At 69.4% G+C, this 57,671-nt stretch carries 50 protein-coding genes and 3 tRNA genes; 32 read left to right on the top strand and 21 right to left on the bottom strand.

Features of this window, described 5'->3' with window-relative positions:
* Positions 1-434 precede the first annotated feature (434 nt).
* From dnaN to N4G66_RS10345, 8 genes are all read left to right on the top strand, one after another.
* Positions 435-1,565, top strand: a complete 1,131-nt coding sequence (dnaN, locus tag N4G66_RS10380) for a DNA polymerase III subunit beta (protein WP_261703724.1) — start codon at positions 435-437, stop codon at positions 1,563-1,565.
* A gap of 193 nt (positions 1,566-1,758) precedes the next feature.
* Complete coding sequence (gnd, locus tag N4G66_RS10375) at positions 1,759-2,634, top strand: phosphogluconate dehydrogenase (NAD(+)-dependent, decarboxylating) (protein ID WP_261703723.1); 876 nt, start codon at positions 1,759-1,761, stop codon at positions 2,632-2,634.
* A 130-nt stretch (positions 2,635-2,764) separates the two neighbouring features.
* Entirely contained in the window at positions 2,765-3,889 is a 1,125-nt protein-coding gene (gene recF, locus N4G66_RS10370) for a DNA replication/repair protein RecF (protein ID WP_261703722.1), read from the top strand.
* Positions 3,886-4,461: a DUF721 domain-containing protein gene (locus N4G66_RS10365; RefSeq protein ID WP_261703721.1), complete on the top strand. Its 576-nt coding sequence runs from the start codon at positions 3,886-3,888 to the stop codon at positions 4,459-4,461. The genes recF and N4G66_RS10365 overlap by 4 nt, the downstream gene beginning before the upstream one ends.
* A 919-nt stretch (positions 4,462-5,380) precedes the next feature.
* On the top strand, positions 5,381-7,444 hold the full coding sequence (gyrB, locus tag N4G66_RS10360) for a DNA topoisomerase (ATP-hydrolyzing) subunit B (protein WP_315903628.1): 2,064 nt from the start codon (positions 5,381-5,383) through the stop codon (positions 7,442-7,444).
* Between the two features lie 42 nt (positions 7,445-7,486).
* The gene (gene gyrA, locus N4G66_RS10355) at positions 7,487-10,078 is read left to right on the top strand and encodes a DNA gyrase subunit A (protein WP_261703720.1); all 2,592 of its coding nucleotides are present in this window, start codon (positions 7,487-7,489) and stop codon (positions 10,076-10,078) included.
* Positions 10,079-10,096: 18 nt separating this feature from the next.
* A complete protein-coding gene (locus N4G66_RS10350) occupies positions 10,097-10,819 on the top strand; it encodes a DUF3566 domain-containing protein (protein ID WP_261703719.1) in 723 nt (240 codons plus the stop codon).
* Between the two features lie 101 nt (positions 10,820-10,920).
* A tRNA-Ile gene (locus N4G66_RS10345) sits at positions 10,921-10,994 on the top strand.
* 640 nt (positions 10,995-11,634) lie between these two features.
* On the opposite strand, the gene N4G66_RS10340 is transcribed toward N4G66_RS10345, so the two are convergent.
* On the bottom strand, positions 11,635-12,102 hold the full coding sequence (locus tag N4G66_RS10340; protein WP_261703718.1) for a DUF6344 domain-containing protein: 468 nt from the start codon (positions 12,100-12,102) through the stop codon (positions 11,635-11,637).
* Between the two features lie 327 nt (positions 12,103-12,429).
* Between N4G66_RS10340 and N4G66_RS10335 the strand changes: the two genes are divergently transcribed.
* Positions 12,430-12,558 (top strand): DLW-39 family protein, encoded by a 129-nt coding sequence (locus N4G66_RS10335; RefSeq protein WP_003999697.1) that lies wholly within the window; start codon positions 12,430-12,432, stop codon positions 12,556-12,558.
* Between the two features lie 312 nt (positions 12,559-12,870).
* Positions 12,871-14,382, top strand: coding sequence for a hypothetical protein (locus N4G66_RS10330; protein ID WP_261703717.1), 1,512 nt, complete (start codon positions 12,871-12,873; stop codon positions 14,380-14,382).
* A gap of 109 nt (positions 14,383-14,491) precedes the next feature.
* On the opposite strand, the gene N4G66_RS10325 is transcribed toward N4G66_RS10330, so the two are convergent.
* Complete coding sequence (locus tag N4G66_RS10325) at positions 14,492-16,540, bottom strand: serine/threonine protein kinase (protein ID WP_261703716.1); 2,049 nt, start codon at positions 16,538-16,540, stop codon at positions 14,492-14,494.
* Positions 16,541-16,666: 126 nt separating this feature from the next.
* Positions 16,667-17,215 (bottom strand): helix-turn-helix domain-containing protein, encoded by a 549-nt coding sequence (locus N4G66_RS10320; RefSeq protein WP_037614940.1) that lies wholly within the window; start codon positions 17,213-17,215, stop codon positions 16,667-16,669.
* A 181-nt stretch (positions 17,216-17,396) separates the two neighbouring features.
* Here N4G66_RS10320 and N4G66_RS10315 point away from each other — a divergent pair.
* Positions 17,397-17,469, top strand: a tRNA-Ala gene (locus N4G66_RS10315).
* Between the two features lie 488 nt (positions 17,470-17,957).
* Here the strand turns inward: N4G66_RS10315 and N4G66_RS10310 are convergent.
* A complete protein-coding gene (locus tag N4G66_RS10310) occupies positions 17,958-18,659 on the bottom strand; it encodes a DUF5324 family protein (RefSeq protein WP_261703715.1) in 702 nt (233 codons plus the stop codon).
* 393 nt (positions 18,660-19,052) lie between these two features.
* Between N4G66_RS10310 and N4G66_RS10305 the strand changes: the two genes are divergently transcribed.
* A complete protein-coding gene (locus N4G66_RS10305) occupies positions 19,053-19,586 on the top strand; it encodes a peptidylprolyl isomerase (protein ID WP_261703714.1) in 534 nt (177 codons plus the stop codon).
* Between the two features lie 151 nt (positions 19,587-19,737).
* The gene (locus tag N4G66_RS10300) at positions 19,738-20,649 is read left to right on the top strand and encodes a rhomboid family intramembrane serine protease (protein WP_261703713.1); all 912 of its coding nucleotides are present in this window, start codon (positions 19,738-19,740) and stop codon (positions 20,647-20,649) included.
* A 326-nt stretch (positions 20,650-20,975) separates the two neighbouring features.
* Here the strand turns inward: N4G66_RS10300 and crgA are convergent, their stop codons facing one another.
* On the bottom strand, positions 20,976-21,230 hold the full coding sequence (gene crgA / locus N4G66_RS10295) for a cell division protein CrgA (RefSeq protein WP_261703712.1): 255 nt from the start codon (positions 21,228-21,230) through the stop codon (positions 20,976-20,978).
* Positions 21,231-21,372: 142 nt separating this feature from the next.
* Between crgA and N4G66_RS10290 the strand changes: the two genes are divergently transcribed.
* The 6 genes from N4G66_RS10290 to N4G66_RS10265 all read left to right on the top strand — a co-directional run bounded on the left by N4G66_RS10290 (position 21,373) and on the right by N4G66_RS10265 (position 25,988).
* Positions 21,373-22,152 (top strand): DUF881 domain-containing protein, encoded by a 780-nt coding sequence (locus tag N4G66_RS10290; RefSeq protein ID WP_261703711.1) that lies wholly within the window; start codon positions 21,373-21,375, stop codon positions 22,150-22,152.
* A 67-nt stretch (positions 22,153-22,219) separates the two neighbouring features.
* Entirely contained in the window at positions 22,220-22,987 is a 768-nt protein-coding gene (locus tag N4G66_RS10285; RefSeq protein ID WP_261703710.1) for a class E sortase, read from the top strand.
* Positions 22,988-23,018: 31 nt separating this feature from the next.
* Positions 23,019-23,180, top strand: coding sequence for a hypothetical protein (locus N4G66_RS10280; protein ID WP_261703709.1), 162 nt, complete (start codon positions 23,019-23,021; stop codon positions 23,178-23,180).
* On the top strand, positions 23,177-23,815 hold the full coding sequence (locus tag N4G66_RS10275; protein ID WP_261703708.1) for an aminodeoxychorismate/anthranilate synthase component II: 639 nt from the start codon (positions 23,177-23,179) through the stop codon (positions 23,813-23,815). Before N4G66_RS10280 ends, N4G66_RS10275 begins: the two co-directional genes overlap by 4 nt.
* Positions 23,812-25,131, top strand: a complete 1,320-nt coding sequence (locus N4G66_RS10270) for a class E sortase (RefSeq protein ID WP_261703707.1) — start codon at positions 23,812-23,814, stop codon at positions 25,129-25,131. The genes N4G66_RS10275 and N4G66_RS10270 overlap by 4 nt, the downstream gene beginning before the upstream one ends.
* A gap of 95 nt (positions 25,132-25,226) precedes the next feature.
* Entirely contained in the window at positions 25,227-25,988 is a 762-nt protein-coding gene (locus N4G66_RS10265; protein ID WP_261703706.1) for a class E sortase, read from the top strand.
* Between the two features lie 283 nt (positions 25,989-26,271).
* On the opposite strand, the gene N4G66_RS10260 is transcribed toward N4G66_RS10265, so the two are convergent.
* The 7 genes from N4G66_RS10260 to N4G66_RS10230 form a co-directional block, all read right to left on the bottom strand.
* Positions 26,272-27,417 (bottom strand): restriction endonuclease, encoded by a 1,146-nt coding sequence (locus N4G66_RS10260; protein ID WP_315903627.1) that lies wholly within the window; start codon positions 27,415-27,417, stop codon positions 26,272-26,274.
* Positions 27,418-27,532: 115 nt separating this feature from the next.
* Positions 27,533-29,515, bottom strand: a complete 1,983-nt coding sequence (gene pknB, locus N4G66_RS10255) for a Stk1 family PASTA domain-containing Ser/Thr kinase (RefSeq protein WP_261703705.1) — start codon at positions 29,513-29,515, stop codon at positions 27,533-27,535.
* 170 nt (positions 29,516-29,685) lie between these two features.
* A complete protein-coding gene (locus tag N4G66_RS10250) occupies positions 29,686-31,167 on the bottom strand; it encodes a peptidoglycan D,D-transpeptidase FtsI family protein (RefSeq protein ID WP_261703704.1) in 1,482 nt (493 codons plus the stop codon).
* Positions 31,164-32,609 carry an FtsW/RodA/SpoVE family cell cycle protein gene (locus N4G66_RS10245; protein ID WP_261703703.1) on the bottom strand — a complete coding sequence of 482 codons (1,446 nt, stop codon included), beginning with the start codon at positions 32,607-32,609 and terminating at the stop codon, positions 31,164-31,166. The genes N4G66_RS10250 and N4G66_RS10245 overlap by 4 nt, the downstream gene beginning before the upstream one ends.
* A 26-nt stretch (positions 32,610-32,635) precedes the next feature.
* Entirely contained in the window at positions 32,636-34,174 is a 1,539-nt protein-coding gene (locus N4G66_RS10240; RefSeq protein WP_261703702.1) for a Stp1/IreP family PP2C-type Ser/Thr phosphatase, read from the bottom strand.
* Positions 34,175-34,294: 120 nt separating this feature from the next.
* Entirely contained in the window at positions 34,295-34,813 is a 519-nt protein-coding gene (locus N4G66_RS10235) for an FHA domain-containing protein FhaB/FipA (protein ID WP_261703701.1), read from the bottom strand.
* Positions 34,814-34,823: 10 nt separating this feature from the next.
* A complete protein-coding gene (locus N4G66_RS10230; protein ID WP_261703700.1) occupies positions 34,824-35,666 on the bottom strand; it encodes an FhaA domain-containing protein in 843 nt (280 codons plus the stop codon).
* A gap of 579 nt (positions 35,667-36,245) precedes the next feature.
* On the opposite strand from N4G66_RS10230, the gene N4G66_RS10225 reads away from it, so the two are divergent.
* Positions 36,246-36,332: transfer RNA gene (locus tag N4G66_RS10225), tRNA-Leu, on the top strand.
* 470 nt (positions 36,333-36,802) lie between these two features.
* On the opposite strand, the gene N4G66_RS10220 is transcribed toward N4G66_RS10225, so the two are convergent.
* Positions 36,803-37,456 carry an FMN-dependent NADH-azoreductase gene (locus N4G66_RS10220; RefSeq protein WP_261703699.1) on the bottom strand — a complete coding sequence of 218 codons (654 nt, stop codon included), beginning with the start codon at positions 37,454-37,456 and terminating at the stop codon, positions 36,803-36,805.
* 343 nt (positions 37,457-37,799) lie between these two features.
* Here N4G66_RS10220 and N4G66_RS10215 point away from each other — a divergent pair, with 343 nt between their 5' ends.
* From N4G66_RS10215 to N4G66_RS10200, 4 genes are all read left to right on the top strand, one after another.
* Positions 37,800-38,168, top strand: coding sequence for a winged helix-turn-helix transcriptional regulator (locus tag N4G66_RS10215; protein WP_261703698.1), 369 nt, complete (start codon positions 37,800-37,802; stop codon positions 38,166-38,168).
* Positions 38,169-38,367: 199 nt separating this feature from the next.
* Positions 38,368-39,942, top strand: coding sequence for a DUF2252 domain-containing protein (locus N4G66_RS10210; RefSeq protein ID WP_261703697.1), 1,575 nt, complete (start codon positions 38,368-38,370; stop codon positions 39,940-39,942).
* A gap of 473 nt (positions 39,943-40,415) precedes the next feature.
* Positions 40,416-41,354: a hypothetical protein gene (locus N4G66_RS10205; protein WP_261703867.1), complete on the top strand. Its 939-nt coding sequence runs from the start codon at positions 40,416-40,418 to the stop codon at positions 41,352-41,354.
* Positions 41,355-41,390: 36 nt separating this feature from the next.
* Positions 41,391-41,738, top strand: coding sequence for a rhodanese-like domain-containing protein (locus tag N4G66_RS10200; protein ID WP_261703696.1), 348 nt, complete (start codon positions 41,391-41,393; stop codon positions 41,736-41,738).
* A 12-nt stretch (positions 41,739-41,750) separates the two neighbouring features.
* On the opposite strand, the gene N4G66_RS10195 is transcribed toward N4G66_RS10200, so the two are convergent.
* The 6 genes from N4G66_RS10195 to paaA all read right to left on the bottom strand — a co-directional run bounded on the left by N4G66_RS10195 (position 41,751) and on the right by paaA (position 46,944).
* On the bottom strand, positions 41,751-42,884 hold the full coding sequence (locus N4G66_RS10195; protein ID WP_261703866.1) for an acyl-CoA dehydrogenase family protein: 1,134 nt from the start codon (positions 42,882-42,884) through the stop codon (positions 41,751-41,753).
* 428 nt (positions 42,885-43,312) lie between these two features.
* A complete protein-coding gene (locus N4G66_RS10190; RefSeq protein WP_261703695.1) occupies positions 43,313-44,377 on the bottom strand; it encodes a 2Fe-2S iron-sulfur cluster-binding protein in 1,065 nt (354 codons plus the stop codon).
* Complete coding sequence (gene paaD, locus N4G66_RS10185; RefSeq protein ID WP_261703694.1) at positions 44,377-44,910, bottom strand: 1,2-phenylacetyl-CoA epoxidase subunit PaaD; 534 nt, start codon at positions 44,908-44,910, stop codon at positions 44,377-44,379. Before paaD ends, N4G66_RS10190 begins: the two co-directional genes overlap by 1 nt.
* Positions 44,904-45,623: a 1,2-phenylacetyl-CoA epoxidase subunit PaaC gene (paaC, locus tag N4G66_RS10180; protein WP_261703693.1), complete on the bottom strand. Its 720-nt coding sequence runs from the start codon at positions 45,621-45,623 to the stop codon at positions 44,904-44,906. The genes paaD and paaC overlap by 7 nt, the downstream gene beginning before the upstream one ends.
* Positions 45,620-45,907, bottom strand: coding sequence for a 1,2-phenylacetyl-CoA epoxidase subunit PaaB (paaB, locus tag N4G66_RS10175; protein ID WP_261703692.1), 288 nt, complete (start codon positions 45,905-45,907; stop codon positions 45,620-45,622). The genes paaC and paaB overlap by 4 nt, the downstream gene beginning before the upstream one ends.
* Positions 45,904-46,944, bottom strand: coding sequence for a 1,2-phenylacetyl-CoA epoxidase subunit PaaA (paaA, locus tag N4G66_RS10170; RefSeq protein ID WP_261703691.1), 1,041 nt, complete (start codon positions 46,942-46,944; stop codon positions 45,904-45,906). Before paaA ends, paaB begins: the two co-directional genes overlap by 4 nt.
* A 261-nt stretch (positions 46,945-47,205) precedes the next feature.
* On the opposite strand from paaA, the gene N4G66_RS10165 reads away from it, so the two are divergent.
* Genes N4G66_RS10165 through N4G66_RS10155 form a run of 3 tightly spaced genes read left to right on the top strand, consistent with a single transcriptional unit; the run spans position 47,206 to position 50,326 of the window.
* On the top strand, positions 47,206-48,351 hold the full coding sequence (locus N4G66_RS10165) for a DUF5819 family protein (protein ID WP_315903626.1): 1,146 nt from the start codon (positions 47,206-47,208) through the stop codon (positions 48,349-48,351).
* Entirely contained in the window at positions 48,348-49,580 is a 1,233-nt protein-coding gene (locus N4G66_RS10160; RefSeq protein WP_261703690.1) for an HTTM domain-containing protein, read from the top strand. The genes N4G66_RS10165 and N4G66_RS10160 overlap by 4 nt, the downstream gene beginning before the upstream one ends.
* Positions 49,577-50,326, top strand: coding sequence for a TrmH family RNA methyltransferase (locus tag N4G66_RS10155; RefSeq protein WP_261703689.1), 750 nt, complete (start codon positions 49,577-49,579; stop codon positions 50,324-50,326). Before N4G66_RS10160 ends, N4G66_RS10155 begins: the two co-directional genes overlap by 4 nt.
* A 17-nt stretch (positions 50,327-50,343) precedes the next feature.
* Here the strand turns inward: N4G66_RS10155 and paaN are convergent, their stop codons facing one another.
* A complete protein-coding gene (gene paaN / locus N4G66_RS10150; protein ID WP_261703688.1) occupies positions 50,344-52,056 on the bottom strand; it encodes a phenylacetic acid degradation protein PaaN in 1,713 nt (570 codons plus the stop codon).
* A gap of 148 nt (positions 52,057-52,204) precedes the next feature.
* Here paaN and N4G66_RS10145 point away from each other — a divergent pair, with 148 nt between their 5' ends.
* Positions 52,205-53,719, top strand: a complete 1,515-nt coding sequence (locus tag N4G66_RS10145) for a 3-hydroxyacyl-CoA dehydrogenase (protein ID WP_261703687.1) — start codon at positions 52,205-52,207, stop codon at positions 53,717-53,719.
* Positions 53,716-54,306: a TetR/AcrR family transcriptional regulator gene (locus N4G66_RS10140; RefSeq protein WP_261703686.1), complete on the top strand. Its 591-nt coding sequence runs from the start codon at positions 53,716-53,718 to the stop codon at positions 54,304-54,306. Before N4G66_RS10145 ends, N4G66_RS10140 begins: the two co-directional genes overlap by 4 nt.
* A 141-nt stretch (positions 54,307-54,447) precedes the next feature.
* Here the strand turns inward: N4G66_RS10140 and N4G66_RS10135 are convergent, their stop codons facing one another.
* Positions 54,448-54,948, bottom strand: coding sequence for an Lrp/AsnC family transcriptional regulator (locus N4G66_RS10135; RefSeq protein WP_261703685.1), 501 nt, complete (start codon positions 54,946-54,948; stop codon positions 54,448-54,450).
* Between the two features lie 174 nt (positions 54,949-55,122).
* On the opposite strand from N4G66_RS10135, the gene pdhA reads away from it, so the two are divergent.
* From pdhA to N4G66_RS10120, 3 genes are all read left to right on the top strand, one after another.
* On the top strand, positions 55,123-56,292 hold the full coding sequence (gene pdhA / locus N4G66_RS10130) for a pyruvate dehydrogenase (acetyl-transferring) E1 component subunit alpha (protein WP_261703684.1): 1,170 nt from the start codon (positions 55,123-55,125) through the stop codon (positions 56,290-56,292).
* A complete protein-coding gene (locus tag N4G66_RS10125) occupies positions 56,289-57,293 on the top strand; it encodes an alpha-ketoacid dehydrogenase subunit beta (RefSeq protein ID WP_261703683.1) in 1,005 nt (334 codons plus the stop codon). Before pdhA ends, N4G66_RS10125 begins: the two co-directional genes overlap by 4 nt.
* Positions 57,293-57,671: biotin/lipoyl-containing protein (locus N4G66_RS10120; protein WP_315903625.1), on the top strand; the 379-nt coding region annotated here is incomplete at its 3' end. The genes N4G66_RS10125 and N4G66_RS10120, both read left to right, overlap by 1 nt.

Here is a 57,671-nt window from a genome sequence, read left to right as displayed (position 1 = left end):
ATTGGGCTGTGGGGAACGTGGGTAAAGCTGGGGACGACGCTGGGGAGAAGTGGCCCCAAGCTGTGGATCGAGTGTGCAGAACTTTTCGTCGTCCACAGAGACCCCCGGTTGTCCACCGCCTCCGCCCACAGGGCCAGTGGACAAAAAATCGCCTCTGAGCTGCGAAAACGGGGTTATCCACGGTTTCCACAGGCCCTACTACTAAGACCAACTAGAGAGAGCCTGAGAACCGTTTCGAAGTGGGGGCTGTGCACAACTTGCTCTCGGACGCTCAGGTGCCGCTCGGCACGACTTGACCCCGAGAGGCACCGACTGTCAGCGCGGTGCGTCAGACTGTTCCCCGGTGTCCTTGCCCTCAGCGGTCCGAGCGACACCGAGTCAGACGACGAAGGCCTGCAGGGCGAGAGCGCCGGCAACAGACGGAGGCGGCAACGGTGAAGATCCGGGTGGAACGCGACGTACTCGCGGAGGCAGTGGCCTGGGCGGCACGCAGCCTTCCGGCCCGTCCGCCGGCGCCTGTGCTCGCCGGCCTCCTTCTGAAGGCCGAGGAGGGCGCACTGAGCCTCTCCAGCTTCGACTACGAGGTGTCGGCGAGGGTTTCCGTGGACGCGGAGATCGACGAGGAGGGCACGGTCCTCGTGTCCGGCCGCCTCCTCGCGGACATCTGCCGCGCACTTCCCAATCGGCCGGTGGAGATTTCCACAGACGGTGTACGGGCGACCGTGGTCTGCGGTTCCTCGCGGTTCACACTCCACACCCTGCCTGTGGAGGAGTACCCCGCGCTGCCGCAAATGCCGTCGGCGACCGGCACCGTCCCCGGTGAGGTCTTCGCCTCGGCCGCCGCCCAGGTGGCCATCGCCGCCGGGCGCGACGACACGCTCCCCGTGCTCACCGGTGTGCGCATCGAGATCGAGGGCGACAAGGTCACCCTGGCGTCCACCGACCGCTACCGCTTCGCGGTCCGCGAGTTCCTGTGGAAGCCGGAGAACCCGGAGGCGTCCGCGGTCGCCCTGGTGCCCGCCAAGACGCTCCTGGACACCGCCAAGGCCCTCACGGGCGGCGACAGCGTGATCCTGGCGCTGTCCGGTTCCGGCGCGGGCGAGGGCCTGATCGGCTTCGAGGGTGCCGGGCGGCGTACGACCACCCGTCTGCTCGAAGGCGACCTCCCGAAGTACCGCGCGCTGTTCCCGACGGAGTTCAACTCCATCGCCGTCATCGAGACCGCCCCCTTCGTGGAGGCCGTCAAGCGTGTGGCACTGGTCGCCGAGCGGAACACCCCGGTGCGGCTGAGCTTCGAGCAGGGCGTGCTGATCCTGGAGGCCGGCTCCAGCGACGACGCACAGGCTGTGGAAAGAGTCGACGCCCAGCTGGAGGGCGACGACGTCTCGATCGCCTTCAACCCGACGTTCCTGCTCGACGGCCTCAGCGCCATCGACTCGCCGGTCGCCCAGCTCTCCTTCACGACGTCCACGAAGCCCGCGCTGCTGAGCGGCAAGCCCGCCATGGACGCCGAGGCGGACGAGGCCTACAAGTACCTGATCATGCCGGTGCGTCTGTCCGGCTGACCCCGGAGCCCGCCGGTCCCCAGGGCCCGGCGGGCCGCACCGCGGGTGCGGGCATACGTCTGAGCGGCTATGCCCACAGATGTGCGTGAGTTCCCCCGGTGCCCGAAAGGCGTGGGTGGTACCCCCAGGTCTAGGCTCGGACCAGGTACGAGAGTGCCCTCACGCCACGTCGCAACCCCTTAAGGAACAACTGATGGAGCTCGGTCTCGTCGGCCTCGGCAAGATGGGCGGCAACATGCGCGAGCGGATCCGCCGCGCAGGTCACACCGTCATCGGATACGACCGCAACCCGGACCTCGCCGATGTCCACAGCCTGGAAGAACTCGTGGGCAAGCTCAAGGGCCCGCGCGTGGTGTGGGTCATGGTTCCGGCGGGCGCCGCGACCCAGTCCACCGTCGACGAGCTGGCCGCCCTGCTGGAGCCCGGTGACGTCGTCGTGGACGGCGGCAACTCGCGCTGGACGGACGACGAGAAGCACGCCGTCGAGCTGGGCATCAAGGGCATCGGCTTCGTCGACTGCGGTGTCTCCGGCGGCGTCTGGGGCCTGGAGAACGGCTACGCGCTGATGTACGGCGGCCACGCCGAGCACGTTGCCCAGGTGCAGCCGATTTTTGACGCGCTCAAGCCCGAGGGCGACTTCGGAGCGGTGCACGCCGGCAAGGTCGGCGCGGGCCACTTCGCGAAGATGGTCCACAACGGCATCGAGTACGCCATGATGCAGGCCTACGCCGAGGGCTGGGAGCTCCTGGAGAAGGTCGACTCCGTGACGGACGTGCGTGAGGTCTTCCGCTCCTGGCAGGAAGGCACGGTCATCCGCTCCTGGCTGCTCGACCTCGCCGTCAACGCGCTGGACGAGGACGAGCACCTGGAGAAGCTCAAGGGCTACGCACAGGACTCCGGCGAGGGCCGGTGGACCGTGGAGGCCGCCATCGACCAGGCGGTGCCGCTTCCCGCGATCACCGCGTCGCTCTTCGCCCGCTTCGCCTCGCGGCAGGACGACTCGCCGCAGATGAAGATGATCGCGGCGCTGCGCAACCAGTTCGGCGGCCACGCCGTCGAGAAGGCCTGATCGACGCCCCGGGGTCACCGCGCCCGGGGTGACCCGGTTGTCCACAGCCGGGGAAGAAACCCGATAACCGGGGTCCGGACCGGACCCGGGGACAACCCGAACACCATGCTGGGGAGGTCGGCGAACGACCATGCACGTCACGCATCTGTCGCTGGCCGACTACCGCTCGTACGCCCGGGTCGAGGTCCCGCTCGACTCGGGCGTCACCGCGTTCGTGGGTCCCAACGGACAGGGCAAGACGAACCTGGTCGAAGCGGTCGGCTATCTCGCGACCCTCGGCAGCCACCGCGTCTCCACCGACGCGCCCCTCGTCCGCATGGGCGCCGACCGGGCGATCATCCGGGCCAACGTCCGCCAGGGAGAGCGCCAGCAGCTCATCGAGCTGGAGCTGAACCCCGGCAAGGCCAACCGCGCCCGCATCAACAGGTCCTCCCAGGTCAGACCCCGTGACGTGCTCGGCATCGTGCGGACCGTCCTGTTCGCGCCCGAGGACCTCGCCCTGGTCAAGGGCGACCCCGGAGAGCGGCGCCGGTTCCTCGACGAGCTGATCACCGCCCGCTCCCCGCGCATGGCGGGAGTCCGGTCCGACTACGACCGGGTCCTCAAGCAGCGCAACACCCTCCTGAAGTCGGCCGCGCTGGCCCGCCGGCACGGCGGCCGGACCATGGATCTGTCCACGCTCGAGGTGTGGGACCAGCACCTCGCGCGCGTGGGCGCCGAACTGCTGGCACAGCGGCTCGACCTGGTCGCCGCGATCCAGCCGCTGGCCGACAAGGCCTACGAGCAGCTGGCACCCGGCGGCGGGCCCGTCGCCCTGGAGTACAAGGCGTCCTCGCCCGGCATCGTGGGCCACGCCCGCGAGGAGCTCTACGCACAGCTGATGGCCGCCATGGAAGAGGCCCGCAAGCCGGAGATCGAGCGCGGTGTGACCCTCGTAGGGCCCCATCGGGACGATCTGGTGCTCAAACTCGGTCAGCTGCCCGCCAAGGGGTACGCCTCCCACGGCGAGTCCTGGTCGTACGCGCTGGCGCTGCGCCTGGCCTCGTACGACCTGCTCAGGGCCGAGGGCAATGAGCCGGTGCTGGTCCTCGACGACGTCTTCGCGGAGCTGGACAGCCGCAGGCGCGAGCGGCTCGCGGAACTCGTCGCGCCCGGCGAGCAGGTGCTCGTGACGGCCGCCGTGCACGACGACGTACCGGATGTACTGGCCGGGACGCGGTACGCCGTGTCCGAAGGCACGGTGGAGCGCGTATGACGGAGAACACATCGGGACCCGGTGCCGAGGTCGCGTCCGGCGCCGTCCCCCGGAAGAAGACCCCCGAGCCGTCCGGCGTCGACCTCGCGCGGGTGGCGCTGCGTGCCGCGAAGGAACAGGCACGTGCGCGTGGGGACGCGGCCCAGCAGAAGAAACAGGCGCGGCGCGGCGGGGGTCTGCGCTCCGGCTCGGGTGCCGACGGACGCGACCCCATGGCGCTCGGCGCCGCCATCAACCGGCTGCTCAGCGAGCGCGGCTGGGAGGCCCCGGCCGCGGTGGGCGGCGTGATGGGCCGCTGGCCGCAGATCGTCGGCGACGATCTGGCCAAGCACTGCGTTCCGCTGCGCTACGACGACGACCCGGCCGAGCGGGTGCTGACGGTGCAGTGCGACTCGACGGCCTGGGCGACCCAGCTGCGCCTGCTGGCACCGCAGTTGGTCGCGCGGCTGAACCAGGATCTCGGCCACGGCACGGTGCGCCTGCTCAAGGTCCAGGGTCCGACGGGCCCCCCGCGCCGCTACGGTCCGCTGCGTGCCCCGGGCAGTACGGGTCCCGGCGACACCTACGGATGACCGGCCCACGACGGGCCGTGCGCCGCGGACGGCAGCCGCGCGCGGAAGCCGCTCACTCCTCGCGGTGACCGACGTCGCGACACCTGCCGATGACGCCCGGGCGGTCGACCGGGCCGCCGGCCGCGGCTGATCGTGACGGATTCCCGGCCGTCGGCCGTGCGGGTCCAGGCTGCGACTGGTCCTGACCCACGACAGACCGCCACCGCGACAGACCGCCGGCCCCGGCTGATTCAGGCGGCGCAGGGTCGTCGACCCCCGGTGATCGTGACCACGCCGGACCGCGGATCCAGCTGACAGCGAACGGATTCGGGCCGTCGCCCGTGGCGGAACCCGGCAGTGCAGCGCCCGTGATCGTGGTGGGCGCGGCCGCCGGATGCCGGAGTCGGGGACCGCTCGCCGCGCGTTCGATTCCTTCGCGGACGCCGTTTGTGGGTGACTCGCTGTTCTCTCGGCTCCGACGTGGCGGCGGCCCATGCGTCGCGCGGCACCCGGCCACCCCTGCCGCTGATCTGGAAGACCACCTGTCGCCCCTGGTCAGAGGCGTATCCGGCCCTGCCAGGAGTATGCGTCGACCGCCGGGAACGACGCTTCTCGACGGGCTCCTGTCGACCTCCGCGAGTAGTCGCACGCAATGGCGAACGTCGACCTGACTCGTCAGTAGCCAAGGGTTGACACCCCGAAGCGCTGAGTGCCGCTGTAAGCCTCTTTGGGCCCTGGTCCGCATATGGGGAGTCGGACGAGACCGGTTCAGGGCGGCACATGCGGACTCAGGTACCGGCAAACCCCCATCACTGTCAGCGCTACCGGTAGACTGGAAGCTAATCCCGCCCCACTAGTGGGACGCACCGAGCAACGCTGACCAAGGCTTACCAACGCAACACGCCGCAGCCGCTCCGGCCACCCGCCGGGAGTTCGGCTTGTGCTGTGCCAGAAAGGGCGCTTCGTGGCCGATTCCGGCAACCCCAACGAGAACATCCCGTCCACCGACATCGGCGTAAACGGCGAGGTCACAGCCTCGTACGACGCCAGTGCCATCACCGTCCTCGAGGGTCTGGACGCGGTCCGCAAGCGACCCGGTATGTACATCGGTTCGACCGGTGAGCGTGGACTCCACCACCTCGTGTACGAGGTGGTGGACAACTCGGTCGACGAGGCGCTCGCCGGCCACGCGGACACGATCGACATCACGATCCTCCCTGACGGCGGCGTACGCGTCGTCGACAACGGCCGTGGCATCCCGGTGGGCATCGTCGCGTCCGAGGGCAAGCCGGCCCTCGAGGTCGTGCTGACCGTGCTGCACGCGGGCGGCAAGTTCGGCGGCGGCGGCTACGCGGTCTCCGGTGGTCTGCACGGCGTCGGCGTCTCCGTCGTGAACGCCCTGTCGAGCAAGATCTCCGTCGAGGTCAAGACGGACGGCCACCGGTATACGCAGGAATACAAGCTGGGCGTCCCGACGGCCCCTCTCTCCCAGCACGAGGCCACGAACGAGACCGGCACGTCGGTCACCTTCTGGGCCGACGCGGACATCTTCGAGACCACGGAGTACTCCTTCGAGACGCTCTCGCGGCGCTTCCAGGAGATGGCGTTCCTCAACAAGGGTTTGACGATCAAACTCACTGATGAGCGCGATTCGGCGAAGGCCGTTGCCGGGGCGGACGAGGCGGGCGCCGACGAGAAGGACGAAGTCAAGACCGTCACGTACCACTACGAAGGCGGCATCGTCGACTTCGTGAAGTACCTCAACTCCCGCAAGGGAGAAGCGGTGCACCCCACCGTCATCGACCTCGAAGCCGAGGACAAGGACAAGAGCCTGTCCCTCGAGGTCGCGATGCAGTGGAACAGCGGCTACAGCGAGGGCGTGTACTCCTTCGCCAACATCATCCACACCCACGAGGGCGGTACGCACGAGGAGGGCTTCCGTGCGGCGCTGACCTCGCTCATCAACAAGTACGCGCGCGACAAGAAGCTGCTTCGCGAGAAGGACGACAACCTCACGGGCGACGACATCCGCGAGGGTCTGACCGCGATCATCTCGGTCAAGCTGAGCGAGCCTCAGTTCGAGGGCCAGACCAAGACCAAGCTGGGCAACACGGAGGCGAAGACCTTCGTCCAGAAGGCGGTCTACGAGCACCTCAACGACTGGCTGGACCGCAACCCGGTCGAGGCCGCGGACATCATCCGCAAGTCCATCCAGGCGGCCACCGCGCGCGTGGCGGCCCGCAAGGCGCGTGACCTCACCCGCCGCAAGGGCCTTCTGGAGTCGGCGTCCCTGCCGGGCAAGCTCTCCGACTGCCAGTCGAACGACCCCATCAAGTGCGAGATCTTCATCGTCGAGGGTGACTCCGCCGGTGGCTCGGCCAAGTCCGGCCGCAACCCGCAGTACCAGGCGATCCTCCCGATCCGAGGAAAGATCCTCAACGTCGAGAAGGCGCGGATCGACAAGATCCTGCAGAACCAGGAGATCCAGGCACTGATCTCCGCCTTCGGCACCGGAGTCCACGAGGACTTCGACATCGCGAAGCTCCGCTATCACAAGATCATCCTGATGGCGGACGCCGACGTCGACGGCCAGCACATCAACACCCTGCTGCTGACCTTCCTGTTCCGCTTCATGCGGCCGCTGGTAGAGGCAGGGCACGTCTTCCTGTCCCGCCCGCCGCTGTACAAGATCAAGTGGGGTCGGGACGACTTCGAGTACGCGTACTCGGACCGTGAGCGCGACGCGCTGATCGAGCTCGGCCGCCAGGCGGGCAAGCGCGTCCGCGAGGACTCGATCCAGCGCTTCAAGGGTCTCGGTGAGATGAACGCCGAGGAACTGCGCATCACGACCATGGACCAGGAGCACCGCGTGCTCGGCCAGGTCACGCTCGACGACGCCGCCCAGGCCGACGACCTCTTCTCGGTCCTCATGGGCGAGGACGTCGAGGCGCGCCGCGCGTTCATCCAGCGCAATGCCAAGGACGTCCGCTTCCTCGACATCTGAGTCGGTCTCAGCTGACCGCGTCAGAAAGGATCTTCACCAGCAATGACCGACGAGAACACACCGAGCAATCCTGAAGCGGGCGACATCGCCATGCGTATCGAGCCCGTCGGGCTCGAGACCGAGATGCAGCGCTCGTACCTCGACTACGCGATGTCCGTCATCGTGTCGCGCGCGCTGCCCGACGTGCGGGACGGTCTCAAGCCCGTCCACCGCCGCGTCCTGTACGCGATGTACGACGGCGGCTACCGGCCCGAGAAGGGCTTCTACAAGTGCGCCCGCGTCGTCGGCGACGTCATGGGCACCTACCACCCGCACGGCGACTCCTCGATCTACGACGCGCTGGTCCGCCTCGCGCAGCCGTGGTCGATGCGGATGCCGCTGGTGGACTCCAACGGCAACTTCGGCTCTCCCGGCAACGACCCGGCCGCCGCCATGCGGTACACCGAGTGCAAGCTGAAGCCGCTGTCCATGGAGATGGTCCGCGACATCGACGAGGAGACCGTCGATTTCACGGACAACTACGACGGCCGCAACCAGGAGCCGACGGTCCTGCCGGCCCGCTTCCCGAACCTGCTGATCAACGGCTCGGCGGGCATCGCGGTCGGTATGGCCACCAACATCCCGCCGCACAACCTGCGCGAGGTCGCGGCCGGCGCCCAGTGGTACCTGGAGAACCCCGAGGCCTCCCACGAGGAGCTTCTGGACGCCCTGATCGAGCGCATCAAGGGCCCCGACTTCCCGAGTGGCGCCCTGGTGGTGGGCCGCAAGGGCATCGAGGAGGCGTACCGCACGGGCCGTGGCTCCATCACGATGCGCGCGGTCGTCGACGTCGAGGAGATCCAGAACCGCCAGTGCCTGGTGGTGACCGAACTCCCGTACCAGGTCAACCCCGACAACCTCGCCCAGAAGATCGCCGACCTGGTCAAGGACGGCAAGGTCGGCGGCATCGCGGACGTACGGGACGAGACCAGCTCCCGTACCGGCCAGCGGCTCGTGATCGTGCTCAAGAGGGACGCGGTCGCCAAGGTCGTCCTGAACAACCTCTACAAGCACACCGACCTGCAGACGAACTTCGGCGCGAACATGCTGGCGCTCGTCGACGGTGTGCCGCGCACCCTCTCCCTGGACGCGTTCATCCGCCACTGGGTGACGCACCAGATCGAGGTCATCGTCCGCCGTACGAAGTTCCGGCTGCGCAAGGCCGAGGAGCGCGCGCACATCCTGCGCGGCCTCCTGAAGGCCCTGGACGCCATCGACGAGGTCATCGCGCTCATCCGGCGCAGTGACACCGTCGAGATCGCCCGCGAGGGCCTGATGGGCCTCCTGGAGATCGACGAGATCCAGGCCAACGCGATCCTCGAGATGCAGCTGCGCCGGCTGGCAGCCCTGGAGCGCCAGAAGATCATCCAGGAGCACGACGAGCTCCAGGCCAAGATCCGCGAGTACAACGAGATCCTCGCCTCGCCGGTGCGTCAGCGCGGCATCATCAGCGAGGAGCTCGCCGCGATCGTCGAGAAGTTCGGCGACGACCGGCGCTCCAAGCTGGTGCCCTTCGACGGTGACATGTCCATCGAGGACCTGATCGCCGAAGAGGACATCGTCGTCACCATCACGCGCGGCGGCTACATCAAGCGCACCAAGACGGAGGACTACCGCTCGCAGAAGCGGGGCGGCAAGGGCGTCCGCGGCACGAAGCTGAAGCAGGACGACATCGTCGACCACTTCTTCGTGTCGACGACGCACCACTGGCTGCTGTTCTTCACCAACAAGGGCCGTGTCTACCGTGCCAAGGCCTACGAGCTCCCGGACGCCGGCCGTGACGCGCGTGGACAGCACGTCGCCAACCTGCTGGCCTTCCAGCCGGACGAGGCGATCGCCGAGATCCTCGCGATCCGCGACTACGAGGCGGCGCCCTACCTGGTGCTGGCCACCAAGGGCGGACTGGTCAAGAAGACGCCGCTCAAGGATTACGATTCGCCCCGCGCGGGCGGCGTCATCGCGATCAACCTCCGGGAGACGGAGGACGGATCCGACGACGAACTGATCGGAGCCGAACTCGTATCCGCCGAGGATGATCTGCTCCTGATCAGCAAGAAGGCGCAGTCGATCAGGTTCACCGCGACGGATGACGCTTTGCGACCGATGGGCCGTGCGACCTCGGGCGTCAAGGGCATGAGCTTCCGCGAGAGCGACGAGCTGCTCTCGATGAATGTTGTTCGACCCGGTACGTTCGTGTTCACTGCCACAGACGGTGGGTACGCGAAGCGGACCGCCGTCGACGAGTACCGCGTCCAGGGTCGCGGCGGCCTCGGTATCAAGGCCGCCAAGATCGTCGAGGACCGCGGCTCCCTCGTCGGCGCGCTGGTGGTCGAGGAGACCGACGAGATCCTCGCCATCACACTGTCCGGTGGTGTGATTCGTACGCGAGTCAACGAGGTCAGGGAGACGGGCCGTGACACCATGGGCGTCCAACTGATCAATCTGGGCAAGCGCGATGCCGTGGTCGGCATCGCTCGTAACGCCGAGGCCGGCCGCGAGGCGGAGGAAGTCGACGGCGAAGACGTCGTGGACGAGACCGCCGAAGGCGTCGAGGCCATCGGTACGGAAGAGGGCGAGCCGTCCTCGGCCGAGTAGCGCGAGGAGTGAGTCGTCGTGAGCGGAGCCACGGGCGCCGGATCGACCGGTACGGAAACGGACGGCGGCCGTGGCACCGCCATGAATGAGACTGACTCCCATGACTCTCATGGATCCCAGGGGGGAACTGTGACGGACACCCGAGGCCAGCAGGCCCAGCAGTACGCGGGCGGGCAGGCGGCCCCGGTCGGGGCGCCTGTGACCCCGAGCGCGCCGCCGGCATCGCCCCCGGCGGCGGCATCGCCGCTGCCGGGCGAACGGCAGGGCCAGCAGCCCGCGCAGCCGTATCACCCGCCGCAGGCGTATCCGGCGCAGCAGCAGCCGACGGGCGCGGTCCGCCGGCCGCGCACCGGGGCGCGGACGACGCCGCGCGTGCGCAAGGCGCGGCTGCGGGTGGCCAAGGCCGACCCGTGGTCGGTGATGAAGGTCAGTTTCCTGCTCTCCATCGCGCTCGGCATCTGCACGATCGTGGCGGCCGCGGTGCTGTGGATGGTCATGGACGCGATGGGCGTCTTCTCGACCGTCGGCGGCACGATCTCCGAGGCGACGGGCTCGAACGAGTCCAACGGCTTCGACCTGCAGTCGTTCCTCTCGCTCCCGCACGTCCTGATGTTCACGTCGGTCATCGCGGTCATCGACGTGGTCCTCGCGACCGCCCTGGCGACCCTCGGAGCGTTCATCTACAACCTCTCCGCAGGCTTCGTGGGCGGCGTCGAGCTGACCCTCGCCGAGGACGAGTGAGGGTCCTTTCAAACGCCCTCTGACTATCGATTTTGGGACTGGCCGCGTCGTGCGCTAATCTTCAGAGGTCAGCGCGCGGGACACACACCGCAAAGCGCGGCGGGGCTATAGCTCAGTTGGTTAGAGCGCATCCCTGATAAGGATGAGGCCACAGGTTCAAATCCTGTTAGCCCCACAGCATGAAGACCCTCAACCGTTCACGGTTGGGGGTCTTTGCGTTTCCTGCGCGAGGGTCTTCACGAGGTGCGTGTACCGCATTTGGAGGGTCCCGATCGTGGTGATCCCGGCCCTCGGTGTCGGCGTCGGCATCGGCTCGCCGTTCCCTCGGTATCGCCATCCGCTTCGGGCGGTGCACAGGGGCGTTCGGCCGTCGGAGCCGGTGAAGGGGCGGCGGTCGTGGCACACGGGCGGTCGCGGGCACACCGGCAGTCGTGACGTGCAGCGTTCTCCGAAGGGGGCCGGTACGCGAGGCGCGGAGGAACGCTCACAGCGGCGCAACGTCGAAGGCCCGGCGACTCTTCCGAGTCGCCGGGCCTTTGCCCTGGGTGCTTTGTACGCAAGTTCGCCGCTACGTCAGGGTGTCTGTGAGGGGTTACGGGCCAAGGGTTGTGCGAAAGGCCGCGTGATGGCGCAGGTGCCCACGGGGGAGCGGCCGAGGGCCGCGGGACTCGGGGAACGGCCGGGGCCGTGAGGTCCTAGGAACGGCCGGATACCGCGAGGTTCGAGGAGAGGCCGGATACCGCGAGGTTCGAGGAATGACCAGGGGCCGCGAGGCTTGGGAAGCGGCCGGGGGCGGCGTCCCGGGCTTGGCGCCGTCACGACTCCTCGTGCGGTGCTCCCAGCCTGCCTGGGGCGTCTTCTCGGCGCTGGAACGGTACGGCGGGTGTAAGGGCTCCCAGGGGCTCTGTGCCGGGCGTTGCGAGGGTCTCGGGCCCGGAACAGGTGGCGGGGTCCGCAAGGTCTTCCAGGGGGCCGGGAGCGGCGGGGTCCGCGGTGCCGTCGTCCGCCGGTGCGCGGTGGCGGCAACTCGGCGAGGAGCCGTGTGCCTCGGCGCGGATGCGTTGCTTCATTGTCGGGGGCAGGGCCCGGCTGTAGGACCATGCCGAGGTGGCCATGGCCGGGGCGATCGCTGTGGCCGTCACCGAGGTCTCGGTGTTGCGGGCCGAGCCGGCCTGCGGTACCGCGGCGGCCGCGGTGGTCGTGATGAGTCCGAGCGTCGTGCACAGCGCCAGGAAGGCGGTGACGATCGCGGTCCACAGCTTCATGACCTTGTTCTGGGTCACGGCCCCTCACTTTCGGGTCGGGCGATTTGCGTACTTTCCTCATGATGTGTATGTGGGCCGCGAAGTGGTGGACCTGCGCCCGTGGCGCGTTGATGTTCGGATGAACACCACTCGGATGGTCGCAAGTGACCAGAAAAGTCCATAGATGTCACTGAAAGTAACTGTATGTTACGTGCGATCACCCTGAGACCGGGGCGGTCGGATCCCGTCCTATCGCTGTGCGAGGGGCCGCAGTTGAGGGCCGATCCAGGTCACCGATCGATATCGGTCGGTGTGTATAGTCGGGCGCCAGAAGTCCCCTACGTCAACGAAAGACGAGGTCGCGCGGTGAAGAAGCTTCTCCTGGTCGCACTGGCCGCCATCGGCGGGCTCCTCGTGTACCGCCAGATCCAGGCGGATCGCGCCGAGCAGGATCTGTGGACGGAGGCGACTGACTCCGTGCCCACGGGTTCGTGAGTACCGACAACAGTCTTGGAGCAGACCCCGGCCGCCTCGCGGTCGGGGTTTTGTGTTTTCCGGAGCCCTGCCGGATCACGAAGGCGGGCGAAGGGGTTGCAGGGGCGGCGTCGATGGCCGTAGGGCCGGCGGTGTCGATGGCTGTACGGCCGCTCCCTTTCGGCCGCTCCCACTGATAGCCCGGGTGTCGCGGTGGCCGACGAGGCAGGATGGTCCGCGCCAGGGGGCTACGACGAGGGGTGGCGCGTGATGGGGCGGCGCACGGAGGGCCGGCGGGCAGAGGGCCGGTGGGCGAGGTCGTGGAACGGCCGGATGCTCGTGGCCACGGCAGCGGCGGCCGCGCTGTGCATGACCCTCGCACCCACGGGCCGGGCCGCCGCGGCCGCTCCCGCGACCGCCGATGCGCGGACCAACGCCGAAGACGCGAGGACGGCCGCCGGCGGTACGTCGGGGCCGTACGCCTTCGCGGAGGACGCCACCACCGTCAAGGGCACGGCGGACACGACCGACTCCGTACGACTTGAGCCGGGCCGCATCTACAAGAGCTCCGTCGGAGCGGCGGGAAGGGCCGGCAGGCTCTACTACCGTCTCGAACTCGATGCCGTCTCCAACGCGTACATCGCCGCAACCGCCGTCCCCAGGCCCGGTGCGACGGTCTCCTACTCTGACGGCCTCAAGGTCTCCCTGCAGGACGGCAACGGCCGCAACTGCTCCTTCTCCGGCACCGTCCACTTCGGTGCCACCCAGAGCCCGCACCCCATCACCGCCTGGGCGTCCCGTGAGACCAGCGGCAAGCAGTACGCCTGTCAGACGGCGGGAACGTACTACCTGGTCGTCGAACGCACGGGAGCGGCGGGGACGACGAGCGGTACGACGGGTTCGGCCGGCCCGGCGCCTTCTTCGTCCCGCGCGTGGGACCTCGAGCTCAGCCATGTGTCGGAGCCCGGCCTGAAGAAGGCGTCCGGTTCCACGAGTGCCCCGGAAGTCTGGGACTCCGCGTCGCCCGAGGCCCTCGTGGGGGCCCCGAAGCACCGCAGCGGTGGCGCCGGGTTCAGCAGGGCCGTCCCGCTCGGGCAGGGAGTCTGGAAGGACGACATCAGCCCGGGGCAGACCCGCTTCTACAAGGTGCCGGTCGACTGGGGACAACAGTTCTACGCCACCGCGGACCTGGGAAGTTCGAGTGGTGGCGAGGGCCATCTGGGCACCGCCCTCGTCATGTCCCTCTACAACCCCGTACGCGGCTTCGTCGACGACGTCGGCTCCGGATATGACGGCAGCCAGCGCTCCGCGGCGCTCGACCCCCTTCCTCCCGTCGCCTACGACAACCGCTATGCCCTCAACGACCATGTGAGCGGGATGCGGTTCGCCGGTTCCTACTACCTCGTGGTCCATCTCGCCGCGCAGGTCGCCGACCGCTTCGGCGAGGGGCCGTTCGGGCTGACGCTGCGGGTGCGTGTGGACGGAGCGGCGCAGGCGGGGCCTGCTTATGCGGGGCGGGCGACGCCCCGGGACGTCTTCGCCGCTCCGGTGGGGGACTCCGCCCACGCGACCGATGACGGCGCGGCGGGCGGCGCGGCGGGCAACGGGAACGGTGGCAGCGGTGACGCCGGCCGAAGCGGAACCATGAAACTGGTCGCCGCGGGTGGCATCGGCACGGGAAGCCTGCTGATGCTGACGCTCGGAATGTGGACCGTGGCCGCGCGCCGCCGTGCGGTGCGGACCCTCGGACCCGCACCGCAGGACGCGGACACGGCCTCGGCCTCGCTCCCCGCAGCGGCGCCGGCGCCGGTGACACCTTGGGAGCACGGGGCGACACGGCGCTGACAGCGCTCCTCAGCTCGGACCCGAGGGCAGGGCGAGGCGGACAGAGCAGGGCATGGCTTTTCTCCCGGGCTGTCGGGCCGGTCGCGCACGGGTCCGCGGCCCGCGCCCCTCAGACTTGGGTCAGTGCCCAGAACCCCACCGCGAAACAGGCCAGGGCGAGCAGCAGCATCGGCACAGCGACCTTGGCGGGCGGCCCCGGACGCGGCCGTGCGCGCCGTCCTCGGCCTTTCGGAGCCGTCGTCGTCCGGGGCGGAACCTGAACGGACCGAGCGGTGTACGAGGCGGTGGAGGCGTACGCGTGTTGCGGCATCGCGGCGGACGGGGTCGGGGGCCGATGGGGGGAGGGCCCCTGCGTAGGAAGGGGTGCGGTGGGGGGAGTGGGCGTCGGGGTCGGGTCGAAAGGCGGGGCGTAGAGCGGCGCAGACGTCGGGAGCGGGAGCGGGACCGAGGCGGGTGGAGCGGGCGCCTGCGCCTCCGGCGAGGCCTGCTGGGGCTGCTGCGTCTGTGGGTGCAAGGGGCGGTGCGGGGGAGGCTCGGTCCGTGGTTGTCGCTGGGAGCCGGCACCGGTCGCGGGGTGCGGCGGCGGCAGATGGAAGCTGCCGGTGTCCGACATCGAGGACGGTTGGGGAGAGGCCCCGAGAGCGGGATCCTGGGGCGTGTCGGCGGGGCCGGTGAGAGGCCGGGCGTTCTCGGGGACGGGCTGTGCCTGTACGGCGTCGGGGACGGGTCGAGCCCGCACGCCGTCGGAGCCGGTCGGAGGTCGCACGTTCTCGCGGTCAGGCCGAACTCCCGCTTGCTCAGAGGCGGTTTGGGACCGTACGCCGTCCTGAGCGGGCCACTGTCCTACGGCCCCCTGGGCAGAGTCCTGCTCCACGTCAGGGGGACGGGATTCCGGAAGTACGCCCCCGGTACCGAGGTCGCGGTGCCTGCCCTCGGCGCCGTCGGCGCTGGACGCAGGCCGGACGCCCCCCGGAACGGATCCCTGCGGCCCCTGCGCTCCCGAGCCGGGTTCGGAGCCGGATCCCTCACCGGGGTCGGGCACAGAAGCCGAGGCGGAAAAAGCTCCGGGGCCTCCTGCGCTGTGCCTCGAGCCGGAGCTGGGGCCGAAGACGGATGCGGAATCGGGGCCGGATCCGAGGTCAATGTCAAGATCAATGCCAAGGTCGAAGCCTGATCCGGAGCTCGTGCCGGAGTCGAGTCCGGGGTGAGCGGCTGTGGCGTCCGGATGTCCGCGGGAGGACAGAGTCCGTGGACCCACATCCGAGGCGTTCCCCGGTTTCAGGGGTCCCGCAGGGCCGAATCCCTCGGGCAGCGGCCCGAGTTGGTCGAAGACCTCGATCAGTTCGTCGTCGGGTCCGGGCTCGGGCAGCAGCTCGACGGCCGCGGCGAGGGCCTTGCGTGCCCCTGTGGCGGTACGGAAGCGAGCGTGCGGATCCGGTTGGAGGAGCATCGCCACGACCTGCCACAGAGGCTCGGGTATGCCCCGCGGGGCGGACGGCGTGCCGTGCTCGGCGAAGTACTCGATCAGCGCCTTGGCGTCGGGCTTGGCGCCTTCCAGGAGATACAGGGCGACCAGACCCACGGCGAACAGGTCGGCGGGGAAGTCGGGTTCGGAGCCCAGCATCTGCTCGGGTGCGAAGTAACCCGGCGTTCCCACCACGTAGTTGGTCTCGGTGAGCCGTGGTTCGCCCAGCCGCATGGCGATGCCGAAGTCGGACAGACGCAACCGCGGCCGGGCCGTGCCGGTCGCTTCGAGGAGCACATTGGCGGGCTTGACGTCGCGGTGCACGACCCCCTCCGCGTGCACGGCGGCGAGACCCGCGAGGAGCTGGTCGATCAGGGTGCAGACGAAGGAAGGAGGCAGTGGGCCGTAATCGTTGACCAGGTGGACCAGGGAGCCCCCGGCGACCAGATCCATGGTGAACAGGACCTTGTCGTCGTCGGCGGCCCAGCTGGCGGGAGCCAGCACATGAGGATGGTCGATCCGCAGGGCCTGTTCCCGCACGAACCGCAGCAGGGCGTGCGCGTCGCTCTGCTGGAGCACCTTGGCCGCCACATAGCGGCGGCGCCGGTGGTCCCAGGCGCGCCACACGGCACCGACTCCCCCGCGCCCGATCGGGTCGACCAGTTCGTACCGGCCTGCGAAGACCTCACCCATGGTCGTACGTCGCTCCCCTTCGGCGGTCGGTCCGGAGACCTCTTCCGAGGTGCCCGGCTGCATGACGTGCGGCGGCTGGAAGGTGTCACGGCCTCCAGCGCCGGGCGGTCGGCGGCCGGGCTCGGCTCAGCTCTGGTGGGACTGGTAGTGCGCGACCGCGTCGGACGTACGGCCGGCACCGTAGACCCGGAGAAACTCTGCCAGTTCCGGGTGGGTCGGGGCGAGGGTGTCCGCAGCGTCGATGATGTCCCCGGCGGCAGCCACCGAGCGCAGCAGTGACTGGATCTCGCGGACCACCCGCTTGACCGTCGGGGCTCCCGAACTGGTCGTGGACTGTGTGGTGTTGCTGAGCACCGATCCCCCCTGGGACTTCTTGATCTCGTCCATCCGCTCGGTCGCCTCGGCGGCGCTGACGCTTCCGTCGGCGACCTGCCCCGCCAGGTCCTGCAGGAGCTGGACACGCTGGACCACCGCGGGATTGCCGATCTTGGCCCGCTGACCGCTCATCAGCTGCGACAACATGGGTGCGGACAGACCCAGCACCCCGGCAAGACGCGCCTGGTTCAGGCCCAGGTCCTCTATGAGCCTACGGAAGAGCGCCCCCAACGGCTCCCCGTACCAGTTCCGCTGCAGCTCCCGGGCTCTCGCGGTTGCTTCCTGCTGTGCGGCGTCCATTGCGTCTCCCCATCGCTTCCCCAAGTACCGCGGTTCGCGACAGCGAACCACGTCGAGCATCTTACGGAGAGTGGTCGTCCACGGGGACCCCCAATATTTTGCGAGATCCCCTGGGTGACCCGGTACTCTGGTCTGCGGCGCCCGTCGACAGATGGTTCCTGTGGTCGGACGCTCCTCTTACGGGGCCTTAGCTCAGTTGGTAGAGCGCTGTCTTTGCATGGCAGATGTCAGGGGTTCGACTCCCCTAGGCTCCACACCTCGGACCGGCCAGACGCCCAATAGCGGCGGCTGGCCGGTTTTCGTATGTCCCCTTTCGGCCCGCGCGTGCGCCCCTGGTGAAGAGGCTTCCGAGTGGGGCCGGACCGACACGAGTGCCACCAGTGACGTGCGTCACAAAGAGTGTCTTTGCAGGCGTTGCAGTTCTTTGCGCAAACAAGATGGCCGGGATGAGGCCCGTGGCTCCGCCGTGCGGGCGAACGGTGTGGCATCAGTGGGCCGCATGCTCAGCCGGGGCCCTTGTGTGAGCTGCCATGCCGACCCTCGCGTGATCGTTTCAGCGCATTCCGTTAACAACATCTCCATGGATGCTGCACACGGCGACCGTTGCAAACGTCATCGCGGACCGTGCGGGTAAATCATCCGCAGGGCGTTCGCCGCCCCTCCTGCCGACGTTCCACGTGAAACACCGCCGCGGGGCAGGAGACCGTCAAGTCTCCTGCCCCGCGGCGGTGTTGGGTCCGGTTCAGTGGCGGTCGTCGCGCTCCGCCGCCTCTTCCTCGGCTTCCTTGACCTGGACCTCGGGGTCCAGGTCGGACTGGACGCTCCCGTCGACCGACGTGAGACGTCCGGTCTCGGGCACCTCGGTCGCGGCCGGCGGTTCGACGAGCCAGTCGGGATTGGCCTGCTTGTCCCACCACTTCCAGGCGGCGAAAGCGCCGCCCGCCAGGATCCCCAGCACGGCCAACCCCTTCACGAGACGGCCGGCCCTCGCCCGCCGCTCGTGCTTGCGGAGCAGCTTCTGGATCTCCTGCGGCGTGACCTGGCCGCGCAGAGCGGCGATGGCCGCCACGCCGCGCGCCGCGGCCTCGTCCCGAACGGGCTGGGCCGCGGCCACCGCCTGCTCGATCCTCGGCTTGGAATAGTCGGCGGCCTGACGAGCCGCCCTACGGGTGCGGATGGCCGCTTCCTGGGCGGCCTGGTCGACCTTCGGTGGCACATGGGTACGGGCCTGCTCAAGGCGCGGCGCGAGATGGGCGTCGTACTGGACGCGGGCCTGTTCGGCGGCCTGCGACACCCTCGGCGCGAGCCGTACACGCGCTTCGCTCGCGTAGTACGAGGCCCTGTCCTTGGCCGTGTCGGCGTAAGGCGCCACCACTTCCGCGGCGTGCAGCACGCTGTCCTTCGCCGAGCCGGTCGCGGCGCGCACGCTGTCGATGCGGGTCACGGGTTTCCTCCTCCTCGGTGGCGTACGTCGGGGATACCGGGTACCCCCAAAGACACACAGTTCACCTTTCCGCCCCTATGGGGATCATGCCCGTCCTAGGGGGCCGGGGCATGCGAGGGCGGGCATCCGTGTCACGGGTGCCGACTCCCGGGGACTCCCGAGACGGAGCCGGTCAGGTGTCGATCAAGTGAGATAGCGGATTAATACGGGGCAACGGGAGCTTGTCGTCGACAATGCCACGGATCGCCTCGGCTCGCTCCCGTCCCGGCGCGACTCGACCGGTTTTCTGCGAGCACCGCGTCCGCACGTGCGTCCGGGGGTGGCGGTCGGGGGACCGGCGCCCCGGACCGTGCGAGGATCGGGCAGTCAAGAGAAGGCAACGGAAGGCAGATCGTGGCCGAGCAGCTTTACGCCACCCTGAAGACCAATCAAGGCGACATCGACATCAGGCTCCTGCCGAACCACGCGCCCAAGACGGTTCGGAACTTCGTCGAACTCGCCAAGGGTGAGCGTGAGTGGGTCAACCCGACGACGGGTGTGAAGTCCACGGACAAGCTGTACGACGGCACGGCCTTCCACCGGGTGATCAGCGGCTTCATGATCCAGGGCGGTGACCCGCTGGGCAACGGCACCGGTGGTCCCGGCTACCAGTTCGAGGACGAGTTCCACCCGGACCTTCGCTTCGACAAGCCCTACCTGGTGGCCATGGCCAACGCCGGCCCGGCCACCAACGGCTCGCAGTTCTTCATCACCGTCTCCCCGACGGCCTGGCTGACCCGCAAGCACACCATCTTCGGTGAGGTCACGGACGCGGCCAGCCAGAAGGTCGTGGACGTCATCGCCCGCACCGAGACCAACCCGCGCACCCACCGCCCGGTCAACGACGTGGTCATCGAGTCGGTCGTCGTCGAGATCCGCGAGCGCTGAGCCCGCGCCGGGCTCCCCGTCCTTGAGCCCGAAGGCTCCCGCAGGGAACCAAACGCCCCGTTCATCCGTAAGGATGGACGGGGCGGTGCGTCGCGCACCCGGACCCGCTGGCACCGTGTGCGAGCCGCCGTACGGAGATTGAGGGGACCCCATGGACCAGCCGCCCGGCAGCCCGCAGGGCCCGCGGGATCAGGGACCGCAGGACGCCCGGAGCCTGCCCGGCTGCTACCGGCACCCGGACCGCGAGACCGGCGTCCGCTGCACCCGCTGCGAGCGCCCGATCTGCCCCGAGTGCATGGTCAGCGCTTCTGTCGGCTTCCAGTGCCCCGAATGTGTCCGCGCCGGTTCCGGCACGGGGCACGCCCCGGCGGCCAACCAGCCACGCACTCTCGCGGGCGGCACCGTCGCGGCGGACCCCCGGCTCGTCACCAAGGTGCTGATCGGCCTCAACCTGGTGATCTACCTCGTCCAGCTCTCGGTGGGCGACGCCTTCACCGACCGTTTCACCCTCTTCGGCGATGCCTTGCTCTCCGGGCACATGCAGGGCGTGGCCGAAGGCCAGTGGTACCGGATGCTGACGTCGATGTTCCTGCACAGCCCCAGCAGCTACACGCACATCATCTTCAACATGCTCAGCCTGTGGTGGGTCGGCGGCCCTCTGGAGGCGGCTCTCGGCCGCGCCCGCTACATCACCCTCTACTTCGTCTCGGGCCTCGCGGGCAGCGCGCTCACCTATCTGCTGGCCGCCCCCAACCAGCCGTCGCTCGGCGCCTCCGGCGCGATCTTCGGCCTGTTCGGCGCCACCGCAGTGCTGATGCGCCGGCTCAAGTACGACATGCGCCCGGTCATCGCCCTGCTGGTGATCAACCTGATCTTCACCTTCGGGTGGAGCAACATCGCCTGGCAGGCGCACATCGGCGGTCTGGTCGGCGGTGTGGTCGTCGGCTATGCGATGGTTCACGCGCCGCGCGAGCGGAGGAACCTCGTCCAGTACGGGGTCGCCGGGCTGATGCTGGTCGCGGTGGTCGTCACGACGCTGCTCAGGACCGTTCAACTCACCTGAGACCCCGCTGTCGGGACCACCGCCAGGCTCACTTGAGAGCGCATCCGGCTCACCTGAGAAGTGATGTTGTCCACAGACCGTGGCGGATCTTGCGCACGCTGTGCGGGAACAACTGTGCCCCCTGTCACTGACCCGAGTTTCCCCAGGTCGGACAGGGGGCGAACAGGTTTACGGATGTCGGCGGACCAGTCACACCGGCGTCAACCGCGGATGAGTTATCCACAGATCGTCTTTCTTTTCCACCTGTGGATAACTGTTGTGGATAACTCAGTGGATAGCCGTGGGCAGAGTTGCAGCCCCGGTCGTTTCCCTGTGAGTGAAGACGGTCACTTCCACTGCGTGGAAACGCCGAATCCGGCCGCGATGAAGCCGAAGCCGACCACGATGTTCCAGTTGTCCAGCGCGTCGATCGGCAGGGAGCCGTCCGTCACGTAGAAGAGAACGATCCAGGCGAGACCGATGAGGAACATGGCCAGCATGGCCGGTGCCACCCAGGTGTTGCTGGTCAGCTTGATGTTGGTCGCCTGCTTCGCCGGGGGCGGCGTGTAGTCGGCCTTCTTGCGGATACGTGACTTCGGCACGAGGGTCTCTCCTGTCGATGCGCTGCGTGGCCGCGCAGGGAACTTGGGCGGGCTCCGGGGCAGCGTACAAGGGGACACTGAGCGCTCCCCCGGGCGTCCGTTAGCGTAGTGCTTCCGCGGCGCCGAAGGAGATAAGGGTACGTTGAGCAATTCTGCCGACTTCCCCGGGACGGATTCCAGTCCTGGCGGTACGCACCGTTTCCGGCCCGTACGTGTCCTCACGGTGGCCGTCTTCGCCCTCGCGGGCCTCATCTTCTTCACGAGCTTCGATACGGCCAAGGGTACGAACATCCGTACGGATGCGTCCATGCTGAAGCTCTCCGACCTGATTCAGGAGCGCAGCCGCAAGAACGCGACGCTGGACGAGTCCAACGGCACACTGCGGCGCGACGTGGACACCCTCGCCGGCAGTGAGGACGGCAGCAGCGAGGCCGGGGACGCCAAGCTCGCGGCGCTGGAGAAGAACGCGGGCACCCAGAAGCTCAAGGGCGAGGCCGTCACGGTCACGCTCAACGACGCCCCGCCCAACGCGACGGCGAAGCTTCCCGGATACCCCGAGCCGCAACCCGATTACCTCGTCATCCACCAGCAGGACCTTCAGGCGGTCGTGAACGCCCTGTGGCAGGGCGGAGCCCGGGGCATCAAGGTGATGGACCAGCGGCTGATCTCCACCAGCGCCGTGCGCTGCGTCGGCAACACCCTGATCCTCCAGGGCCGCGTCTACTCGCCTCCGTACAAGATCACCGCCATCGGCGACCCGCAGAAGCTCCAGAAGTCGCTCTCCGCCTCTCCGGCGATCCAGAACTACATGGTGTACGTCAACGTCTACGGGCTCGGCTGGAAAGTCGAGGAGGACGGGGCGGTGACTCTTCCCGGCTACTCGGGCACAGTGGATCTCCACTACGCGAAGCCCGTGGAGTAGGCGCCGGACCTCGCGGAGCCGTGGGTGAAGCCTGTGAGCGAGCTGTCGCCGGGGGGACCTTGTGTCGGTGCGAGTGGTCGTCAGGACGATCAGTGAACTGTGCCTCACCGTCGGCACCCTGATCGTGCTCTTCGTGGTCTACGTGCTGTTCTGGACGGGAGTCCGGGCCGACAGCGCGATGAACCACCAGATCGATGTACTCCAGAAACAGTGGTCGAAGGGAGCGGTGACCCAGGCGCCGAAGACCCCGTCGGACTCTTCGGGTCCGTCCGGCTCCTCGGGCTCCTCCGGTACCGCGGGCTCTTCGGGTGCGGGTGGCGCCGGCGCCACGGCTGCCGAGAGCCCGAAGGCGCCCGGCCCCTACAGGTACGGCGGCCCGTTCGCGGTCATGTACATCCCGCGGCTTGGTTTCACGTGGAACAAGCCCGTGCTCGAAGGCACCGCCACGCAGGTCCTGGAGAAGGGGCTCGGCCACTACCGGGGCACCGCCCAGCTCGGCCAGGAGGGCAACTTCTCGGTCGCCGGTCACCGGCGTACCTACGGGGATCCCTTCAAGGACTTTCCCGAGCTGCGCCGGGGTGACGCGGTGGTGCTGACGGACGGGTCGACCTGGTTCACGTACCGGATCGACAAAGGCCCCTACAAAACCGTGCCCTCCGACATTGAGGTGATCGACCCCGTGCCACGTAAGTCCGGGTATACGCGTCCGGGGCGCTATCTCACGCTGACCACGTGTGATCCGGAGTGGGGGCACAGTCACCGGTTGATCGTCTGGGCACATCTTGATTCCACACAGCCTGTGGAGGCAGGGAAACCGGCGGCTCTGCGCCGTTAGTCTGTTGGCGTACGGCGACGGAAGGGACGGCATGTACGGCTGGATCTGGCGGCATCTGCCGGGGAGCATGTGGGTGAAGGCGCTGGTCTCACTCGTGCTCGTCCTGGCAGTGGTCTACGTGCTCTTCCAGTACATCTTCCCCTGGGCCGAACCGCTGCTGCCCTTCAACGATGTGACGGTGGACAACCAGTGAGCACGCGCATCCTCGTTGTGGACAACTACGACAGCTTCGTCTTCAACCTGGTCCAGTACCTGTACCAGTTGGGCGCGGAGTGCGAGGTGCTGCGCAACGACGAGGTGTCGACCGCGCACGCCCAGGACGGCTTCGACGGCGTGCTCCTGTCCCCGGGGCCGGGTGCCCCCGAACAGGCCGGTGTCTGCATCGACATGGTCCGGCACTGCGCCGCGACCGGGGTGCCCGTCTTCGGTGTCTGCCTCGGGATGCAGTCGATGCAGGTGGCGTACGGCGGTGTGGTCGACCGCGCGCCCGAGCTGCTGCACGGGAAGACCTCGCTCGTGGAGCACCAGGGCAAGGGCGTTTTCGCCGGTCTGCCGTCCCCCTTCACCGCGACCCGCTACCACTCGCTGGCGGCCGAGCCGGAGACGGTTCCGGCCGAGCTGGAGGTCACGGCCCGTACCCACGACGGGATCATCATGGGACTCAGACACCGCGAACTGCCGGTCGAGGGTGTGCAGTTCCACCCGGAGTCGGTGCTGACCGAGCACGGCCACCGGATGCTCGCCAACTGGCTGCTCGAGTGCGGCGACAAGGTGGCCGTGGCGAGGTCGGCGGGGCTCGCCCCGGTGGTGGGCAGGGCCACGGCGTGACCGCGCTGCGCCCCGAGCGCGACAGCTCCCCCTACGGCGGCGAGGCCGCGTACGGGGGCGCCGGTGCGTTCGAGGCGGCGGTCGGAGGGCTCGCGGACCCGCTGACGGATCCGCTGCCGGGCCAGGGCCAGGGACAGGGACAGGGACAGGGCGTACAGCAGCAGGGGTACGGATCCGACTGGTACGCCGCGCAGCAGCAGGCACAGGCCGCTCAGTTCCAGGCCGCCCAGGTGCAGGCCGCTCAGACGCAGGCCATGCCTTCCACGCCGGCGTCGGCACCGTCGTACGCGGAGATGTACGGGCGGACGTATCCCCCGCAGTACCAGGAGCCCGCGGCCGCGCAGTACCGCGGACCGGTCGCCGCTCCCCGGACGGAGCCGGTCGCGCCGCGCCTGCCGGTGGACGACGAGACCGTCGCGTTGCGCCTTCCCGACCTGCCCGGAAGGGCGGCGGGAAGCGCGCGTGCGGCCGGCAGCGGGACGGTCTCCGCGTCCGGAGGTCGTGCGGCCCGCCGTAAGGCCGCCAGACGCCACGGACGGTACGGAGAGGCGCAGGAGTCCCACGAGCCCCAGGAGGCGGCTCAGGAGGCCGCTGGGGCCCCTCGGAGCCGGATGGACGCCCGGCGCGCGGCGCGGGCGTCGAAACCCGGCGCGGGTGTCCTGGTGAGCCGGATGGTCGGCGAGGTGTTCATCAGCACCGGCGTCCTGATGCTGCTGTTCGTGACCTACCAGCTGTGGTGGTCGAACGTGCGGGCGCACCAGCAGGCGGGCAACGAGGCGAGCAGCCTTCAGCAGGACTGGGCGAACGGCAAGCGGAGTCCGGGGACGTTCTCGCCCGGCCAGGGCTTCGCCATCCTGCACATTCCGAAGCTGGACGTGGTCGCGCCGATCGCGGAGGGCACCAGCAAGACGAAGGTGCTCGACCGCGGAATGGTCGGCCACTACGGCGAGGCACCCCTCAAGACGGCGATGCCCGACGCCAAGACGGGCAACTTCGCGCTCGCCGGGCACCGCAACACCCATGGTGAACCGTTCCGTTACATCAACCGGCTCAAGCCGGGCGACGAGATCGTGGTCGAGACACAGGACGACTACTACGTCTACAAGATGGCGTCGATCCTGCCGGTGACGAGTCCGAGCAACACGAGCGTGCTCGATCCGATCCCGAAGGGTTCGACCTTCACCGGGCCGGGCCGCTACATCACACTGACCACCTGTACACCGGAGTTCACCAGTAAGTACCGGATGATCGTCTGGGGCAAGATGGTCGAGGACCGGCCGCGCAGCAAGGGCAAGCCCGACGCGCTGGTCGGCTGAGGACAGACGCCGACGCACGCGCGACGGGACGAACGCGTGCGGGCGTCACGTGCACGTGAGACAAGCCGAGACACACCAGACGGGGCAGATGAACAGTGGCAGCGAGGACCGACCACGACGAACGCGCCGGATCGGAAGCGGGACACGCGGCCGCCGGTGACGTACGCGGGGGGCGCCGGCGCATCGGATGGTTCGCGATGACGGTCAGCGTCTTCGGTGAACTCCTCATCACCGTGGGGCTGGTGCTCGGCCTGTTCGTCGTCTACTCGCTGTGGTGGACGAACGTCGTGGCCGACCGCGAGGCGCACAAACAGGGTGACAAGGTCCGCGACCACTGGGCGCAGGCCCCGACCGGTCCGGGCGCGCTGGACACCAAGGACGGCATCGGCTTCCTGCACGTCCCGTCGATGAAGAACGGCGAGGTGCTCGTCGAGAAGGGCACGGCGACGAAGGTCCTCAACGACGGTGTCGCCGGCTACTACACGGACCCTGTGAAGGCGTCCCTGCCGACGACCGGCAAGAACGGCAACTTCACGCTCGCCGCCCACCGTGACGGCCACGGCGCCAAGTTCCACAACATCGACAAGATCGCCGAGGGTGACGCGATCGTCTTCGAGACCCGGGACAAGTGGTACGTCTACAAGGTCTTCAACATCCTTCCGGAGACCTCTAAGTACAACGTCAAGGTTCTCCAGACGGTCCCGGAGCAGTCCGGCAAGACCAAGCCCGGCCACTACATCACCCTGACGACCTGCACGCCGGTGTACACCTCCCGCTACCGCTACGTGGTGTGGGGCGAACTGGTGCGCGTGGACAAGGTCGACAGCGCGCGGACGCCGCCGCCGGAGCTTGGCTGAGTGCACTGGGGTCCTGCGAGGACCCCGGTCACCGATGGGAAGCCTGGGCTCCAGGAGGGCTGTGGACAACTCCCAGACGGAGCATTGAGGGGGAGCGTGGATGACTTTCCGGATTGAGAGACACCGTGTCTCCCTTAAACCGAGCCTGTTCATCTCCCGCTGACGTGATGGGACTGGTCGCGGCACGGTCGGGCGAAAGTTGCCTGGCACGGCGCTAGCATGGCGAAGGCCCGAAGCCGCAACCAATTCTTGCGGCTTCGGGCCTTTGTGTGTTGTGGTGCGGTTACTCCAGAACGGCCAGTGCCGCTCCGGTGCTCCACTCCTCCAGCAGGCCCCGGTGTACGGCGGTGATGCCGCCGTCGACGGCGATGTTCAGGGCGTCACGTGTGAAAGGGCATGTCGCCACGAAGAGGGCCACCTCCGACGTGTGCAGAACCTTGGCCGCTCCGATGAACTTCTGGACGTCGGGGCTGGTGACGGAGAGGTAGGGCGCGAATCTCTTGCACTGGACGACGAGGGTTCGTCCGTCGGCCGTACGACCGGTGATGTCGACTCCCCGGTCTCCGCTGCCGCCCCGTACGACGACGGCGGAGCAGCCATCGCGGCGCAGCAGTTCGGCGACGTACTCCTCGAATTCACGGCCGTTCATGGCGTCGATGGCCGCCATGACTCCGGCGAGAGGTCGGTCCTCCCGAGGACCTTCCAGTCGCTGCAACCGGGCGTGATGTTGGCGGAGCCGCCGCTCGACGGTCTGGACCCCTGCTCGCAGTGCGATCAGTTCTCCGCGGTGCTCGCCTGATGTCTCGATCAGGGCATTGAACATCGGGACAACGGTTTTGCCGAGAATGTGGGTGATGCGCTGGTCGATGCGGTCGTCGAGTGAGCGGGTATCCCTGGGGAGAGGGTTATCCACAGGATGCTGCGTGCGCGCCAGGTACTCCATGTCGAGGAGGTACGTACGCACTGGACGTGCAACTTCACTGTCCCGGAGCAGCATGGCGACGTTGAGGACGGCTCGACGAGAGAAGAGGGCGAGGGACCGGGTGCGTGACTGGATGCCACTGAGTTGCTTGAAGTCACTCAGTTCTGAACCTGTCAAAACTCGATACCCGTTCGCTTCCAGCTCCGTTCGATGGTCATGCACGAGGGCTCGAATGGCCTCCATCGTGGCGCCGAAGTACGCCGCGACCATCGCCGTTGTCACATGCATGCCGTCCGGTAGGAGCGACAGCGCTTTGACCTTGTCGAGTACCTCACTGCGTTCCAGCACGCTGTCTCGTAGAGCTTTCGATTCCAGCAGAGCCGATTCGTTGATCACGTACTGCCCCTTTTGCTCGTTGCGTGGCCTTGCGGCCGGGGCAGAGCTTTGATTCCGCCCCATCCCGTCAACGAGTCGGGAAGTATGAAGAAACGGTCGAATTTCGCACACCAGGTCGCCAGTGGGCCGCAGCCTTGTACGTCACGAGGTCGACGGAAAGGGCCCCGGCACTCAAGAGTGCCGGGGCCCTTTCCGTCGGTTGCCCGAGTACGGTCCTTGGTGGGGCTCAGTTGCCGCCGATGAAGCCGCCACCGCCGTTGTTGCCGCCGTTGTTCCCGATGTTCACGGTCGTGAGGACGACCGTCGTGTTGTCCGGGCTGTCGACCGGGGTGTTGCCGTTCGGGTTCTGTCCGATCACGGTCGCGTTGTCGCTTCCGTCGCTGCCCGGGGCGAACTGGATGTTGTTGAAGCCCTGCTGCTGCAGGATCTGCCTCGCCTGGGCCACCGTCTTGCCGACGACGCTCGGCACGGCCGACTGTTGCTGCTGCTTGGCCTTGCCGATCTGGATCTGCACCTTGGAGCCGGGGTCCGCCGGAGTGTTGGCCGTCGGGGTCGTCTGGATGACCTTGCCGACCAGGTTCTGGTCGTCGGTGTCCGTGTCGACGCACTCGCCGACGAGGTTGTTGGCCTGCATCTGCGCCTTGGCCTGGTCGCAGTTCTTGCCGGAGACGTCAGGAACGATGGACTGCTTCTTCTCCGCGGCGACGGTCAGGGTGACGGTCGACTTCTTTGCCGCCTCCGTGTCGCCCCTGGGGTCCTGGGAGATGACGACGCCTGGGGTCTGGTCGGACTCCTGAGTCTTCTGCTCGACCGTGAATCCCTTGCCCTCGAGCTGGGCCTTCGCCTTGTCGAAGGTGAGGCCCGTCACGTCCGGCACGGCCACCTTCGGTACTCCGGTGGACACGACCACGTTGATCGTGTCGCCCTTCTTCACCTTCGAGCCGAGGGCCGGGTCCTGCGAGCAGATGTTGCCCTTGGGCTCGTTCTCACACGGCTTGCGCGTGGATGAGAGCTTCAGATCGCGGTTGTCCGCCAACCTCTTGGCGTCGGGCAGCGTCTGGCTCACGAAGTTGGGCACGTCGAACGATTCGTTGCCCGTTCCCTTGCCGGAGAACGCGTATTTCCCGATCAGGATCGCGCCGATCAGCACCAGGACGCCCGCGACGACCAGGAGGATCGTCGAGGTGTTGGTGTTCTTCTTCTGGCGGCGACGGTCTGGGCGGTCGTCGTAGCCGTAGCCGCCGTCGTCCGGGTTCATCGGCGGCAGCATCGACGTGGCCTGGGCGTCCGAGGAGCGCAGGGCCGTGGTCGGCTGGTCGTCGCCGTAGCCGTAGCCGACCGAGCCCATGGCGGCGCTGGCCGCGACGGGCTGGCCGTCGAGGCAGGCCTCGATGTCGGCGCGCATCTCGTCGGCGGACTGGTACCGGTAGTCCGGGTCCTTGACGAGGGCCCGCAGCACGATCGCGTCCATCTCGGGCGTGATCTCGGGGTCGAAGACCGACGGGGGCTGGGGCTCCTCGCGCACGTGCTGGTACGCGACGGCCACCGGGGAGTCGCCCACGAAGGGCGGGCGCACGGTCAGCAGCTCGTACAGCAGGCAGCCGGTGGAGTAGAGGTCCGAGCGGGCGTCGACCTGTTCGCCCTTCGCCTGCTCCGGCGAGAGGTACTGGGCCGTGCCGATGACCGCGGCCGTCTGCGTCATCGTCATGCCGGAGTCGCCCATGGCGCGGGCGATGCCGAAGTCCATGACCTTGACCTGGCCGTTGCGCGTGAGCATGACGTTGGCCGGCTTGATGTCGCGGTGGACGATGCCTGCGCGGTGCGAGTACTCCAGGGCCTGGAGGATGCCGATGGTCATCTCCATGGACCGCTCGGGGAGCAGTCTGCGGCCCGAGTGCAGCAACTCGCGCAGCGTGGACCCGTCGACGTACTCCATCACGATGTACGGGATGGACGTGTTGTCGATGTAGTCCTCACCCGTGTCGTATACGGCGACGATCGCGGGATGGTTGAGCGAGGCGGCCGACTGGGCCTCCCGGCGGAACCGGGCCTGGAACGACGGGTCACGTGCGAGGTCGGCCCGCAGCGTCTTCACCGCCACGGTACGGCCGAGCCGGGTGTCATGCGCGAGGTAGACCTCCGCCATGCCACCACGGCCGAGCACGTGGCCCAGCTCGTACCGGCCGCCGAGGCGACGCGGCTCTTCCATAGCTACCTACCAGCCCTCTCCGTCGGTCCCGACCGCACCTTTGTGTGGTCCGGCGGTGTGCTGTCCGGGCATACGGTACCCGGATCGCCTTGTGTGACCTGGCCAAGACCGTCACCCGTGACAGGACCGGTATCGCAACGTGCACCGATGTGATGGGGACGTGAGCGGGGTCACTTCTTACTGTCGATGACTGCCTTCATCACGTCCCTCGCGATGGGGGCGGCGAGACCACCACCCGAGATGTCGTCACGGTTGGCGCTGCCGTCCTCCACCACCACGGCCACGGCGACCGGGGAGCTGCCGTCGGGGAGCTTGGCGTAGGAGATGAACCACGCGTACGGCTTCTCGCTGTTGGCGACACCGTGCTGGGCGGTACCGGTCTTGCCGCCCACGGTGACACCGGAGATCTGCGCCTGCGTACCCGTGCCCTCCTTGACGACCGTCTCCATCATGTCCTGCAGGATCTGGGCGTTGGACTCGGAGAGCGGCTGGCTCAGCTTCTCCGGCTCGGTCTGCGAGATGACGTCCAGGCTCGGCGCCTGCAGCTTGTCGACCATGTAGGGCTTCATGAGCGTGCCGTTGTTGGCGACGGCGGAGGCCACCATGGCCATCTGCAGCGGGGTCGCGGCGGTCTCGAACTGGCCGATGGAGCTGAGCGCGGTCTGCGCCGGGTCCATCGTCTTGGGGAAGACGGAGGCGTTGGAGCGCACGGGCGTGAGCTGCTCGGAGTTGAAGCCGAACTTCTCGGCCTCCGTCAGCATCTTCTCCTTGCCGAGGTCGGCGCCGATCTTGCCGAAGACGGTGTTGCACGAGTAGCGGAGAGCGATCCGCATGCTCGCGTTCTTGCAGGGGATGCTCCCCTCGTTCTTCAGCTCGGTCGTGGTCTTCGGCAGGATGTACGGCAGCGGAGAGTCGGTGTGCTGGTCCGCGGACGTGTACAGGCCGTTCTCCAGCGCCGCGGCGGCGGTGACCACCTTGAAGGTGGAGCCCGGCGGGTAGGTCTCGCGCAGTGCCCGGTTGAGCATCGGGTCGTCGGGGTTGTTCTTCTTCTGGAGCTTGTTCCAGGCTTTCGCGTCGGTGTTGGTGTTCCCGGCGAAGGCGGAGGGGTCGTACGACGGGGTGGAGGCCAGCGCCAGGATCGCGCCGGTCTGCGGGTTGATCGCGGCGACGGCGCCCTTGCCCCGGCTCAGCAGGCCCTTGTAGGCGGCTTTCTGCGCGGCGGCGTTGAGGGTGGTGATGACGTTGCCGCCCTGCTTCGGCTTGCCCGTGATCATGTCGAGGGTGTTGCGGAAGAAGAGCCGGTCGTCGTTGCCGGTGAGGACGCCGTCGTCCAGTTTCTCCAGCTGGGAGGCGTCGAAGGCCTGCGAGGCGTACCCGGTGACCGGGGCCCACATGGCGCCGTCCTTGTAGGTGCGCTTCCAGACGAAGTCGTTGATGCCGTTCTTCTTCGTCTTGGTGGCCCCGGTGATCGGGTCGCCGTCGACGATGATGTTGCCGCGCGGGGTGGCGTACCGCTCGATGGCGACGCGGCGGTTGTGCGAGTCGGTCCGCAGGCCGTCGGCCTGGACGTACTGGACGTAGTTGTCGCGGAGGAGCAGGGCGAGGACGAGGAGTCCGCAGAAGATCGCGATCCGGCGCAGGGGCTTGTTCACGGGCGGACCACCTGGGTCATCTCGGCGTCGGGGCTGGGGGCGGGTGCGGGTGCCGGGCGACGGGCGGTGTCGCTGATGCGGATCAGTACGCCGATGAGCGCCCAGTTGGCGATGACGGAGGAACCGCCGGAGGCCAGGAACGGCATGGTCATACCGGTCAGCGGGATCAGGCCCATGACGCCGCCGGCGACCACGAAGACCTGGAGGGCGAAGGCGCCGGAGAGGCCGACGGCGAGGAGCTTGCCGAACGGGTCGCGGGCCGCGAGCGCCGTGCGGATGCCGCGCTCGACGATCAGGCCGTAGAGCACCAGGATCGCCATGACTCCGGCGAGGCCCAGTTCCTCGCCGAACGTGGCGAGGATGAAGTCGGAGTTGGCGGCGAAGCGGATGAGCTCGGAGTGGCCCTGGCCGAGGCCGGTGCCGAGGGTGCCGCCGGAGCCGAACGCCCACAGCGCCTGCATGGCCTGCTCGGAGTGGATGATGCCGTCCTTGACCCCGGACTGGCTGAGCATGTACTCGTGCATCGGGTCGAGCCAGGCCTGGACACGCGTCTGGATGTGCGGTTCGAAGGTCGCCACACCGACCGCGCCGCCCGCGGACATCAGCAGACCGAAGACGATCCAGCTGGTCCGCTCGGTGGCGACGTACAGCATGATGATGAACATTCCGAAGAACAGCAGCGACGTACCGAGGTCGGTCTCGAAGACCAGGATCAGGATCGAGATGAACCAGACCACGAGGATCGGGCCGAGGTCGCGGCCGCGCGGCAGGTACAGGCCCATGAAGCGGCGGCTGGCCAGGGCGAGCGCGTCGCGCTTCACCATCAGGTAGCCGGCGAAGAAGATCGCGAGGACGATCTTCGCGAACTCACCGGGCTGGATGGAGAATCCGGCGACCGAGATCCAGATCTTGGCGCCGTAGATGTTGGCACCGAGTCCCGGGACCAGCGGGAGCAGCAGCAGGACCAGGGCGCCGACCATGGAGATGTAGGTGTAGCGCTGCAGGACGCGGTGGTCCTTCAGGAAGAACAGCACGGCGACGAACAGGGCGATGGCCAGCGCCGTGTACAGCAGCTGGCGTGGTGCCGCGTTGCCCGCCTGGTTGATCGACTGGAGCAGCTTGGACTGGTCGAGCCGCCAGATGATCACCAGGCCGAGCCCGTTGAGGAGCGTGGCCAGCGGGAGCAGCAGCGGGTCCGCGTACGGAGCGAACTTGCGTACCGCGAGGTGGGCGACGCCGGCCAGCAGGCCGAGGCCCAGGCCGTAACTCAGGAGGCCGGCGGGCACCTTGTCGTCGATGGCGAGGCCCACGTTGGCGTAGGCGAACACCGGGATGACAACGGCGAACACCAGCAGCGCCAGTTCGGTGTTGCGTCGGCTGGGTGCGCCGATCGATCCGATCGTGGACGTGTGGTGCGTCGGCGTGTTCGAACTACTGCTCATCGTGTGACAGGGCCCCTCACGGCTTCTTACTGCTTACCGCACAGCGAGACCAGCTTCTGCTCCTCGTCGGAGAGGCTGGGGCCTGGTGTGGGAGTGGGTGCGGTCGTGGACTTGGAGGACGAAGGTGCCGAGCTCGACGGGGTCGGGCTCGGGGTGGACGTGGCCTTGGACGTCAGAGAGGTCTTTGTGGTTCCCGTGGTCCCACTGGCCTTGTCCGTACCGGTCTTCGTGTTGTTCTGGCTCTCGGCGGTGCGGCGCTGCGCTTCCTTCCGGCAGGCGGAGGCCTGCACGGAGAGCTCGTCGATCTTCGACTTCGCGTCGGCAAGGCCGCCTTCGGCGATGGTCGCCTTGACCTGCTTCTGCTGATACGGCGGCAGGTACTTGAGTTCGATCTCGGGGTGGTCCTTCTCCACCTTCGAGAGCGAGACCCAGGCCAGGTCCTGGCTGATGCCGCGGTACAGGGCGACGTGGTCGTCCTGGGTGCCGACGTAGTACTGCGTCTGCGTCCAGCGGTAGCCGCCGTACAGGCCGCCGCCGATGACGGCGAGGGACAGGACGATGTAGAAGGATCTCTTCAGCCACTTGCGTCCGGTGCGCGGCTTGACGAAGTCCTCGTCCGAGTAGTCGCCGAAGCCGCCGGTGGAGACGTACCCGGTGGTGTCGCCGCTGCCGGGCGGGCCGAACTCGCCGCCGCCCTGGCCGGGAACGGGCCGGCCGAGGCTGGAGGCGCGGCCGGCGGGGGTCTGCATGGCTCCGTTGTCGTGGAGCTGGAGCTGGTTCTCGGCGACCGCGCCGACCACGACGGGGGTGTCGGAGAGCTGCGCGGCCAGGGTGTCCCCGGAGTCGATGTCGAGGACGTCGGCCACGATGACGGTGATGTTGTCCGGGCCGCCTCCGCGCAGCGCGAGCTGGATGAGCTCCTGAACGGTCTCCTGCGGGCCCTGGTAGCTGGCGAGGGTGTCTTCCATCGTCTGATGGGAGACCACGCCGCTGAGGCCGTCGGAGCAGATCAAGTAGCGGTCGCCGGCCCGGACCTCGCGGATGGAGAGGTCGGGTTCGACGTGGTCGCCACTGCCCAGCGCGCGCATCAGCAGGGAGCGCTGCGGGTGGGTGGTGGCTTCCTCCTCGGTGATGCGGCCCTCGTCGACGAGGCGCTGCACCCAGGTGTGGTCCTGCGTGATCTGCGTCAGCACGCCGTCCCGCAGCAGGTAGGCGCGGGAGTCGCCGACGTGGACGAGGCCGAGGCGCTGGCCGGTCCACAGCAGAGCGGTGAGCGTGGTGCCCATGCCCTCCAGCTGCGGGTCCTCCTCGACCATCAGCCGGAGCTGGTCGTTGGCGCGCTGCACGGCGGTGCCGAGCGAGGTGAGGATGTCGGATCCGGGTACGTCGTCGTCGAGCGCGACGATGGTGGAGATCACCTCGGAACTGGCGACCTCACCGGCGGCCTGGCCGCCCATCCCGTCGGCGATCGCGAGCAGGCGAGGACCGGCGTAGCCCGAGTCCTCGTTGCCCTCGCGGATCATGCCTTTGTGCGATCCGGCGGCGAAGCGCAGTGACAGACTCATGCGCACCTCGCCCGTCGGCTCCGGGTACATCCGCACGGTGCCCACCCTCCGGTCGGGAGCGCGCCGGGGTCCGTCGTGTGGACCGCCGTTGCGTGCTCGCTCCGCTCGCTCATTGTCGTACTACTTCCGCAGCTCGATGACGGTCTTGCCGATGCGGATCGGCGCGCCCAGCGGAATGGGCGTCGGAGTCGTCAGCCGGCTCCGGTCGAGATACGTGCCGTTGGTGGAGCCGAGGTCCTCGACGATCCACTGGCCGTCCCGGTCCGGGTAGATCCTGGCATGCCGGCTCGACGCGTAGTCGTCGTCCAGCACGATGGTGCTGTCATGTGCGCGTCCCAGGGTGATGGTCTGTCCCTGGAGCGCGACGGTCGTGCCCGTGAGGGTGCCCTCCGAGACGACCAGTTTGGACGGTGCTCCGCGGCGCTGGCGGCCGCCGCTGGGCGGCTGCTGCTGGCGCTGCTGTGGAGGCGCGGCAGGCCGCGCGGCCTGCTGAGGCCTTGCGGCCTCCCTGCGGGAGCCGCGCTGTGTGACGCGCGTTCCGAACAGGTCGCTGCGGATGACCTGCACGGCCACGATCACGAACAGCCACAGTACGGCCAGGAAACCCAGCCGCATGACCGTGAGGGTCAGCTCTGACATTGCCCCCGCTTCACCCTTCGGCTTGCCGGTAAATGATGGTGGTGCTGCCCACGACGATCCGCGAGCCGTCGCGGAGCGTAGCGCGGGTTGTGTGCTGCCCGTCCACCACGATGCCGTTGGTGGACCCTAGATCCTGGATCGTCGAGGGCGTTCCGGTCCGGATCTCACAGTGCCGGCGGGATACGCCGGGGTCGTCGATCCGCACGTCGGCTTCGGTGCTGCGGCCCAGCACCAGCGTCGGGCGGGAGATCTGATGGCGTGCGCCGTTGATCTCGACCCAGTGCCGCATACGGCCACCCGCCGCCGGGCCGGCCGGGGGTCGGGCACCGATGGGTGCCGCGCCCGGACGGCCGCCGGGCGGCGGCGCGGACGGCATGGGGGGAGCGGCCGCGGGCGGGTAGCCGTAGCCACCCTGGGCTCCGCGGGGAGCCGCCGGGGCGGGACCCGCGGGGGCGCGCTCGGGGGACTGCTGGTTGGCGGAGGAGGCGAGTGTACGGCTGCGGACCCGGTACAGACCGGTGTCGAGGTCGTCCGCCTTCTCCAGGTGGACCTTGATGGGGCCCATGAAGGTGTAACGCTGCTGCTTGGCGTAGTCGCGGACCATACCCGCGAGCTCGTCGCCGAGCTGGCCGGAGTAGGGGCTGAGCCGCTCGAAGTCCGGCGTGCTCAGCTCGACGATGAAGTCGTTGGGGACGACGGTCCGGTCGCGGTTCCAGATCGTGGCGTTGTTGTCGCACTCGCGCTGGAGCGCTCCGGCGATCTCCACGGGCTGGACCTCGGACTTGAACACCTTGGCGAAGGTGCCGTTGACCAGACCTTCGAGACGTTGCTCGAACTTCTTCAGGACTCCCATGGGGCACCTCCTCCTTCGTTGTCGTCCTGGTACAGCTTGCTGTCGTCTTCCTGATCCTGCTGGCCTCGCTGGTACTGCTTACTGATCGTATCCACGCGTCGGGAAATCGGCTGGTTCCCCCTGTCGGCCCGGTCGACGGGTTGTCGACGCCTTCCGGGGTCCCCTCCCGAAGTTCCCTGAGAGGCCCCTCTTCGAACTCTTCCCGGCACTGCTCCTGCCATGGATCGTAGAGGCGCCCCGCGACCAGTGTCCCGCACCTGACTGTGCAGCCCGTCCGACTCCTGTGGAGATGGGCTGGACCGGTACGAGGTTGATACGTGAACCGGTTCTGTCTGAAACGTGTGACGCACGCCGGAGTGCCGGTGAGGGAGACGGCCGGCGTGGGATCCGGAGCCGCTCGGGCCGGAGGGTGGGGCAGGGCAAGGGCGCCGGGCCTGCGGATGCTGTGCGCGGGGGCGGGGAATGCCGGGCACGAGGGGCGGCGAAAAGGGATGTGATTCCACCCCTGACAGCGTGCTAATCTTCTGGATGTCGGCAGGCGCTCGCACCACTCGGTGGGAGACGGACGACACACCCAATGCGCGGGTGGCGGAATAGGCAGACGCGCTGGATTCAGGTTCCAGTGCCCGAAAGGGCGTGGGGGTTCAACTCCCCCCTCGCGCACCAGCTGAAAGCCCCTCAGGTCTTCGACCTGAGGGGCTTTCACGTTGTCCGGGACATTTCCGGTGCTGTCCCCGAGTTCTCGTACGAGGTCCCGCGGCGGCCAGTGGCGCGCGACGCGGACGGCTCGGGGCCGCTGTGAAGTGTGACGATGCTCTCACGCGGGTGGTGGGGAGTTGTCCGGGCGGTGGCTGGTGAACGGGCGTTCGCGGAGTCGGCGGATTCCTCGGTGTGACCGGCTCGGTGGGCGTGACGGGCGTAACAGTCAGGGCCGGCGCGGCAGTCGGGGCGGTGATCTGGGCGCCTATCGGTGCGGTGATCGGGGCGGCGCGACAGTCATGGGGAATGGCTCGGCGGGCCGGCAAAGCGGAGCCGGTAGGGGGAGCCCCGCAGGGTGAGGCGTCCGGCCCTGCGGGGCTCTGCGCCGCTGTGCCGGCTCCGGTGGACGGAACGGCGGCGGTCGTCGGGTGCCGTGGTTACGCGGCGAGGCGCTCCGCGACCTTCTTGGCCTGAGCGGCCGCGTCGTCGAGGGCCTTGCTCCGGGACGCCTCGAAGAGCGGGACCAGCTCGGCCATCGCCGGGTTGTGCGGGGCACTGGTGAGCTCCGGGACGATGAAGTCGACCTCGAGGGCGAGCATGTCGCGCAGCACGGCCTCCAGGTAGTTCTGCACGTACTCGAAGCCCTCGCGCGGAGTGCCCGGCGCGTACGAGCCGCCACGGCTGGCGACGACGGTGACCGGGGTGCCCTTGGCCTTCGAGTCCTCGGCCATGGCGGTGCGCCCCATGAGGACCACGTTGTCCAGCCATGCCTTGAGGGTCGAGGGGATGGCGAAGTTGTACATGGGGGCGCCGATCAGGATGGCGTCCGCGTTCTCCAGCTCCTCGATGAGCTTCAGGCGTGCGGCGAAGGCCTCGGCCTGCTCGGCTGTGTGCGTGTCCGGGGCGGCGAAACCGGCGGTGTGGGCGTCGGCCGTGATGTGCGGCACAGGGTGCGCGGCGAGGTCGCGGTAGACGACCGTGCCGTCGGGGTGCTGCTCCTCCCAGGCCGTGCGGAAGGCGTCCGTCACGGCACGCGAGGTGGAGGCGCCGCCCGGGAAGACGGACGAGTCGATGTGGAGGAGTGTGGCCATGGGGGTCTCCAGATAAATGGGATGTATCGGGTGGCTGCCCGGATCTGGACCTGGGCCGGGGCCGGGACTGAGGCCGGGGCCGGGGCCGAGGTTGGGACCGGGTTCGGGGTTGAGGTCGGGCCGGGGAGGGCTGGGGGCAGGGTCTGTACGGGCTCCAGGGGGCGGAGTCCGTCCTTGCGGGCCCTCGGGGCCGAGGCCCGGGTGAGGCCGGTGAGCCGGATCCAGGGCAGGGCTGTCGAGGGGGGCGAGTCGCCCCGGAGAGCTTCTCTTTCGTTCTCAACTATAGATAACACAGCTACTTACTTTTTTTCATCCCCTTGTGGAGACGCAGTACCCTGGGCCCATGGCAGAACCGGGAAGCCACGACGCGGGTCCGTGTCAGAAGGTCGACGACGGCATGACCCGTGTCTTCACGCTGCTCGGAAAGCGCTGGACAGGTCTGGTCGTCGCGGTTCTGATGCAGCACCCCGTCCACTTCGCCGATCTGCGCAGAGCGATCCCCGGGATCAGCGAGCGGATGCTTTCGGACCGGCTCACCGAACTCGGCGCGGCCGGTCTGGTCGTGCGCGAGGTCAACGAGGGTCCCCCGCTGCGGGTTTCGTACCGTCTGACGGAGGCGGGTGCGGCCCTGGAACCGGCTCTCAAGGAGCTGGGTTCCTGGGCGGAGAGGTATCTGCCGGAAAGCGGATCCTGTCCGGGACCGCTGCGGTAGCGGCCCCGAGACGCGGCCGAACTCGCTTGAGTCGTTCTCGGGTTGCCGCGCCGACGCCGCCGGTCGAGCCGTGCGCGCGGGTGTGTTCGCGGCTTCCTGCCCGTGTGCCGGTGGAGTTGTCCACAGGGTCTGACGCGTTTTCCCGACCGGCTGTACGGTCAGCACGAGTTGATGTTCGTGTGCGGGGGAGGCGGTCGTGATGGCCGAGATCGGTACAACGGGTACGGAGCAGCAGACGGCGCAGACGGCGCAGACGGCGCAGGCCGGGCTGGTCGAGCAGGCCGGCCTGGAGCGGCAGAACCACGGTGACCGGCGGCCCGGGTCCGGGTCCGGTTCAGAGTCCGAGGGGCGGCCTTCGTCCGAGGGCGGGTCGGCGGCCGGGGCGTTCGGGTCCCGGGGATTCGCTGTTCCGGGGTTCGCCGCCTGGCCGGTGAAGGGCTCGCCCAAGGAGGAGGGGAAGGCCCTGCGCGGGCGTGTGCCGCGCGAGGCACACACCGAGTTCCTGGTCGACGCCGACCGTCCGGACGCCGTGGTCGCGGTCGAGGAGTCCAACCGGGGCCGGCTCTCCGAGCTCACCCCGATACGGGTCGGCAGGATGGCGGCCACGCCCTTCGCGTTCCTGCGCGGTTCCGCGGGCCTCATGGCGTACGACCTGGCCCGCACCCCGATGACCGGCATCAATGCCCAGATCTGCGGTGACGCGCACGCGGCGAACTTCGGTCTGTACGGGGACGCGCGGGGCGGTCTCGTCATCGATCTGAACGACTTCGACGAGACGGTGTACGGCCCCTGGGAATGGGACCTCAAGCGGCTCGCCACCTCGCTCGTGCTCGCGGGCAGGGAGGCCGGAGCGGACGAGGACACCTGCCGGGCCGCCGCGCGAGACACCGTGGGCGCGTACCGCCGCACCATGCGCCTGCTGGCCAAGCTGCCGGTGCTGGACGCGTGGAACGCCATCGCCGACGAGGAACTCGTCTCGCACACCGATTCCCACGACCTGCTCGGCACTCTGGAGCGGGTCTCCGAGAAGGCGCGGGCCAACACCAGTGGGCGGTTCGCGGCCAAGTCGACGGAGGCTGTGGAAGGCGGTGGCCGCCGGTTCGTGGACGCGGCGCCCGTGCTGCGCCGTGTTCCCGACAAGGAGGCGGTCGCGGTCGCGGCGTCCCTGGACCACTATCTGACGACGCTCTCCGAAGATCGGCTCCCCCTGCTCGCCCGCTACGCGGTGCACGACGTCGCCTTCCGGGTCGTCGGCACCGGCAGCGTCGGCACCCGCTCGTACGTCGTCCTGCTCCTGGACCATCGCGGCGAAGCCCTCGTCCTCCAGGTCAAGGAGGCCCGCGCCTCGGTGTTGCTCCCGCACCTCGCGACCGCCGGCCACCCGATGCCCGAGGTGGCTCATGAGGGCCGCCGTGTCGTCCTCGGCCAGAAGCGCATGCAGGTCGTCAGCGACATCCTTCTCGGCTGGACCTCGGTCGACGGTCTCCCCTACCAGGTACGCCAGTTCCGCAACCGCAAGGGCAGCGTCGACCCCGCCGCCCTGGCCGCCGACCACATCGACGACTACGGCCGCATGACCGGCGCCCTGCTGGCCCGCGCCCACAGCCACAGTGCCGACCCGCGCCTGATAGCCGGGTACTGCGGCAAGAACGAGGAGCTGGACGAGGCCATCGCCTCCTTCGCCGTCGCGTACGCGGACCGCACGGAGGCGGACCACGCGGCTCTGGTGGCGGCGGTCCGAAACGGACGGATCGCTTCTGAAGCGGGGGTGTGACCGGGGAAGTGTCCGGGTCTCCTTCCGGGCAGGCCGCCTTTCCGGGCAGGCCGCCTTTCCGGACGGTCTGCCCCTCCGGACGGTCTGCCCCTCCGGACAGGCCGGTCCACCGGTGCAGATGTCGGTGCCGGTGCTGATGTCGGTGCAGGTGCCGGGGGTCGGTGCCTGTGGCGGCGCCGGTTCCGGGGGGTCGGGGTCATTGGGGTCATTGGGGTCGTTGTGGCCGGTCAGGTGGCTGTAGAGACGGGGAAGACAGTGAGCCGCGGGGGAGTGTGGCCTACGCTGGTCGGGTGACGACCCCGGAAGCCGATCAGAGCCAGTCCGAGCCCACCTTTGATGGGGGCCGGGAACAGTCCGGTGCCCCGGAGGGCAAGACGTCCCAAGCCTCCCCCGGCGACAACGGCGGCATCACGGACGCGGAGGGCGCAGACGCCCCTTCCGGCGCCCAGCATGCCGCCGGGAGCGAGGTCCGCATCGAGGCTCGCGGTGGGGCCGACGGCGAGGGCCCGAGCGGAGCCCGGCCCGAGTCCGAGCCTGCGGAGCAGACCCAGGGGCAGCCCGAGACCCGGCCCGAGGGGCAGAGTGAGGCCGGGGCCGATGAAGGCCGGAGTCCGGCTCAGGGTGAGGACGCCCGGCCGGAGGCGAGGCTTGAGCGGGCCGTGCGAGCGGCCGAGCAGGCGTTGATCGAGTTCGAGATCGCCGTGGAGACCTTCCGCGTCGAGGTCGACAACTTCTCCCGGCTGCACCACCAGAAGCTCGGTCCGATGTACTCGCGCCTCGACGAGCTGGAGGCCCAGATCGCCGAGGCGCGTGCCGCGCGCACCGGTGACCCGGAGGACATATTCAAGGCGCACGAGGCACGGGCGCGGGTCATGCCCATGCCCGGTGTCGAGGAACTGTTCCACGGCTGGATGGACTCGGAGGGGCTGTTCCCCGAGGCCGTGGCGATGCTCACGGGCCAGCCCGTGCGGCCCCCGCAGCGTGTGCGTCCCAGCGAGGAGGCCCGCAAGCTCTTCCGCGAGCTGGTCCGCAAGGCCCACCCGGACCTGGCCCAGGACGAGGACGAGCGCAAGCGGCGTGACGAGTTCATCGCCCGCGTGAACACCGCGTACGCCAGGGGTGACGAGGCGTTGCTGCGGGAGCTGGCCCAGGAGTGGGCCGCCGGCCCCGCGCCCGAGGAGTGGAAGCCGAGCCGCAGCGAGGAGCTCTACGCCCGCCTCGAATGGCTCTCCCAGCGCAAGGAGATGCTCACCTTCGTCGCGCGCGAACTGGAGGAGAGCGCCATCGGCGCCATGCTCAAGATGGCTCCGGAAGACCCGGACCGTCTTCTGGAGGAGATCGCCGAGCAGCTGCTGACGCAGGTCGGCGAGCGCGAGAACGAGCTGGCGGAGCTGATCGCCCAGGCTCCCTGAGCTTCCCCGTCGGCGTCGTCGGGTAGCGTCGGAGGCATGAGTTTCGGAGCTGGTGTGCCCACGGTCGGGATCGACGATCTCGCGGTCGACGACTTCCTGCTGGACGTCCGTGAGGACGACGAGTGGGAGGCAGGTCACGCCCATGGGGCGCTGCACATCCCCATGAGCGACTTCGTCGCCCGGTACGGCGAGCTGACCGAGGCGGCCCCGCAGGACGGCCGGGTCAACGTGATCTGCCGATCCGGTGGCCGTTCGGCCCAGGTCACGATGTACCTGGTCCAGCAAGGCCTCGACGCCGCGAACGTCGAAGGCGGCATGCAGACCTGGGAGGCCGCGGGCCGCCCGGTTGTGAACGACAAGGGCGAGCCCGGCTTCGTGCTGTAGCCGACGGCACGCTCACCCCAGGGAGTGCGCCGCCAGCAGATCGCCGAGGGCCTCTTCGTGTGCCGCCGCCGGGCCGAGTGACAGTTCCAGGTGCTTGGCCCAGGCGTGGTACCGGTGCAGCGCGTACTCGGTGTCGGCGCCGAACCCTCCGTGCAGATGCTGGGCGGTCTGCACGACCCGGCGTACCCCCTCGGACGCCCAGATCTTGGCGACGGCCACGTCGCCGCAGGCCGGGAGAGCGCCATCGGCGCCCGTGCCGATCCGCCATGCGGCCTGCCAGAGCGTGGCCTCCATCGCGCGCAGGTCGACATAGCGGTCGGCGGCCTGCACGGCGACCGCCTGGAACGTGGCGACCGGGAACCCGAACTGCTCCCTCCTGCTCGTGTACGCGCTCGTCATCCGGAGCACTTCCTCCCCGAGCCCGAGTGCCAGCGCACATGTGCCGGTGGCCAGCAGGTCGCGCAGCCACTCCCATGCACCCTCCGCGTCGATGACATGCCGGGGGGCGATCCGGGCGGACTCCAGCCGCAGCTCACCGAGCCGCTCACCGGTCGTGGAGATCTGCTCGGCGAGGACCGCCCCTTCGTGGTCGCGGGGAACCAGGGCGAGCACGGTCCGGTCGGCGTCGGTGTGCGCGGGGACGACGATGAAGTCGGCATTGCAGGCCCAGGGGACGGCCGTCTGCACACCGTCCAGCACCCACACCGCGCCGTCCTGCCGCGCGGTCACGGCGAGTTCGGCCGGGTCGTGACCGGTCCTGCCGTTGGCGGCGACGGTCAGCACGAGCTCGCCCCGGCCGGCCGGCTCCGACAGCTGTGTCCTCAACTCCTGGCCGCCGTAGCGCTGTACGGCCGCCGTAGCCGCGCTGTTCTCCAGCAACGGCACCCGTGCCAGCACCTTCGCCGACTCCCGCAGTACGAGACACAGCGCGACCGCGTCGAGGCCCGCCCCGCCGGACTCCTCGTCGAGCAGCAGGCTCAGCAGGTCCGCGTCCGCGAGCCTCGCCCACAGGGCCCGGTCGAAGTCCTCGGCGACGGCGCCTGCGGTGAGCGCGGGGCTGGGCACCGCGTCCGGGGAGACCCCGGCGAACACCGCCTGCGCCGCCTCGACCGCCGCCTGCTGCTCCTCGGTGAAGGTGAAGTCCACGATCCCGTCCTCCCGCACACGCACCGGACCAACGATCAGGCAGGACGCCTGATCTGACGGTGCGTCAAGATAGAACAGGTTCTATGAGAAGGGAACGCCCAACGATCGGTCACCCGCCGCGGCGCTGAGTTGCCGTTCCAACGCCCACGGGTTGGGCTGTCGGCACCCTGCCCCACAGGCTGGGCTGTCGGCATCCCGTCCAACGGGCTGGCCGTTGGCAACCTCCCCAACCGGGCCGGGCCGTCGGGGACCTCTCCGGCCGGGCTCGGCCTTCAATGCCGTACCAACCGAGCTTCGGCCGTCAACACCTTGGCAACCGGGCTGGGCGGTCGCAGTGTGCCCACCGGGCCGGTGGTCGAAGCGTGCCCACCGGGCCGGTGGTCGAAGCGTGACCGCCGGGCCCGGTGGTCGAAGCGTGACCGCCGGGGTCAGCGGTCGAAGTCCAGCTCCACCTTCTCCGTGGCCGGATGGGACTGGCAGGCCAGTACGTACCCGGCCTCCGTCTCCTCCGGCTCCAGCGCGAAGTTGCGGTCCATCCGCACCTCGCCCGAGACGAGGAACGCCCGGCAGGTGCCGCACACGCCGCCCTTGCAGGCGTAGGGCGCGTCCGGACGGTTGCGCAGCACCGCGTCCAGCAGGGACTCACCGTCCTGGACGGGCCAGGTGCCGCCGCGTCCGTCGAGCCGTGCGGTCACCGTGCTGTGCGCGGGGGCCGGTACGGCGGAAGCGGTCGTGGTGCCGGCATCCACGTGGAAGATCTCCTCGTGGATGCGCGTCCGGGACACCCCGAGCCCGCGCAGCGCCTGTTCGGCCCCCTGGACGAGTCCCATCGGCCCGCACAGGAACCATCCCGCCACCCTGTCCACGGGCAGCAGCGCCGGAAGCAGCCCGGCCAGCCGCTCCTGGTCCAGCCGCCCGGACGGCAGCCCGGCCTGCTGCTCCTCCCGGGAGAGGGCCGTCACCAGCTGGAACCGCTGCGGATAGCGGTCCTTGAGGTCGGCGACCTCCTCCAGGAACATCGTCGAGGCCGACGTACGGTCGCTGCGTATCAGGCAGAACCGGGCATCCGGCTCCCGCGCCAGCAGCGTCGAGGCGATCGACAGCACCGGGGTGATCCCGCTGCCGCCCACCACCGCCGCGTAGAGGCCGGCCGTGGGCTCCAGGGTGAAGCGTCCGGCCGGAACCATCGCCTCCACCTCGTCGCCGACGGCGATCTCCTTGAGCGCGTACGTCGAGAACGCGCCTCCGTCGACCAGGCGCACTCCGACCCGCAGGGTGCGCGGCCCCTCACCGTCGGGCGCGGGTGCCGTTGAGCAGATGGAGTACGTACGGCGTATCTCCGTGCCGTCGACCGTGCGGCGCAGTGCCAGATGCTGGCCGGCGGCGTGCCGGTAGTCCTCGCGCAGCTCCGCGGGTACCGCGAAGGTCAGGGCCACGGAGTCGTCGGTGATCCGGTCGACCGCGGCCACCGGGAGCGGGTGGAAGCGGGCCATCACAACTCCTTGAAGTGGTCGAACGGTTCGCGGCAGGACAGGCAGCGGCGCAGCGCCTTGCACGCGGTGGAGGAGAAGCGGCTGAGCAACTCGGTGTCGGCCGATCCGCAGGACGGGCAGCGGACGGGCTCCGGTTCCGGCTCGGTGGCGGCTGTCCGGGTCGGTCCCAGGTCGAGCGTCACGGGGCCCGCGGGACGCCCGCCGCGTGGCGGCGCTATCCCGAACTCCCGCAGTTTGCGGCGGCCTTCGTCCGAGATGTCGTCCGTCGACCAGGCGGGACTGAGCACCGTACGCACGGACACATCGCGTATGCCGTGCTCGTGCAGTACCCGCTCGATGTCCATGGACATGGCCTCGACGGCCGGACAGCCGGTGTAGGTCGGGGTCAGCTCGACCTCGACGGAGTCCTCGCCGCGGACATGCACGGCGCGCAGCACGCCGAGGTCGTCCAGGGTGAGAACGGGCAGCTCGGGGTCGAGCACGGAGCCGGCCAGTCTGCGCAGCTCCTCCTCGAGGGCGGTCGCCGTCACCATGACGCCCCCGGGTGGCTGCGGTGCAGATGCTGCATCTCGGCGAGCATCCGTCCGAAGGACTCGGTGTGCAGACCCTGGCGTCCGGCGCCCGCCGTCCATGCCCCGGACTGCGGTCCCTCGGGGACCGACAGAGTGGCACGGAGCAGGGTGGCTCCCACGGACTCCAGCCAGGCGGCCCGCATCCCTTCCCAGTCGATGTCGACGCCCTCGACCGGCTGGAACATCTCACCGGTGAAGCGCCACAGTGCCTCGCACGCACGGCTCATCCGATCGTGGCTGGCGTCCGTGCCGTCGCCCAGGCGCAGCGTCCACTGCTCGGCGTGGTCCTGGTGGTAGGCGACTTCCTTGACGGCCTTCGCGGCGAGGGGAGCGAACTCGCTCTCCCCGGCCGCCAGTTGCGTGTAGAGAAGCCGCTGGTAGGTGGAGAAGTAGAGCTGGCGGGCGATGGTGTGCGCGAAGTCGCCGCCCGGCTGCTCGACGAGCTGGAGGTTGCGGAAGGCGCGCTCCTCGCGGAGGTACGCCAGCTCGTCCTCGTCACCGGCCATGGACAGCAGCACGCGGGCCTGGCCGAGCAGGTCCAGCGCGATGTTGGCCAGGGCGACTTCCTCTTCGAGGACGGGCGCGTGGCCCGCCCACTCCCCCAGGCGGTGCGAGAGCACCAGGGCGTCGTCGCCGAGGGCCAGGGCCGCCGCGGTGTTCACGGTGAGAGTCACAGGTGCTTCACCCCTTCCGGGATCTCGTAGAACGTCGGGTGCCGGTACGGCTTGTCCGCGGACGGCTCGAAGAACGGGTCCTTCTCGTCGGGCGAGGAGGCCGTGACGGCGGCGGACGGGACGACCCAGATCGAGACGCCCTCGCCGCGGCGCGTGTACAGATCGCGGGCGTTGCGCAGGGCCATCTCGGCGTCCGGCGCGTGCAGGCTGCCGGCGTGGGTGTGCGAGAGTCCGCGGCGCGAGCGCACGAAGACCTCCCACAGCGGCCAGTCGGTGTTCGTCATGCTCGGGTCGCTCCTGTCTCACCGGTCGTGCTCGCGGAGCCGCCGGTCCCGCTCGTGTGCTTGTCCGCGTACGCCGCGGCCGCCTCCCGTACCCACGCGCCCTCCTCGTGGGCGCGCCGGCGCTGGGTGATCCGCTGTTCGTTGCACGGGCCGTTGCCCTTGAGGACCTCCCAGAACTCCGTCCAGTCGATGGCGCCGAAGTCGTGGTGTCCCCGCTCCTCGTTCCACACCAGGTCGGGGTCGGGCAGGGTCAGGCCGAGGGACTCGGCCTGGGGTACGGCTATGTCGACGAAGCGCTGGCGCAGCTCGTCGTTCGAATGGCGCTTGATCTTCCACACCATCGACTGGGCGGAGTGCGAGGACTCGTCGTCGGGCGGGCCGAACATCATCAGGGAGGGCCACCACCAGCGGTCCACCGCGTCCTGTGCCATCGCGTGCTGCTCGGGGGTGCCCTGGCTCAGGGCCAGCAGCAGCTCGTACCCCTGGCGCTGGTGGAAGGACTCCTCCTTGCACACGCGGACCATCGCGCGCGCGTACGGGCCGTACGAGCAGCGGCACAGGGGGACCTGGTTGGTGATCGCGGCGCCGTCCACGAGCCAGCCGATGGCGCCGACGTCCGCCCATGTCAGCGTCGGGTAGTTGAAGATCGACGAGTACTTCTGGCGGCCGGAGTGCAGCTTGTCCAGCAGTTCGTCGCGGCCGACGCCGAGGGTCTCGGCCGCGCTGTACAGATACAGCCCGTGTCCGGCCTCGTCCTGGACCTTCGCCATCAGGATCGCCTTGCGGCGCAGCGAGGGCGCGCGCGTGATCCAGTTGGCCTCCGGCTGCATGCCGATGATCTCGGAGTGGGCGTGCTGCGCGATCTGGCGGACCAGGGTGGAGCGGTAGGCATCGGGCATCCAGTCGCGGGGCTCGATGCGTTCGTCGGCCGCCACCGCGGCGTCGAAGACGGCCTCGTATGCCGCTGTGCGCGCCGCCTCGTCGGCGGTTTCGTCCGCCTGTGCGCGGGCCGTGTGGTGCGCTGATGCTGTCGCCATGCGGTCCCCCTCGACCTCTCATTCCCGACCGACCGATCGTTCGGTCCGCTCGCATCAATGGTCGGTCGAGCGCCGTATGGTGTCAACCGCTGTGGATAACCTCGTGCGCGTTGGCATGGCCGTGGTGACACATGGGCTGTGCCGGACGGCCGGGTCTGAGTACGGTTCGCTTGCGAACGTCGTGGTGTGGTGCGACGTGGCGGTACGGTGCCCGCAGTCCGGCGGCCGACAGTCGGATTCGGGATCGTGAATCGGGGCGGGATGGACGCGAACGACGAGGGCGCTGAGCCGGAGCCGGTTCCGGGCGCGCCCGAGGGGGCCGCGCCGGGCGGTGTCGCGTCAGAGAGCGCCGCGCCTGACGGGACCACCGGCAGTACGTCACCCGACGAGTCGGCTGCCGACGATCTCGCGACCGACGATCCGCGGTCCGAGGGGGTTGCTTCGCCGGTGTCGGAGAGGACCGAGCCCCAGGCGGTCGCCGCTGCTGAGTCGGAGCCGGAGGAGTCGGAGCCGGAGGAGACGGATCCCGAGCGGACGGATCCCGAGGGGTCTGGGCTTGAGACGGTCGCTCCTGTCGAGTCCGAGGGGGACGAGCCCCTGGCGGTCGCGCCCGCGGAGCCTCGGGGAACCGGGCCCGAGGCGGTCGTTCCCGCGGAGCCCGAGAGGGACGAGCCCCCGGCGGTCGCTCCCGTGGAGATCGAGGAGACGCAGTCCGAGGCGGTCCCGTGGCCGGGGTCCGAGGTCCCCGTGGGCCTCGCGGCGCTCTCCCTCCGCTACCAGATCGCCGCCGCCCTCGCCCTGGCCGTCGTGGCCGTCGCCTCCTGTGTCCACCTCGGCATGGTGTTCCTGCATGTCGCGCCCTCGAACACGGTGACCAAGCAGCACGGCCGGGCGATCGACGAATGGATCTACCCCGAGTTCGAGCAGAACTGGAAGCTCTTCGCCCCCAATCCGTTGCAGCAGGACATCGCGGTCCAGGTCCGCGCCCTGGTCCGTACCGCGGACGGCACCAGTCGCGAGACCGGCTGGTACGACCTGTCCGCGCTCGACGGAGTCGCCATCGACGGGAACCCGCTGCCGAGCCACACCCAGCAGAACGAGCTGCGCCGCGCCTGGGACTTCTACGCCGGTACGCACGACGGCGAGAACCGCCCCGTGGGCCTGCGCGGCGACCTCTCGGAGAGTTATCTGCGACGCATCGGCGTGCTGCGCCTCGACCGCGAGCACGCGGGCGGCGAGGGCGCTGTCATCGAACGCGTCCAGTTCCGCTCCCTCACCACCGACGTGCCGCCTCCCGCGTGGAGCGACGAGAAGGTGTCCGGCCGGCCCGTCGTCCGTGAGCTGCCCTGGTGGGCCGTTCCCGAGAGCGACCGCGCGGACGGGCTGACGGAGGCGAGCGCCCGATGAACCGACCCGCTCCGACGATCGCGCGCGGCATCGCCAAGGTCACCGAGTCCGCCCTCGGCCCGTACCAGAGCGCCGTGATCCGTATCGGCCTCGCCGTCACCTGGCTGCTGTTCCTGCTGCGCGAGTACCCCCACCGTCAGGAGATGTACGGGCCGGACGCACCGTGGAGCTGGGACCTCGCCCAGCGGCTCGTCGCGGGCAACCACGCCTTCACCGTCCTGATGTGGTCCCACAGCCAGATGTGGTTCGAGATCGTCTACGCCCTCGCCGTCCTCTCCAGCGTCCTGCTGCTGGTGGGCTGGCGGACCCGCGCGATGTCGGTGCTCTTCATGATCGGCGTGCTGTCCCTGCAGAACCGCAGTGTCTTCATAGGGGACGGCGGGGACAACGTCCTGCACCTGATGTCGATCTATCTCGTGTTCACCCGTTGCGGCCGGGTGTGGTCGCTCGACGCGCGGCGGGAGCGCCTCGCCCGCGGGGCACGCGCGCGTGGGGAGCGGGCCGGGCCCGACCGAGGGGGCCCCGCGCTGTGGGCGGGGCTCGGGGCCGTACTGGCGGTGGCGACGGGCGCGGGACGGATCGACGGAGGAGTCCTGGGCGGCTGGCTCACGGTCCTGTGGGGGCTGTGGGCGGTGCAGGCCCTGTGGTGGACCGTCGGCCGGGTCGCCCGTACCGCGGAGCCGCGCGTCCTGCTGGACGTCGTCGCCAACCTCGTGCACAACGCGGCCTTGATGATCATCATGGCCGAGGCCTGCCTGATCTACGCGACCGCCGGCTGGTACAAGATCCAGGGCTCGCGCTGGCAGGACGGCACCGCCGTCTACTACCCGCTCCACCTGGAGTCCTTCTCGCCGTGGCCGGCCCTGTCCGGCCTGCTGTCCGCGCACGGCACGATCGTGATGCTGGTGACGTACGGGACGGTCGCCGTGCAGGTCGCCTTCCCCTTCACCCTGTTCAACCGGCGGGTCAAGAACGTCCTGCTGGCGGCCATGATGACCGAGCACGCCGTGATCGCCGTGGTCCTCGGGCTGCCGTTCTTCTCGCTCGCGATGATCGCCGCGGACGCCGTGTTCCTGCCGACGTCCTTCCTGCGGCGCCTGGGCGGACGGGTGGCGCGCGCGCGTGGCGGGCTGTTCACCGGCCGCGGCCGTACGGTCCCGGGGCCCCGGGAGCCCCAGCCGGGCGTTCCGGAGGAGCCCGGGCACACGCACGTAGGCTTCACCGCATGAACGACCCGGTACGTGCCTGGCGCAAGCTCGCCGACGACTCCGTCCTGCTCGACGGCTTCCACGCCCTCAAGCACGCGGTTCGCTTCGGGGCGCGCGTCCCGGTCGCCGTCACGACCGACCGCCGGGCGGTCCTCGAACTGGCCGACGAACTCGCCCCCGACGTACGCGCCGTTCTCGGCGAGCTCCTGACCGAGGTCCCGGAGGCGACGTTCGCGGCTCTCGTGCCGCGTCCGCACCCCACCTCGGTGGCCGCTCTCGCCGTACGTCCCTCCCGCGCCGCCAACCTGGAGACGCTGGCCGGCACGCCCCGCACCACGCCTGTCGTCGTCCTCGACAATCCGCGCAACCTGGGCAACGCGGGCGCCGTGATCCGTCTCGCCGCGGGCTTCGGCGCGACCGGAGTGGTCACGACGGGCACGCTCGACCCCTGGCATCCCACGGTCGTCCGTGGTGGGGCCGGTCTGCACTTCGCGACCGCCGTGGAGCGCCTGACGGTGGACGAACTGCCGCCGGGCCCGGTGTTCGCGCTCGACCCGGAGGGCGAGGACATCCGCGGGTCGAAGCTCCCCGACGACGCCCTGCTCGCCTTCGGCTCGGAACGCAGCGGTCTGTCCGCCGAACTACGGGCCCGGGCCGACCACTTGGTGTCGCTGCCGATGCGCCCCCAGGTCTCCAGCTACAACCTCGCGACCAGTGTGGCCATGACGCTGTTCCACTGGAGCGCCACCGGGGGCGCACCTGCGTAGGGCTCACGCCCCCGGTCTCACGCCTCCCGGCGCACCTCGACCACCCGGAAGCGGTTCGCCACGAACGCTCCGTCGCACAGTGCCGCGTTGGCCGCGCCGTTGCCGCCCGAGCCGTGGAAGTCCGAGAACGCGGCCGTCTGGTTGACGTAGACCCCGCCCGTGAGGTTCAGGGAGAGCTGGGCGCACTCCTCCAGGCAGGCCTCCCGCACCTCGCTCTCGAACGCCTCGTCGGTGGTGTACGCGCCGACGGTCATGGCGCCCTTGTCCCTGATGGTGCGGCGCAGCAGTTCCACGGCGTCCGCCGCCGAGTCGACCGCGACGGTGAAGGAGACCGGCCCGAAGCACTCGCTCATGTAGGCGGCCTCGTCGGCGTTCTCGGCGTTCTCCCAGTACTTGCGCGCGCCGTCGAGCTTCACGATCACCGGCGAGCGCACGACGGCACCCGGGAACTCCGGGTTGTCGATCTGCCGTGAGGGCAGGGCGACTTCGCCGAGTCCGGCGGCTGCCTCCAGGCGGGCCTTCACATCCGGGTTCACGATGGCGCCGAGCAGCGCGTTCGCGCGGGCGTCGTCACCGAGGAGTCCGCCGACCGACTTCGCGAGGTCGGCGACCACCTCGTCGTAGGACTTGTGGCCCTCGTCCGTGGAGACGCCGTCCCGGGGGATCAGCAGGTTCTGCGGGGTGGTGCACATCTGGCCGCTGTAGAGCGACAGGGAGAACGCCAGGTTGGACAGCATCCCCTTGTAGTCGCCGGTCGACTCCACGATCACCGTGTTGACGCCGGCCTTCTCCGTGTAGACCTGCGCCTGGCGGGCGTTGGTCTCCAGCCAGTCGCCGAAGGCGGTGGAGCCGGTGTAGTCGATGATCCGGATCTCGGGGCGGGTGGCCAGCGTCTTCGCGATGCCCTCGCCGGGACGCTCGGCGGCCAGCGCCACCAGGTTCGGGTCGAAGCCCGCCTCGGCGAGCACCTGGCGCGCGACCTGCACGGTCAGCGCGAGCGGCAGCACCGCGCGCGGGTGGGGCTTGACCAGGACCGCGTTGCCGGTGGCCAGGGAGGCGAACAGGCCCGGATAGCCGTTCCACGTCGGGAAGGTGTTGCAGCCGATCATCAGCGCGATGCCGCGCGGGACGGGCGTGAACTGCTTGGTCAGCGCGAGCGGGTCGCGCTTGCCCTGGGGCTTGCTCCACTCCGCGGTGTCGGGGGTGCGGACCTGCTCCACGTACGCGTACGCCACCGCTTCCAGGCCGCGGTCCTGAGCGTGCGGGCCGCCCGCCTGGAACGCCATCATGAAGGCCTGGCCGCTGGTGTGCATGACCGCGTGCGCGAACTCGTGGGTGCGGTCGCTGATCCGCTTGAGGATCTCCAGACAGACCACGGCGCGGATCTCCGCGCCCGCGTCGCGCCAGGCGCGCTGCCCCGCGCGCATGGCGGGCAGCAGGGCGTCGATGTCCGCGTGCGGGTAGGTGACGCCCAGCTCGATTCCGTACGGCGACACCTCGCCGCCGACCCAGTCGTCCGTGCCGGGCTGGCCCAGGTCGATGCGGGTGCCCAGGAGCGCGTCGAAGGCGGCTTTGCCCTCGGCCATGCCCAGGCTGCCGTTCTCGCCGTACGCCTTGGGATGCTCGGGATGCGGGGACCAGTACGCGCGCGTGCGGATCACTTCCAGCGCCTGATCCAGGGTGGACCGGTGCTGGGCGATCAACTGGTGCGCGGTGAGTTCGGCGGCCATCAAGGACCAACTCCTCGTCTCAAGAGCTCCTCGTCGAGCTCGCGAGCTGGGCAGGAATGGACAGTCAGGGTTAGAGTAACCGAACGATCGGTCGGGACAAGGGGGTCCGCCGCATCTGTGGAAAACGCCGTGCGGGAGGATCGCGCACATGACAGCACTCGACCTCAGCAGCCCCGTGGCAGTCGTCGGAACCGGCACCATGGGCCAGGGCATCGCCCAGGTCGCGCTGGTGGCGGGCCACCCCGTGCGGCTCTACGACGCGGCTCCCGGGCGTGCCGCGGCGGCGGCCGAAGCGATCGGCGCCCGTCTCGACCGGCTCGTCGCGAAGGACCGGCTCGCCGGCGCCGACCGGGATGCCGCGCGCGCCCGGCTCCAGCCTGCCGAGCGCCTCACCGACCTCGCGGACTGCGTGCTCGTCGTCGAGGCGGTACTCGAACAACTCGACGTCAAGCAGCGGCTGTTCAGCGATCTCGAAGACATCGTCGGGGACGACTGCCTGCTGGCCACCAACACCTCCTCGCTGTCCGTCACGGCCATCGGCGGCGCCCTGCGCAACCCGGGCCGCCTCGTCGGGCTGCATTTCTTCAACCCGGCGCCGCTGCTGCCTCTCGTGGAGGTCGTCTCCGGGTTCGCGACCGACGTCACCTCGGCCACACGCGCGTACGAGACGGCCCGCGCCTGGGGCAAGACGCCCGTCGCTTGTGCGGACACGCCCGGCTTCATCGTCAACCGCATCGCGCGGCCCTTCTACGCGGAGGCCTTCGCGGTCCACGAGTCCCAGGCCGCCGACCCCGCCACCATCGACGCGGTCCTGCGCGAGTGCGGCGGTTTCCGGATGGGCGCCTTCGAGCTCACCGACCTGATCGGCCAGGACGTCAACGAGTCCGTCACGCACTCCGTGTGGCAGGCCTTCTTCCAGGACGTGCGCTTCACGCCCTCGCTCGCCCAGCGACGGCTCGTCGAGTCGGGCCGGCTCGGACGCAAGACGGGGCACGGCTGGTACGACTACGGGGACGGTGCCGAGCGGTCCGAGCCGCACACCGCGGAGAAGGCGCAGCCGCCCGCCTACGTCGTCGCCGAGGGAGACCTGGGCCCCGCTGCCGATGTCCTCGGCCTGATCCGCGAAGCGGGCATCCAGGTCCGGGAGGACGAGGAGGACCACGGCACCCGCCTGGTGCTGCCGAGTGGCGGCCAGCTGGTCCTCGCCGACGGCCAGACCTCGGTCGAGTTCCGCGACGTCGTCTACTTCGACCTCGCGCTCGACTACCGCAGGGCCACCCGGATCGCCCTGTCGGCGTCCCAGGACACCGCTCCCCAGACGCTCTCCGAGGCCATCGGCCTCTTCCAGGCGCTGGGCAAGGACGTCAGCGTCATCGGGGACTGCCCCGGCATGATCGTCGCCCGCACGGTGGCCCGGATCGTCGACCTCGCGCACGACGCGGTCGCCAAGGGCGTGGCCACCGAGGAGGACATCGACACCGCGATGCGCCTCGGCGTCAACTACCCCCTGGGCCCCTTCGAGTGGAACCGCAGGCTCGGCACGAACTGGTCCTACGACGTCCTGGACGAACTGCACGTACGCGACCCCTCCGGGCGCTACGCCCCGTCGCTGGCGCTCTACCGCCACGCGTACGCCAACGAGAAGCGGGAGGGCACCCAGTGACCACCGCCAAGCGGGACACGTACACCCCCGAGACGCTGCTGTCCGTCGCCGTGCAGGTCTTCAACGACCGCGGCTACGACGGCACCTCCATGGAGCACCTCTCCAAGGCGGCCGGCATCTCCAAGTCGTCGATCTACCACCATGTCGCGGGCAAGGAGGAACTGCTGCGGCGCGCGGTGAGCCGGGCGCTGGACGGCCTCTTCGAGATCCTCGACGAGGAGCACGCGTGCGTGGGGCGTGCCGTGGAGCGCCTGGAGTACGTCGTACGGCGCATGGTCGAGGTACTGACGTCCGAGCTGCCCTACGTGACGCTGCTGCTGCGGGTGCGCGGCAACACGGCCACCGAGCGGTGGGCCCTGGAGCGGCGCCGCGACTTCGACCACAGGGTCGCCGAGCTCCTGAAGGCCGCTGCCGCCGACGGGGACGTACGCGGTGACGTGGAGGTCCGGCTCGCGACCCGGCTGGTCTTCGGAATGATCAACTCGCTCGTGGAGTGGTACCGCCCCGACGCGCGGGGCATGGGCGCGCGGGAAGTGGCCGACGCCGTGGTGGTGCTGGTCTTCGGAGGGCTCCGGCAGGAGTCGTGAGGCCCGGGAGTCCGGCGGTGCCGGCTCCGGGGCGGAGCCGCGAGGCCTGGAAGGTCCGGCGGTGCCGGGCGCACGAGTCGTGAGGTCCCGCGAGCCCGGGGGTGGGTCGGGCACGAGCCGTCGGCCCGGGCCCGGGCGCCATCAGCCCTCCGGCTCCAGGTCCTCCTCCTCGAAGACCAGCAGCGTCCGGCTGCTGAGTACCTCCGGGATGGCCTGCAGGCGGGTGAGCACCAGTTCGCGCAGTGCCCGGTTGTCCGGTGTGTGCACCAGGAGAAGTACGTCGAAATCGCCGCCCACCAGGGCGATGTGCGAGGCCCCGGGGAGCACCCTCAGCCGCTCCCGCACCGTGCGCCAGGAGTTCTGCACGATCTTGAGGGTGATGTACGCCGATGTGCCCTGCCCGGCGCGTTCGTGGTCGACCCGTGCCCCGAAGCCGCGGATCACACCGTCCTCGATGAGGCGGTTGATCCGCGCGTAGGCGTTGGCCCGCGACACATGGACCCGTTCGGCCACGGAGCGTATGGAGGCACGGCCGTCCGCCTGCAGCATGTGCAGGATGTCCTGGTCGATCGCGTCGAGCGGACGGGCGGGCGGCGCGACGGGGCCGGCCTCCGGCGGCTCGGCCATTTGTTCAGGTGCCATGTCCCCCCGCCTCCCTACCATGGACGTACTGCGTCCATCTCAGGCTGTGCAGAACCGTTTGTCCACAGCCTGGCGGTGCCTGTAGCCAAAATGTGCCGACGACCGAACAATCGGTAGGTGAGGGGCGTCACACCCGTGACGCGCCTGAAGCCGCTCCCACGAGGAGGTGCCGTCATGACGGTCATGGAGCAGCGAGGGGCCTACCGGCCCACGCCGCCGCCCGCCTGGCAGCCCCGCACCGACCCCGCGCCGCTGCTGCCCGACGCGCTGCCCCACCGCGTCCTCGGCACCGACGCGGCCGCGCAGGTCGATCCGGCCCTGCTGCGCCGTCTGCACGCGGAGCTCGTGCGTGGCCGCCGCTACAACGTTCAGGCCACCGCCCTCACCAAGCAGGGCCGTCTCGCCGTGTACCCCTCCAGCACCGGACAGGAGGCCTGCGAGGTCGCCGCCGCGCTCGTACTGGAGGAGCGCGACTGGCTCTTCCCCAGCTACCGCGACACCCTCGCCGCCGTCGCCCGCGGCCTCGACCCCGTCCAGGCCCTCACTCTGCTGCGCGGCGACTGGCACACCGGCTACGACCCGCACGAGCACCGCATCGCCCCCCTGAGCACCCCCCTCGCGACCCAGCTCCCGCACGCCGTGGGCCTCGCGCACGCCGCCCGCCTCAAGGGCGACGACGTGGTCGCGCTCGCCCTGGTCGGCGACGGCGGCACCAGCGAGGGCGACTTCCACGAGGCGCTGAACTTCGCCGCCGTGTGGCAGGCCCCGGTCGTCTTCCTCGTGCAGAACAACGGCTTCGCCATCTCCGTCCCGCTCGCCAAGCAGACCGCCGCCCCGTCGCTGGCCCACAAGGCCGTCGGTTACGGGATGCCGGGCCGCCTGGTCGACGGAAACGACGCGGTGGCCGTGCACCAGGTCCTGAGCGAGGCCATCGCCCACGCGCGCGCGGGCGGCGGTCCCACGCTCGTCGAGGCCGTGACGTACCGCATCGACGCCCACACCAACGCCGACGACGCCACCCGCTACCGGGGCGACTCCGAGGTCGAGACCTGGCGCGGCCACGACCCCATCGTGCTGGTGGAGCGGGAACTGACCGAGCGCGGTCTGCTCGACGAGTCCGCCCTGCAGGCGGTGCGCGACGACGCCGAGGTCATGGCCGCGGACCTGCGCGAGCGCATGAACCAGAACCCGGTGCTCGACCCCATGGATCTGTTCGCCCATGTGTATGCCCAACCCACTACTCAACTGCTTGAGCAGGAGAGCCAGCTGAGAGCGGAGCTGGACGCCGAGGCGGACGGCACGCTCGGAGCGGGCCCGCACGGCCCGGAAGGAGCCGGGCGATGACCACCGTTGCCCTCAAACCGGCCACCATGGCGCAGGCGCTCGGGCGCGCCCTGCGCGACGCCATGGCCGCCGACCCGGCCGTCCATGTCATGGGCGAGGACGTCGGCACCCTCGGCGGCGTCTTCCGGGTCACCGACGGGCTCGCCAAGGAATTCGGCGACGACCGCTGCACGGACACCCCGCTCGCCGAGGCGGGCATCCTCGGCGCGGCGGTCGGCATGGCCATGTACGGCCTGCGGCCTGTCGTGGAGATGCAGTTCGACGCGTTCGCCTACCCGGCGTTCGAGCAGTTGATCTCGCATGTGGCGAAGATGCGCAACCGCACGCGGGGCGCCATGCCCCTGCCCATCACGATCCGCGTCCCCTACGGCGGCGGCATCGGCGGCGTCGAGCACCACAGCGACTCCTCCGAGGCGTACTACATGGCGACCCCGGGCCTCCACGTCGTCATGCCCGCGACCGTCTCCGACGCCTACGGACTGCTGCGCGAGGCCATCGCCTCGGACGACCCGGTCGTCTTCCTGGAGCCCAAGAGGCTGTACTGGTCGAAGGATTCCTGGAACCCGGAGGAGCCGCCGGCCGTTGAGCCGATAGGCCGCGCGGTGGTGCGGCGCTCGGGCCGGAGCGCCACGCTCATCACCTACGGGCCGTCGGTGCCCGTCTGCCTCGAAGCCGCCGAGGCGGCGCGGGCCGAGGGCTGGGACCTCGAAGTCGTCGACCTGCGCTCTCTGGTGCCGTTCGACGACGAAACGGTCTCGGCGTCGGTGCGGCGGACCGGACGAGCGGTCGTCGTGCACGAGTCGGGCGGGTTCGGCGGACCGGGCGGGGAGATCGCGGCCCGCGTCACGGAGCGCTGCTTCCACCACCTGGAGGCGCCGGTGCTGCGCGTCGCGGGGTTCGACATCCCGTATCCGCCGCCGATGCTGGAGCGGCACCACCTGCCCGGCGTCGACCGGATCCTGGACGCCGTGGGGCGTCTGCAATGGGAGGCGCAGAGCTGATGGCACAAGTGCTGGAGTTCAAGCTCCCCGACCTCGGGGAGGGACTCACCGAGGCGGAGATCGTCCGCTGGCTGGTGGAGGTCGGCGATGTCGTCGCCGTCGACCAGCTCGTCGTCGAGGTCGAGACGGCCAAGGCGATGGTGGAGGTCCCCTGTCCTTACGGCGGCGTGGTCACCGCCCGCTTCGGTGAGGAAGGCACGGAACTGCCCGTGGGGGCACCCCTGCTGACCGTCGCCGTGGGCGCCCCGGCCGGGGGCGAGGACAGCGAGCTCGACAAGGACGACCAGAGCGACGAGGGCTCCGGGAACGTGCTGGTGGGTTACGGCACGGGAGCGCCCCCGGCGCGGCGCCGGAGGGTGCGCCCCTCCGCCGGTGTCG

The organism is Streptomyces rhizosphaerihabitans, assembly GCF_025399795.1.
Lineage (GTDB): Bacteria > Actinomycetota > Actinomycetes > Streptomycetales > Streptomycetaceae > Streptomyces > Streptomyces rhizosphaerihabitans.
The sequence above is the reverse complement of the archived record's forward strand: the minus strand, read 5'-3'. Positions and strand labels throughout refer to the sequence as shown.

Bases quoted from the DNA above. Each gene is read 5' to 3' on its own strand.
- gnd (WP_261703723.1), top strand. From the start codon at position 1,759: ATGGAGCTCGGTCTCGTCGGCCTCGGCAAGATGGGCGGCAACATGCGC.
- recF (WP_261703722.1), top strand. From the start codon at position 2,765: ATGCACGTCACGCATCTGTCGCTGGCCGACTACCGCTCGTACGCCCGG.
- N4G66_RS10365 (WP_261703721.1), top strand. From the start codon at position 3,886: ATGACGGAGAACACATCGGGACCCGGTGCCGAGGTCGCGTCCGGCGCC.
- gyrA (WP_261703720.1), top strand. From the start codon at position 7,487: ATGACCGACGAGAACACACCGAGCAATCCTGAAGCGGGCGACATCGCC.
- N4G66_RS10330 (WP_261703717.1), top strand. From the start codon at position 12,871: ATGCTCGTGGCCACGGCAGCGGCGGCCGCGCTGTGCATGACCCTCGCA.
- N4G66_RS10325 (WP_261703716.1), bottom strand. From the start codon at position 16,540: ATGGGTGAGGTCTTCGCAGGCCGGTACGAACTGGTCGACCCGATCGGG.
- N4G66_RS10320 (WP_037614940.1), bottom strand. From the start codon at position 17,215: ATGGACGCCGCACAGCAGGAAGCAACCGCGAGAGCCCGGGAGCTGCAG.
- N4G66_RS10300 (WP_261703713.1), top strand. From the start codon at position 19,738: ATGGACCAGCCGCCCGGCAGCCCGCAGGGCCCGCGGGATCAGGGACCG.
- N4G66_RS10280 (WP_261703709.1), top strand. From the start codon at position 23,019: ATGTACGGCTGGATCTGGCGGCATCTGCCGGGGAGCATGTGGGTGAAG.
- pknB (WP_261703705.1), bottom strand. From the start codon at position 29,515: ATGGAAGAGCCGCGTCGCCTCGGCGGCCGGTACGAGCTGGGCCACGTG.
- N4G66_RS10245 (WP_261703703.1), bottom strand. From the start codon at position 32,609: ATGAGCAGTAGTTCGAACACGCCGACGCACCACACGTCCACGATCGGA.
- N4G66_RS10240 (WP_261703702.1), bottom strand. From the start codon at position 34,174: ATGAGTCTGTCACTGCGCTTCGCCGCCGGATCGCACAAAGGCATGATC.
- N4G66_RS10235 (WP_261703701.1), bottom strand. From the start codon at position 34,813: ATGTCAGAGCTGACCCTCACGGTCATGCGGCTGGGTTTCCTGGCCGTA.
- N4G66_RS10230 (WP_261703700.1), bottom strand. From the start codon at position 35,666: ATGGGAGTCCTGAAGAAGTTCGAGCAACGTCTCGAAGGTCTGGTCAAC.
- N4G66_RS10220 (WP_261703699.1), bottom strand. From the start codon at position 37,456: ATGGCCACACTCCTCCACATCGACTCGTCCGTCTTCCCGGGCGGCGCC.
- N4G66_RS10215 (WP_261703698.1), top strand. From the start codon at position 37,800: ATGGCAGAACCGGGAAGCCACGACGCGGGTCCGTGTCAGAAGGTCGAC.
- N4G66_RS10210 (WP_261703697.1), top strand. From the start codon at position 38,368: ATGGCCGAGATCGGTACAACGGGTACGGAGCAGCAGACGGCGCAGACG.
- N4G66_RS10200 (WP_261703696.1), top strand. From the start codon at position 41,391: ATGAGTTTCGGAGCTGGTGTGCCCACGGTCGGGATCGACGATCTCGCG.
- N4G66_RS10190 (WP_261703695.1), bottom strand. From the start codon at position 44,377: ATGGCCCGCTTCCACCCGCTCCCGGTGGCCGCGGTCGACCGGATCACC.
- paaD (WP_261703694.1), bottom strand. From the start codon at position 44,910: ATGGTGACGGCGACCGCCCTCGAGGAGGAGCTGCGCAGACTGGCCGGC.
- paaB (WP_261703692.1), bottom strand. From the start codon at position 45,907: ATGACGAACACCGACTGGCCGCTGTGGGAGGTCTTCGTGCGCTCGCGC.
- paaA (WP_261703691.1), bottom strand. From the start codon at position 46,944: ATGGCGACAGCATCAGCGCACCACACGGCCCGCGCACAGGCGGACGAA.
- N4G66_RS10165 (WP_315903626.1), top strand. From the start codon at position 47,206: ATGGACGCGAACGACGAGGGCGCTGAGCCGGAGCCGGTTCCGGGCGCG.
- N4G66_RS10160 (WP_261703690.1), top strand. From the start codon at position 48,348: ATGAACCGACCCGCTCCGACGATCGCGCGCGGCATCGCCAAGGTCACC.
- N4G66_RS10155 (WP_261703689.1), top strand. From the start codon at position 49,577: ATGAACGACCCGGTACGTGCCTGGCGCAAGCTCGCCGACGACTCCGTC.
- paaN (WP_261703688.1), bottom strand. From the start codon at position 52,056: ATGGCCGCCGAACTCACCGCGCACCAGTTGATCGCCCAGCACCGGTCC.
- N4G66_RS10145 (WP_261703687.1), top strand. From the start codon at position 52,205: ATGACAGCACTCGACCTCAGCAGCCCCGTGGCAGTCGTCGGAACCGGC.
- N4G66_RS10135 (WP_261703685.1), bottom strand. From the start codon at position 54,948: ATGGCACCTGAACAAATGGCCGAGCCGCCGGAGGCCGGCCCCGTCGCG.
- pdhA (WP_261703684.1), top strand. From the start codon at position 55,123: ATGACGGTCATGGAGCAGCGAGGGGCCTACCGGCCCACGCCGCCGCCC.
- N4G66_RS10125 (WP_261703683.1), top strand. From the start codon at position 56,289: ATGACCACCGTTGCCCTCAAACCGGCCACCATGGCGCAGGCGCTCGGG.